Below are 46,956 nucleotides of genomic sequence, written 5' to 3' on the forward strand. Positions count from 1 at the left end.
CCCCGTAGTCCGTGCCGCCGCTGTCACTTCCTGTTGTACAGGCGCATCGTGAGCGTGCCGAACACCGCGATGAGGACGCCGGACGCGATGAGCGTCCAGCTGATCTCGCCCCCGGGCCAGTCCCCGTCCATCAGGCCGCGGACCGCCGCGACGAGGTGCGTGACCGGGTTGACGTCGACGAACGCCTGCAACCAGCCCGGCATCGTGCTGGGCTCGACGAGGATGTTGCTGAGGAAGGTGAGAGGGAACAGCACCATCATGCTGACGCCCATCACCGACTTCTCCGTGCGCAGCAGCAGCCCGAACATCGTCCACAGCCACGAGAAGGCGAACGAGAAGACGACCAGCAGGGCGATCCCGGCGAGCACTCCCAGGAAGCCGCCGCCCGGCCGGAACCCCAGCACCAGCCCCACCGTCAGGATCACGACCGAGGCCATGGTGTACCGGAAGGCGTCGCCGAGCAGATAGCCGACCATCGGGGCGGGACGCCAGATCGGCAGCGTACGGAAGCGGTCGAACACCCCTTTCTCGATGTCCGTGTTGACCGAGACGCCGGTGTACATGGTGGTCATCACGACGCTCATCACCATGATGCCCGGCAGCAGGAACTGCAGGTACTCGGTCGTCGAACCCGCCAGCGCACCGCCGAAGAGGTACGTGAACATGAGCGTCATCATGATCGGGAACGCGGTCACGTCGAAGAGCTGCTCGGGCACGTGCTTGATCTTCAGCATCGCCCGCCAGCCGAAGGTGAGGCAGACGGACAGCGCACTGGGGCGCGGGGGTCTCGGTCCGGCGACGAGCACAGCGGCGAGGTCCTCCGGTCTCCCCTGCGACGACCGGCCTCTCTGCGGCGTACGCGCTGCGGAAGCGGTCATCGCGGCGGTCGCGGTGGTCGAGGCCGAGGAAGGCGAGGACGCCGTCGAGGCCGAGGACGCCGACGGAGAGGTCGCGGGTGTCGGGGCGGATGCGGGCGTGCTGCTCATGAGCGTGTCTCCTCGGCGGCGTGGCCGTTCTGCGAGCTGCGCGAGACAGGCGAGCGGCCGTCGGCCGGCTGGTCCTCGTCGTGCGCGGGGTGGTCGGTGAGGGCGAGGAAGACCTCGTCGAGGCTGGGCTGGCCCAGCGAGAAGTGGTCGACGGTGATACCGGAACGGGTGAGCTCCGCCAGCGCCAGCGCGGCCTGTTCGGCAGCTCCGCGCTCCGTGCCGCCTCCCTGTACGCGGGCAGTCAGCGCGACGGGGTCGGCCTCCGGCTGCACTTGGGCGGCGAGCGTCTGCGAGAGCACGTGCCGTGCCTCCTCCCGCTGACTGCCGTCGCGCAGGCGCAGATGGATGGAGCCCGCACCGACGGACGACTTCAACTGCCCCGGTGTGCCTTCGGCGATCACCCTGCCGTGGTCGATCACGGCGATACGGCCCGCGAGTTGGTCGGCCTCGTCCAGGTACTGCGTCGTGAGCAGCACCGTCGTGCCCTGTGCGACGACGGCACGCACGATGTCCCACACCTGGTTGCGGCTCCTGGGGTCCAGACCCGTGGTGGGCTCGTCCAGGAACAGCAGGTCGGGGGTGTTGAGGATGCTGGCCGCGATGTCGATGCGCCGCCGCATGCCCCCCGAGTACTGCTTCACCTGGCGTCCGGCGGCCTCCTCCAGCCCGAACGCCTCCAGCAGCTTCGCCGCGCGCTTGCGTGCGGACTGCTTGGAGTGGCCGAGCAGCCGGGCCAGCAGCACGAGGTTCTCGGTGCCCGTCAGGTCCTCGTCGACGGAGGCGTACTGCCCGGTGAGGCTGACCCGGGACCGTACGGCGTCCGCCTCGCGCAGCACGTCGTGCCCGAAGACGCGGGCCTCGCCGCCGTCCGGGCGCAGCAGGGTGGCCAGCATCTTCACGGCTGTCGTCTTGCCCGCGCCGTTGGGGCCGAGCACGCCGTAGACCGTGCCTGCGGGGACCCGCAGGTCGATGCCGTCGACGGCTCTGTTGTCACCGAAGACCTTCACCAGTCCTGACGTCTCGATCGCCGGACCGTCGTGCTGCCGCGGCGTGGTGTGCTTCGCGGTATCGGTACGCATCGCTGCCCTCCCTCTTTCTCGTCGTGATGTGCCGTGCGACGGTACGACGCGGCGCGTACAGAAGCCGCCGGCTCACAGCGGTCAGACCGGGCAGCCCGTGAAAATTCATCGGCGGCACGCCACCGGTTCGTGAGCGGGTTCGAACCTGCGCGACCATGGAGACATGGCAACCCATCTGATCACCGGTGCCGGGTCCGGCATCGGCGCCGCCGTCACGCGGCGGCTGCTCGACCGTGGCGACGAACTCTGGCTGCTGGCACGGGACGCCGGCCGGGCCAAGGAGTTCGAGGAGCGCTTCCGGGGCGTCCGTACGCTCGTCGGCGACCTCGCGGAGCCCGAACGCCTGTCGTGGGCGCTCGGCCACCAGGAACTGCCCGGTCATCTGGATTCCCTGCAGCACATCGCGGGAGTCGTGGAGCTCGGAGAGGTGGGCGAACTCACGGCGAAGGTATGGAGCAGCACTCTCGCGGCGAACCTGACCGCTCCCGCCGAGCTGACGCGGCTGCTGCTGCCGCAACTGCGTCTCGCCCGGGGACACGTCCTCTTCGTCAACTCCGGTGCCGGGCTTCGCGCCAATCCGCAGTGGTCCGCGTACGCCGCGAGCAAGCACGGGCTGAAGGCGCTCGCCGACGCGCTGCGGGCCGAGGAGAGCGGGCACGGCGTGCGCGTCACCTCCGTCTATCCCGGCCGCACCGCCACGCCCATGCAGGAGAAGGTGCACCGCCAGGAGGGCAGGGAGTACGACCCGGAACGCTGGATCCCCGCCGACGCCGTGGCCACGACCCTGCTGACCGCGCTGGACATGCCGCGCGGCACGGAGATCACCGACCTGACCGTGAAGCCGACCGCATGAGCACCACACCGCACGGAACGGACACCGGCACGGACACCCCCCGCACGGACGCCGGCACGGACTCGCCCGTCTCCGGCCGGACTTCGGCGCGCCTCCCGTGGGGCCCCGCCGCCGCCACCGGCATCGGTTCGATGCCCGGCGAGGACGCCCGTGAGGCGGCCCGTACGGTCACCGGCACCCTGGAGTCCCTCCCGTTCCTGCCGGAGCTGCCCGCGCGGGGCCCGGGAGCGGACATGACCGGCAGGACGGCCGGCCTGCTGGTGGAGCTCTACGCGCACCTCGAACCCAGCGGCTGGCGGCTCGGCGACCGGCCGGGACGCGACACCCGGCGGTCCCGCTCCTGGTTGAGGGAGGACCTCGACGCGCTGGAGGAGTTCACGCAGGGCTTCCAGGGAGCGCTGAAGGTCTCGGCCGTCGGCCCCTGGACGCTCGCGGCGACCCTGGAGCGGCGCAACGGACAGGCCGTGCTGGGGGACACCGGCGCGCGCCGCGACCTGGCCGCCTCCCTCACGGAGGGGCTGCTCGCCCATCTCGCGGACGTACGGCGCAGGGTGCCCGGCGCACAGCCCGTACTGCAGCTGGACGAACCGTCGTTGACGGCGGTGCTGCGCGGCCGCGTGCCCACCGCCAGCGGTTACCGCACTCACGCGGCCGTGGACAGGGCCGTGGTGGAGGGCACGCTGCGGGAGCTGGTCTCGGCCGTGCGGGTGCCGGTGGTGGTGCACTCGTGTGCGCCCGAGCCGCCTTTCGCGCTGCTGCGCAGGGCCGGGGTCACGGGGGTCGCCTTCGACGCCGCACTGCTCACCCAGCGTGAGGACGAAACGATCGGCGAGGCGGTCGAGGGAGGCACGGCGCTGTTCGCGGGTGCCGTACCCGGCGTCGCGCCGGCGTCGGGTGCGTTGTCAGACCCTGCCGGTAGCGTCAGTGGTGTCAGGTCGCTGTGGCGCAGGCTCGGGCTGGCCCCCGCACTCCTCACGGAGTCGGTGGTGGTCACTCCGGCGTGCGGGCTCGCGGGCGCTTCACCCGCGTATGCGAGCGCCGCGCTCGCCCACTGCGTCCGGGCCGCGAGATCCCTCGCTGACAACCCTGAGTAACGGGAGGACGAGACGGTGGCCGGGGAACAGCATTCGACAGTGCCCGCCGAGGCGCGTGAGAAGCATCAGCGGCTCGCGGAGCAGATCGAGGAGCACCGCTTCCGTTACTACGTGCGGGACGCACCCGTCGTCAGCGACGCCGAGTTCGACCGGCTGCTGCGCGAGCTGGAGGCCCTGGAGGCCGAGCACGCGGAGCTGGTGACGCCCGACTCCCCGACGCAGAGGGTCGCCGGGCGGTACGAGACGGAGTTCACGGAGGTCGCCCACCGCGAGCGGATGCTCTCGCTGGACAACGCGTTCGACGAGGCGGAGCTGACCGAGTGGGCGGACCGCGTCGCCCGTGAACTGGAGGGCGTGGAGCACCACTTCCTCTGCGAGCTCAAGATCGACGGTCTCGCCGTCAACCTCACCTACGAGCGGGGGCGGCTGACCCGCGCCGCCACCCGGGGGGACGGCCGCTCGGGCGAGGACATCACGCCCAACGTGCGCACCATCGCCGACATCCCCGAGCGGCTGAGCGGCGAGCGCATCCCGGATCTGGTCGAGGTCCGCGGCGAGGTCTTCTTCCCGATGGAGCGGTTCGAGGAGCTCAACGCCCGTCTGGTGGAGGCCGGTGACAAGCCGTTCGCCAATCCCCGCAACGCGGCGGCCGGTTCGCTCCGCCAGAAGGACCCGAAGGTCACCGCCACGCGTCCGCTGCACATGGTCGTGCACGGCATCGGCGCCCGTGAGGGCTTCGAGGTCGACACCCTGAGCCATGCGTACGACCTGCTGCGCGAGTGGGGCCTGCCGACCTCCACCCACACGAAGGTGGTCGACGGGCTCGACGGCGTCCGTGAGTTCATCGAGCACTACGGGGAGCACCGGCACTCCGTCGCGCACGAGATCGACGGCGTCGTGGTGAAGCTGGACGAGGTGCGCCTCCAGGGCCGCCTCGGCTCCACCTCCCGCGCCCCGCGGTGGGCCATCGCGTGGAAGTACGCGCCGGAGGAGGTGAACACCAGGCTGGTCGAGATCCGCGTCGGTGTCGGCCGCACGGGCCGGGTCACGCCGTACGCGGTGGTGGAGCCGGTGACGGTCGCCGGTTCCGAGGTCGAGTTCGCCACCCTCCACAACCAGGAGGTCGTGCGGTCCAAGGGCGTTCTCATCGGGGACACCGTGGTGCTGCGCAAGGCAGGGGACGTCATCCCGGAGATCCTGGGTCCCGTCACCGACCTGCGGGACGGCAGCGAGCGGGAGTTCGTGATGCCCGGGCACTGCCCGGACTGCGGGACGGAGCTGCGGCCCATGAAGGAGGGCGACATCGACCTCCGCTGTCCCAACGCCCGTTCGTGCCCTGCCCAGTTGAGGGAGCGGCTGTTCTATCTGGCGGGCCGCAAGAGCCTGGACATCGAGCACTTCGGCTACGTCGTCGCCACCGCCCTGACACAGCCCCTGGAGCCCTCGGAGCCGCCGTTGAAGGACGAGGGCGGGCTCTTCGACCTGAAGGCCGAGGATCTGCTGCCCATCAAGTCCTACGTCCTGGACCCCGACACGGGCCTGCCCAAGAGCGACCCGGAGACGGGCGAGGAGAAGGTCGTCACCCTCTTCGCCAATCAGAAGGGCGAGCCGCGGAAGAACACGCTGGCGATGCTGGAGAACATCCAGGCCGCCAAGGAGCGCCCGCTGGCCCGGATCATCACCGGTCTGTCGATCCGGCACGTCGGGCCCGTCGCGGCCGAGGCGCTGGCCCGGGAGTTCCGTTCACTGGACCGCATCGCGGAGGCGGACGAGGCGGAACTCGCCGCGACGGAGGGTGTCGGCCCCACCATCGCCGCCTCCTTGAAGGACTGGTTCGCGGAGGAATGGCACCGCGACATCGTCGAACGCTGGCGCGCGGCCGGCGTCCGCATGGAGGCAGAGGGCTCGGCAGAGGCCGGCCCGCGGCCCCTGGACGGGATCACCGTCGTCGTCACCGGGACCCTCGCCACGCTCACCCGGGACAGCGCGAAGGAGGCGCTGCAGCAGCGGGGCGCGAAGGTGACCGGGTCGGTCTCGAAGAAGACCGGGTTCGTGGTCGTCGGCGAGAGCCCGGGATCGAAATACGACAAGGCCGTCCAGCTGAGGGTGCCTATTTTGGACGATGACGGACTCGCCGTTCTGCTGGAGCAAGGGCCGGACGCGGCGCGCCAAGTGGCCGAAAAACACCCCGAATAGGGTGCTGAGGGCTCGTCAACTGTCCTCCCTTTTCTCGGTGTTGTGCGCGGGTCACAGGTGTCTCATGCGTTTACGCCAGGGTATGCACTCAGGAGCCGCACTGTTATCGGCCGTTGCTCCTGAAAGGGGCCGGATAAGCCGGGTCGCGCACAGCGAACCCCGGCCGATCGCTGCCCTGGCAGCGCTGTGCGGCCTACTGTTGATGTGTGTGCCTGGTTGGCGAGCAGGCACGGACGGCTGCGAGAGGGACGGGCATGCAGGAATTTCCTGGGGGCCACGGCCCCCCGTACTCCGGCCTGCCCGACGGCGCGGGCGGCAGTACGGGGTCCACGGCCGGAGCGGAGGACGTGCCGTGGGTGCAGCGCATCGCCGCGCTGAGGGTGCCCGGACTGCCGTTGCTCATCGCCGTCGGGGCGGGGGTGGCGCTGGGCGCGGGTGTCTTCCGCGTCCTGTCGCAAGGACACGCACTCTTCCCATCCGGGGTCGCAGGCTGGTCGTTGGCGGTGCTCACCGGCGTCATCGTCGGACATCTCGTCGCCCTCGGCCGTGACCGCTGGTGGGGCGGCACCGGTTCGGGCGCAGCGCTCACCCTCGCGATCCTGCTGCTCTACGGCTGGGTTCCCGCAGTCCTGGTGAGCCTGGCGGTCGTCGTGCTGGTCGGTGCGGCACGCCGGCACAGGTGGCGTCAGGCGGTGCTGCACGGTGCCGTGGACATCCTCGGCATCGGAGCGGCGGCCCTCGCGCTTGCGGCGTTCGGCGTGCATCCCTCCGTGGAGAACCCCTGGGAGCCCGAGAACTGGGGCTACTCGGCGCTGCCCGGCATCGTCCTCGCCGCCTGCGCCTATCTGGTGGCCACGCGCACCCTGCTGTGGTTCTCCTACACACCCCGCAAGACGGCGATGCTCACCGTGCTGCGCCGGTCCCTGCTCCGTCAGGGCCTGGTGGCGCTCGCGCTGCTGGGAATATCGCCGCTGATAGCCGTCGTCGCCGCTCACCGTCCGGTGCTGCTCCCGCTGTTCACGGTGCCGCTGATCGCACTGGACTCGACGCTGTGGATCGCGCGGGTACGGGCGGAGGAGGCACTGCGCGACCCGCTGACGGGACTTCCCAACCGCCAGTGGCTGCTGGAGCGCACCTGGTCGGCGCTGGAGGAGGCCGACCGTACCGAGGCTCGCGGCGCGCTCGTCCTCATCGACCTGGACCGCTTCCGCTCTGTCAACGACACCCTCGGCCATCTCGCGGGCGACAGGCTGCTGTTGAAGATCGCGGAGCGGTTGCGCGGAGCACTGCCGCGCGGGGCGGAGGCGGCGCGACTCGGCGGTGACGAGTTCGCCGTCCTGCTGCCGCTCGCCGACTCCACCACGAGCGCCATGCGCGCCGCCCGCACCCTGGTCTCCGCCCTCGGGTCCCCGCTGGACCTCGACGGCCTCACTCTCGTCCTGGAGGCGAGCGCGGGCGTCGCGGTCTTCCCCGAGCACGCGCGTGAAGCCGAAGGGCTGCTGCGCCGGGCCGACGTGGCCATGTACGAGGCGAAGCGCGACCGCACGGGCGTCGAGGTCTACGAGGCGACGCGCGACGGCAACACCCCCGACAGGCTGGGGCTCCTGGCCGATCTGCGGCGGGCCCTCGACGCGGGTGAGGTCGAGCTCCACTACCAGCCGAAGGTCCGCTTCGACGGTGTGGTCTCCGGTCTGGAGGCGCTCGTGCGCTGGGTGCACCCGGAACGCGGCCGGGTGCCCCCGGACGAGTTCATCGCCATCGCCGAGACGTCCGGACTGATGCCCCGCCTGACGGAGTACGTGCTGGAGACGGCTCTCGCGCAGGTCGCCCGCTGGCGAAAGGGCGGCCTGACCGTACCGGTCGCGGTGAACGTCTCACCGCGCGACGTGCACGCGCCGGGCTTCGCCGGGGCCGTCGCCGGGAGGCTCGCCCGGCACGGAGTCCCCGCCGGGGCCCTGCAGTTGGAGATCACCGAGCACGTGCTCCTGGAGGACCCGCAGCGCGCCGCCGACACCCTGGCCGCTCTGGCCGGGCACGGCGTGAAGATGTCGCTGGACGACTTCGGCACCGGCTACTCCTCGCTGGTGCACCTGCGGCGGCTCCCGGTGAGCGAGCTGAAGATCGACCGCTCGTTCGTCGCCCGCCTCGCGGTGGACGCGGAGGACGCGGAGATCGTCCGCTGCACGGTCGATCTGGCGCACTCACTCGGCCTGCTGGTCGTGGCCGAGGGCGTCGAGGACGACGAGACGTGGGAGCGCCTCCGGGACCTGGGCTGCGACGCCGTGCAGGGCTGGCTCGTCGCGGCGGCCATGCCCCCCGACGAGACGACGGCATGGCTGCGGGCGCGCGACGGTGTCCCGGACTCCTTGGAACGCGCCCGGCCGCAGGCCGAGTTGGAGTGCGGGTCCCCGCCGGCGACGGGTTCCACCTCGTCGCGGCACACGCCGGGCCCCTCAGGGGGTGCACCCCGCTCGTCGGGACCGCAGTCCCCGGGCCCGACCCAGTCCCACGACGCGAACCGTCCAACAGGCTGGCAACCAGTCCAGTAGCGCGCGCCGATCGTCATACTGCGGCCCGGCAGACGCCCTCGCGACCGTCTGCCGGGCCGCAGCGCGCACCGGGCCACCGCACTCCGGCCGGGGCGCCGCCGCGCGGCCTCCGGACTGTCCGGCAGGCGGCGGCGCACGCGCTGACCTGCGGAGCTCCCGCCGAACCGGACGCCGGCAGGTCCCCGGACGCACCGCTGCACCGGTCGCGCCGAGCCGCACCGCGGTCCTCCCGTCCGGCTCGGCACCGCCCGCGTGTGCCCGGCGGCACGGGCAACGGCACGGGAGCCATAGGATTGGGGCGGAAAATCCAACACTCACCCAGAGGACCGCTGCATGCCTGGCATCTCGCGCGAGGAAGTCGCCCACCTCGCCCGGCTGGCGCGCCTGGAGCTGAAGGACGAAGAGCTCGATCACTTCGCCGGACAGCTCGACGACATCATCGGCGCGGTCGCCGCCGTGTCCGATGTCGCCGACGAGGACGTACCGCCGACCTCCCATCCGCTGCCGCTCACCAACGTCATGCGCCCGGACGCCGTGCGTCCCGGGCTGACCCCCGAGCAGGCGCTCTCCGGCGCCCCGGCGCAGGAGCAGCAGCGTTTCAAGGTGCCGCAGATCCTCGGGGAGGACTGATCGCGATGGCCGATCTGACCAGACTGACCGCCGCGGAGACCGCGGAGCGGATCGCGAGCGGCGCCGTCAGCGCCGTCGAGGTCACCGAAGCGCACCTCGCGCGGATCGACGCCGTGGACGAGAAGGTGCACGCCTTCCTCCACGTCGACCGCGAGGGCGCATTGGCGAAGGCCCGTGAGGTCGACGGGAAGCGGGCCCGCGGCGAGCAGCTCGGCCCCCTGGCCGGTGTGCCGCTGGCGCTGAAGGACATCTTCACCACCGAGGGCGTGCCCACGACCGCGGGTTCGAAGATCCTCGAGGGCTGGATCCCGCCGTACGACGCGACCGTGACGCGGAGGCTCAAGGAAGCGGACGTCGTCATCCTCGGCAAGACCAACATGGACGAGTTCGCCATGGGGTCCTCGACGGAGAACAGCGCCTACGGCCCGACCGGCAACCCCTGGGACCTGACCCGCGTTCCGGGCGGCTCCGGGGGCGGTTCCTCCGCCGCGATCACCGCCTACGAGGCGGCGCTCGCCATCGGCACCGACACCGGCGGTTCCATCCGCCAGCCCGCCGCCGTCACCGGCACCGTGGGCGTCAAGCCGACGTACGGCGGGGTCTCGAGGTACGGCATGGTCGCCTTCTCCTCGTCGCTCGACCAGGCCGGGCCGTGCGCCCGCACGGTGCTGGACGCGGCGCTGCTGCACTCCGTGATCGCCGGCCACGACGAGCTGGACTCGACCTCCATCGACCGGCCCGTCCCGGACGTGGTCGCCGCCGCGCGCAACGGAAGCGTCGACGGCCTGCGTGTGGGCGTCGTGACGGAGTTCCGCGGAGAGGGCTACCAGGCAGGTGTGCTCCAGCGCGTCGACGAGACCGTGGAGTTGCTGCGGGAGCTCGGCGCCGAGATCGTCGAGGTGTCCTGCCCTTCGTTCACGAAGGCGCTGGCCGCCTACTACCTGATCGCACCCTCGGAGTGCTCGTCCAACCTCGCCCGCTTCGACGCCATGCGCTACGGCCTGCGCGTGGGCGACGACGGCGCGCACTCCGCGGAGGAGGTCACCGCGCTCACCCGCGCGGAAGGCTTCGGGGACGAGGTCAAGCGCCGGATCATGCTGGGCACGTACGCCCTCAGCTCCGGCTACTACGACGCGTACTACGGCTCGGCGCAGAAGGTGCGCACGCTCATCACCCGCGACTTCGAGCGGGCCTTCTCCCAGGTGGACGTGCTTGTCTCGCCGACCACGCCGACCACGGCCTTCCCGCTCGGCGAGCGTGCCGACGACCCGATGGCCATGTACCTCGCCGACCTGTGCACCATCCCGGCCAACCTGGCCGGCAACGCCGCCATGTCCGTTCCGTGCGGCCTGGCTCCGGAGGACGGCCTCCCGGTGGGGCTGCAGATCATCGCTCCGGCCATGGCCGACGACCGTCTCTACCGTGTCGGTGCGGCGCTCGAAGCCGCCCACCAGGCACGTTGGGGTCACCCGCTGCTCGAGGAGGCACCGTCGTTGTGAGTGGAAACCTGCAGAAGGCCAAAGGGTTCAAGAAGTCCAGGATCGGCATGTACGTGTCCATCGCCGGCTCCCTGTTCGGTGCGGTCAGCACCATCAAGCGCGGCCGGGAGGCCAAGCGCGAAGGCGACACGCTCCAGCTGATCGACGTGGCCGTGTCCGCGGCGGGCATCGTCACGGGCGTCGCGCTCCTCGTGCGGGAGCTGCGGCAGCTCGACATCGACGATGTCCTCGGGGACGACTGAGAGGCAATTTCCGTGACCGTCACTGAACTGGTGCCTTACGAGGACGCGTTGGCGTCCTACGACCCCGTCATGGGCCTGGAGGTCCACGTCGAGCTCGGCACCCGTACGAAGATGTTCTGCGGCTGTTCGACGACGCTCGGCGCGGACGCCAACAGCCAGACCTGCCCGACCTGTCTCGGGCTGCCCGGCGCGCTGCCGGTCGTCAACGCGAGCGGCGTCGAGTCGGCGATCCGTATCGGCCTCGCGCTCAACTGCCGTATCGCGGAGTGGTGTCGCTTCGCCCGGAAGAACTACTTCTATCCGGACATGCCGAAGAACTTCCAGACCTCCCAGTACGACGAGCCCATCGCCTTCGACGGCTATCTCGACGTGCAGCTGGAGGACGGCGAGGTCTTCCGTGTCGCAATCGAGCGCGCGCACATGGAGGAGGACACCGGCAAGTCGACGCACATCGGCGGCGCCACCGGCCGCATCCACGGTGCCTCGCACTCCCTGCTCGACTACAACCGCGCCGGCATCCCGCTGATCGAGATCGTCACCAAGCCGATCGAGGGCGCGGGCGAGCGCGCTCCCGAGGTCGCCAAGGCGTACGTCGCCGAACTGCGGGAGCTCATCAAGGCGTTGGGCGTCTCCGAGGCCCGCATGGAGATGGGCCAGATGCGCTGCGACGTCAACCTTTCGCTGCGTCCCCGGGGTCAGGAGACCTTCGGTACGCGCAGTGAGACGAAGAACGTCAACTCGCTGCGCAGCGTCGAGCGGGCCGCCCGGTTCGAGATCCAGCGGCACGCCGCGGTGCTCGACGCGGGCGAGAAGATCGTCCAGGAGACCCGGCACTTCCACGAGGACGACGGCAGCACCACGTCGGGGCGCGTGAAGGAAGAGGCGGAGGACTACCGCTACTTCCCCGAGCCGGACCTGGTTCCGGTGGCCCCGTCCCGTGAGTGGGTCGAGGAACTGCGCGCCGGGCTGCCCGAGTTGCCGCGTGTGCGCCGCAACCGGCTGCGTGAGGAGTGGGGCATCTCGCAGCACGAGATGCAGTCCGTGCTCAACGCGGGCGCTGTCGGCCTCATCGTCGCCACGGTCGACGCGGGTGCCCCGGCCGACCAGGCGCGAAAGTGGTGGATGGGCGAACTGGCCCGCCGCGCCAACGAGACCGGCGCCGACCTCGCCGACCTGCCGATCGGTCCGAAGGAGGTCGCCCGCGTCTGCGAACTGGTCCAGGAGGGCTCGCTCAACGACAAGCTGGCGCGTCAGACGATCGAGGGCGTGCTGGACGGCGAGGGGACGCCCGACGAGGTCGTCGAGAAGCGCGGGCTGAAGGTCGTCTCCGACGAGGGTGCGCTGGGCGCGGCCGTGGACGAGGCGATCGCCGCGAACGGCGACGTCGCCGAGAAGATCCGTGGCGGCAAGGTGCAGGCCGCGGGCGCTCTGGTGGGCGCCGTCATGAAGGCGACCAGGGGGCAGGCGGACGCGGCGCGCGTGCGGGAGCTGATCCTGGAGAAGCTGGGCGTCGAAGGCTGAGAGCCGGTCCGGGCCCGGCTCCGCCGAGTGGGGCCCGGCACCGGCAGGACAGGACAAGACAGGACAGGAGCCGGGGGCGGTCCCACGCGGGCCGCCCCCGGCTCCTGCCGTGTGACCGCCCACGCCTCTCGTCACCCGGTGTGACCTGCTGGTATGCGGTGCTGCCCTGCCTGTGTGGTCCTGGACACAAAGCTGGCCAAGGATCTTCGTCAGGTGTCACGCTGCAAGGACGGTCACATCACGACGGCATCACGACCGCCTCGTCACCGCCGCGCTCGGCACCGCAAGGACAACCCGAACCGGGTGATCGAGCCCCCGCCACCTGGGAAGGTCGAAGCACATATGACGGCTCTCGCCCGCTGGTGCCTGCGCCGCCGTCTCGCCGTCGTGCTGCTGTGGTGCGCCGTACTCGTGGGTGTGGGTACGTCGGCGCTGGTGGCCGGGTCCGGGTACTCCAACAAGTACGACGTGCCGGGCACCGAGACCGCCCGCGCGAGCACCCTGCTCAGCGAGGCATTCCCCGACCGCGCAGGCGACAGCGACACCATCGTGTGGCACACGGACTCGGGCAGCGGGGCGGACGACGCCACCGACAGCGTCCGCGACACCGAAGTCAGAGAACGGATGGACCGGGCTCTCGACGGCATCGCGGACCTGCCCGGGGTCCGGACCGTCACCAGCCCCTACAGCCAGGCGGTCGAGCCTCCCCCGGAACCCGGACAGCAGGGACACGAGGAGCGCATCAGCCGCGACGGACACACCGCTTACGCCACCGTCACGTTCGACTCCTCAGTCGAGGACGTCGAGAAGAAGGACGTACAGGCCGTCGTCGACACCGCCAAGAAGGCGGGCGGAGACGTGAAGGGCCTCCAGGTCGAACTGGGCGGTCCGGGCGTCGCCCTCACCGAGGAGCAGGGCGGCCACCTGAGCGAAGCGGTCGGCATCGCCGTGGCGGCGGTGGTGCTGCTGCTCGCCTTCGGATCCTTCGCGGCGATGCTGCTGCCGCTGGTCACCGCCCTGGTCAGCGTCGGCACGGCCATCCTCGGCATCGGCCTGCTCAGCCACGTGATGACGATCGCCGACTTCGCGCCCATGCTGGGGACGCTGATCGGGCTGGGTGTCGGCATCGACTACGCCCTGTTCATCGTCACGCGGCACCGGCGCGGGCTGAAAGAGGGGCTGCCTGTCGAGGAGGCGGCCGAGCGGGCCCTCGCCTCGGCCGGGCGTGCGGTCGTCTTCGCAGGTGTCACCGTGTGCATCGCCCTGCTGGGCATGCTCGTGCTGCGGCTGGACTTCCTCAACGGCGTCGCCGTCGCCGCCTCACTGACCGTGGTCCTGGCGGTGCTGGCGTCGGTGACGCTGGTGCCGGCGCTGCTCGGCGTGATCGGCATGCGGGCGCTCAGCAGACGCGAACGCAGGCGGCTGGACGCCAACGGGCCCGAGCTGCCGGCCGGGACGGGTGAGCCGGGCGAGCGGGACGGTCCCGGTGAGCCGCGGCGTGCGGGAGTCACTCCCCGCGCCGCGCCGGCCGGAGCCGCAGCACGCTGGTCGGCTTTCGTGGCGCGCCATCCCCGGCTGCTGGGCGGCTTCGCCGCAGCGGTGATGGTGGTGCTGGCCGTCCCGGTCACCGGGCTGCAACTGGGCACGTCCGACCAGGGGAACAACCCCACGACCTCGACCAGCCGCCAGGCCTACGACCTGCTCGCGGAGGGCTTCGGGCCCGGCACGAACGGTCCGCTGACCCTGGTTGCCGAGATCGACGGCGCCGCGGCGAAACTCGCCTTCGAGGAACTCCCCGCAGAACTGCGCGACGTCGAGGGCGTGGCCCACGCCTCGGGCGGCGAACTGAGCGGCAGCGGCAGTACGGGCGTGATCACGGTCGTCCCCGACAGCGCACCTCAGGCGCAGGAGACGTCCCAGCTCGTCGAGCACCTGCGTACGGACGTGCTTCCGGAGGCGTCCGACTCCAGCTCTCTCGAGGTCCGCGTCGGCGGCGTGACGGCAGCCCACGACGACTTCGCCGACGTGATTCTCGGCAAGCTCCCGCTGTTCGTGGGGATCGTCGTCTCGCTGGGCTGTGTGCTGCTGCTGCTCGCGTTCCGCAGCATCGGGATTCCGCTCAAGGCTGCGCTGATGAACGTCCTGGCGGTGGCCGCCGCCTGCGGAGTCGTCGTCGCCGTCTTCCAGTGGGGGTGGGGGAGCGGCCTGCTGGGACTGGGCGGGCCCGGGCCCGTCGAGCCGTTCCTGCCCGTGATCATGGTCTCGGTGCTCTTCGGGCTGTCGATGGACTATCAGGTCTTCCTCGTCAGCCGCATGTACGAGGAGTGGCGGCAGACGGGAGACAACTGCAGAGCGGTACGCGTCGGACTGGCCGAGACGGGACGGGTGATCAACTCCGCCGCCGTGATCATGATTGCGGTCTTCGGCGCGTTCGTGCTCAGCGGCGACAGGATCATCGCCATGTTCGGCATCGGGCTCGCGGCGGCCGTCGCACTGGACGCCTTCGTCCTCCGTACGCTGCTCGTCCCGGCACTGATGCACATGCTCGGCGGTGCGAACTGGTGGCTTCCCGCCTGGCTCGAACGCCGCCTCCCGCGCCTGAGCATCGAGCCCGAGCAGGTACCCGTCCCGGAACCCGGGCAGGTGCCCGCGCCGGCACCGGAACCGGTGCCGGAACCGGTCGGTGGCGGAGCCCACGCCGCACTGCCCGGACCGCGCCGCGGAGCTCTCATCGGACTCTCAGAATCGACCCCTACGGTGACGCCCCATGGCTACCGAGACAACGAAGACTGAGAAGACCGAAGAGACCGCTACCGCGCCGGAAACCGAGCGCGAAAAGGTCACGGGCGTGGGGTCGACCGGCCCCGAGGCCACCGATACCGAGGACGCCGCTGTGGCGAAGGACGCCGTCGAGGCCGAGGACGACTCACCTCACGTCGAGGACGACGACCCCGGCGTGGACGCCGTCGAGCCCGCCACCGCTGTACGCGGCGGTTTCGGCGCCGGCGCGGCAGCCGTCGTCAGCGCCGGACTGGGCCTGTGCTCCCTGACGGGTACTTCGCTGAGCGAGATGCTGCGTGAGCGCAAGCAGATGATCGGTCAGATCGAGGCCAGCTCGCAGCCCCCGACCGGAGGCGGCGGCGGGGCCGACCAGATCACGGCGCTCTACGGGGCCCCCTGGCACGCGTCCGCCCTCTTCAACGGTGTCTTCGCACTGCTCGCCGTCGTCGTCGGCGGCATTCTTCTGGCCCTGGTCAGCAAGCGTGCCGACACCGGCTCGTGGGTGAAGGCCGTGGCACTGGGCGGGCTCATCCTGGGCATCATCGGCCTGGTCGTCGCGGGCGGCATGTACCTGGATCTCTTCGCATCCCAGCCCGAGGTTCCGGGTCAGCCTTCCTGACGCCGGCGCCGCATGCCGGACGTGCCCCCGCAGCGGGCGCGCCCCGCCGTGCGGCCTCTCCGCGTACGGCCCGTGAGCGGGCCGGGGAAACGCATCGGCGGTGAACCCGCCGGAGGCGCGTCCTCGTCCCGCTCACGGGCCGTTTCCGCGTGCCTGCCGGACGGACGTCCGGCCGTGTCATGTGTCGGACGGGGACCGGATGAGAATCGGCGGAGAGTCCGATGAGAAGCCTCTGAGACCGTGTTCTACGTGGTGAGCGCGGTGGTTGGTGCGCTTGCCACCGCCCCGTCGGGCGGTCTCCCCGGGCGGGCCCCGGGCTGGTCGACCGCGTGGGTGACGGGCGCTCGCGGACCCGGGATGGCAGTGCCTGCGTCACCGGGTTCAGGCTCACAGCGACGCAGTCTCCGATGCGGTCACCCATGCGAACCCGTCCGGGTCGGTGAACGGACCGGCATCGCTGCCGATCGTGAGCCGGTGCGATCCGGTGCCGTCGGCTGAGACGCCGACGAGCTTGGCCAGGCCACCGCGCTTGTACAGCGCCAGCTTGACGGGACCCGGCCCGGTGGCGAACTCGACGTACTTGCTGCCGAAGCTCTTCGCCACGGCAAAGCCCCGGTCGACGTAGAACCGCTTGCTCCCGGCCACGTCCGCGACTCCCAGCAGGAGCACGATCTCGTCGATCTGCCGAGTCGCCGGGGCCTTGTCCTTCTTCGACGACGATGCGACCTGCCAGATCGTCCCGTCCGGGGCCTGTACGACGCCCCCGTAGCCCCAGAGCGACTTGGCGGCGGGCTTCAGCGTCGCGGCGCCGGCGTCCACGGCGGCGCCGACGAGGGCGTTGACGTCGGCCGGCTGGGACACCACGAGCGACAGCGTGAACCCGCGGAAGCCGGTCGTCGGTGTCTCCGAGGCCTGCAGGCGGATCTGGCTGCCCAGGCCGAAGGCGGTGGTGTAGAAGCGGTTGGCGGCGGTGGGGTCGGCCACCTCGAGGGTGACTGATTCGATGGAAGTCATGACATGACGCTAGCTACGGCTCCGGGACGTGCGCTTCTCGAATCCTGACCGGAACCGGAACCGGAACCAGAACGAGGACCAGGGCCAGAACCAGAACCAGAACCGGAACCAGGACCTGGGCCGGGGTCGCCCCCGCCTCACCACGCAGCGCACGGTCTAAGGCACTCGGCGGCACGGCTGAGGAGTGCCCGCCCCGCGCCCTAAGGCTCCCGGGCACCCCAGGACCGGGCAGTTGCCCGATGTGCGGAAGCCCGTCGAGGACGAAGGTGGAGGAAAGAGAAACGGCCGCTCGAACAGGCCGTTCAGCCACTGCCGGGGAGTCCGGAATGATCTACAGCCACGAAGCCGCACTGCTGCGCATCGCCGACCTGCGCCACCAGGCGGCGGCCGAGCGCAGGGCGCGCAAGTACCAGGAGATGAGCCGGGCCCAGGAGCGCCGGGAGGAGGCCGGGAGCAGCGCCCGCAGGGCACGGCGCAAGTGGTCCGCCGCCGCGTGAGGACGGAGCCGGCGCCGTCCGCCGCGGTCCCACATGGGATACCGGGGGCGAAATCACCTGCCGCGATGTCGGCGCTCGGTGTCATGCTGGGCGACGTGTCCGTCGACTCCACTGTCAGTCCCGTCCTCGTCGGCCGTCAGGACGAGCTGCGGCTGCTCCGAGAGGCGCTCGCCCGCGCCGACGCGGGCGAGCCGCAGGCCGTGCTCCTCGGAGGCGAGGCCGGGGTCGGCAAGACCCGGCTGCTGGAGGAGTTCCTGGGCCTCGCCCGCGCCGCCGGAGCCACCACGGCGGTCGGCGGATGTCTGGAACTCGGCGCGGACGGGCTGCCGTTCGCGCCCTTCGCCACAGCGCTGCGCGGTCTGCACCGCTCGCTGGGCGGCGCGGAGCTGGCATCGGCCGCCTGCGGCAGGGAGGCGGAGCTGGCGCGGCTGCTGCCCGATCTGGCGCCGCCGCCGGGCAGTCCGGAGGCAGCGCGGGCCGAGGCGTACGACGAGGAGGACGGCCGCGCCCGGCTCTTCGAGCTGACCGCGCAACTGCTGGAACGGCTGGCCACGGGCCGTACGGTCGTGCTGGCCCTGGAGGACCTGCACTGGGCGGACCGCTCGACCCGTGAACTGCTCGGCTACCTCTACCGGTCGGTGCAGACGTCGCGCCTGCTCGTGCTCGCGACCTACCGCGCCGACGACATCCACCGGCGCCATCCGCTGCGTCCCTTCCTCGCCGAGGTCGACAGGCTGCGCACGGTGCGCCGCGTCGAACTGCCCAGGCTGAGCCGTACCGAGGTGCACGCCCAGATCGCAGCCATCCAGGGCGTCCCCGAACCCGACCCCGAGCAGGCGCGGATCATCTTCGAACGCTCCGACGGCAATCCCTTCTTCGTCGAGGAGCTCACGGCCAACTGCGCGACCTGCGGCATCAGCGACTCCCTCCGCGACTTGCTGCTGGTCCGCGTCGAGGGGCTGCCCGAGTCCGTACAGGGGGTGCTGCGGACCGCCGCCCAGGCCGGATCGGCCGTCGAGCACGCGCTGCTGGCCGCTGTGTGCGAGATGCCCGAGGCGGAGCTGCTGGAGGCCCTGCGCCTGGCCGTCGGGGCGAACGTCCTTCAGCCCACCGCCGACGGGGACGGCTACCGCTTCCGGCACGCCCTGCTGCGGGAAGCCGTCAGCGAGGATCTGCTCCCGGGCGAGGGAGCCGCCCTCAACCGCCGCTACGCGCAGGCTCTCGAAGCCCAGCCCGGGCTCGTACGGGCCGAGCAGTGCACGACCCGTCTCGCGCATCACTGGTACCACGGCCGGGACGCCTCTCGGGCGCTGCCCGTCGTCCTCGCCGCAGCCGTCGAGGCCCGTCGCCGGCACGCCTTCTCGGAGCAGCACCAACTGCTGGAGCGCGCCATCGAGTTGTGGCACGAGGTCCCGGAGGACGTACGGGCGCGGCTGCGGCCCGTCGACGAGGCCGAGGTCTATCCGAGCTGTGCGGACCGGCAGGAGGCCGAGTCGCTGCGGTTCATGGACGTACTGGCCGAAGCGGTGGTGGCCGCGCGCACCGGCGGCGACGTGGAGCGGGCGTACGCGCTGACCAAACGCGCCCTCGACCTGCTGGACGAGGACGAGGAACCGCTGCGTGCGGCGTGGTTCTGGGTCAAGCGCTCCAAGCTCGTCGAGGCGTCGGGCCGCGGGGACGGCTGGGACGAGATCGGCCGGGCGCAGGAGCTGGTGCGCGGGCTGGCGCCGTCGGCCGTGCACGCGGAGGTCCTGGCGAGCGCGGCCGGCTGGGGCATGATGCACCGGCCCGGCGCGGAGGCCATGAGCACCGCGGTCCGGGCGGTCGAGCTGGCCCGAGTCGTCGGGGCGACCACGATCGAACTGCAGGCGCGTACCACCCTCGGCATACTGACGGCCGAGGCGGGCGACCTCGACGCGGGCATCGCCGAGATGCGGCGGGCACGCGAACAGGCTCTGGCGGCGGGGGCGTTCGGCGTCGTCGGACGTGCCGACATCAACATCGCCACCGAGCTGGAGTCGATGGGGCGCTCCAGCGAAGCGGTGGCCGAGGCGGCCCGCGCGGTCGAGGTGGCCGTGGCGCACGGGCGGCCCGAGCTGTGCTCCTTCGCGCTCGGCTGTCAGGCCGAGTCGCTCTACGCCTCGGGGGACTGGGCGGAAGCCGCCCGGCTCAGCGACGAGGCGGCGGTCACGGCCCGGTCGGTGGACAGCCGTGGCTGGGCCGCCCTGCTGAAGGCCCAGATCCTGCTGGGCCGGGGCGAATCGGCCGCGGCGGAAGCGGCTCTCGACGCGGCCCGCGAGGTGATGGGCAGCTTCGCGGCATCGCCGCATGTCGCCGTCCAGCTCCGCCACGGTGCGCTGCTGCTGGCCGCCGGACGGGGTGAACTCGGCGCCGCGCGGGCGGAGTTGCGAGGCGCGCTGCAGGCCGGCTTCCCGCCCGGGACCCACCGCTACGCGTGGCCGCTGCTGCACGCGGCAGCGGCGCACGAGTCGACGCTGCGCGGCCTGCCTGCCGCCGAGGCGGGACGGCCCGAACTCCTGGCTGAACTGCGCACGGCCGTACGCCGCCTGCCGCACCCCGCGCCCGTGTGGCAGGCCTACTCCCTGCTGGTGCGAGCCGAACTCGGTCGTGCGCACGGGCAGACCGATCCCGCGGCGTGGGAGGCGGCTGCGGACGCATTCGCAGCGCAGGAGCGTCCGTACCAGCTGGCGCAGGCCCGGCAGCGCTGGGCGGAGTCGCTGTTGAGCGCGGCCGCGCAGGGCGAGGACGGGCATCCGCGGGCGGCCCGTGCCGAGGCGCGCGCGGAGCGGGACCACGCGCGGGAACTGCTCGTCGCGGCGCACGCGGAGGCGGTGCGGCTCGGCGCCCGGCCGCTGCGTCTGGAGGTCGAACAGCTGGCGGTGCGCACGAGGTTGCCGTTGCAGGCCGCCGTGCGTGGCAGCACCGAGGACGAAGGCCCTGTGCGTACGGTCCGGGTGGCCGCGGGCTCCGACGCGGGTCCGGCCTCCGGTGCTGCACCCGGGGCCCGGGGAGGACGGGGCGCCGCCGGCGGCGCCCCGGAGGTGCACGGGCGTGGCCAGGCGGCGGAGGCGTTCGGGCTCACGCCGCGCGAGCAGGACGTGCTCCGGCTGGTGGCCGCAGGGCGCAGCAACCGGCAGATCGCGGAAGAGCTGTTCATCTCGCCCAAGACGGCCAGCGTGCACGTCTCCAACATCCTGGCGAAGCTCGGGGTTGCCGGCCGCGGTGAGGCGGCTGCCATGGCCTACCGGCTGCGGCTGCTCAGCGAGTCGGACGCGTCGCCGGCGGCGGGCTGAAGGCGGGGCGGCGAGACCGGCCGATCCTGCGTGCGCCCGGTCCGCGTGCGGGCGGCGGCAGTCCGTTTTCCGGTCAGGGCGAGGCGTGACCGCCGCAGTCGCTCCGGTGCACAGCCCGCCCGTCCCTCCGGGCCCGCTCCGGTGCTCAGTCCGGCAGGTCGTCGTCCTCGGGGCCGTCCGTCTCGGCTTCCTCCGCCGTCTTCGGACGCGCCGGCAGCACCGCGTGCTGGTCCTCCAGCGAGATGACGATCTTGCCCGAGCCGAGGTCGACCGGCCCGCAGCCCGGCTGGTGCGTGCCCTCCAGGACGTAGGTGTGCTCCAGCCGCTGCTTCTCCTGCTCCACATGCTGCTGGCCGGGGAGGAAGACGTTGCCGGCGATGTCCATCAGTGACTCCCGTTGTCGTCGTGCTCCGTCGGCAGCCGTTGCTTCGGCGGGCGGATCACGACCTGCCCGGAGGTGAGGTTGACCGGTCCTCGGCCGGGGTCGGTGCTGCCCTCGTCGACCCGGGTGTGCTCCTGCCGCCTGCGTTCGTCCTCGGTGTGCCGGCGCCCCGGCGAGAAGAGCTCCTCGATCAGGTTGAACATGGAACCTCCGCTCGACCTGGCGCCTCACCGCACGGCTCAGCTCACCTTCAGCTTCAGGATACGGTCATCGCCCTTTTCGGGTGTTCCCCTGCCGTCCGTCTCGCTCGTGACGAGCCACAGCCCGTCATTGCCGTCGGAGACGACCGTGCGGAGCCGCCCGTACTCGCCGTCGAGGAACGCCTGCGGTTTCGCGGCGGGCTCCGTGCCCTTCAGCGGGATGCGCCACAGACGTTCACCGCGGAGCCCGGCCATCCACACCGAACCCTCCGCCACGGCGGCGCCGCTGGGGGAGGCGTCCGCGGTCCTCCACTGCTCGACCGGGTCGACGAATCCTGACCCGCCCGTCTTGCCCTCGGCGTCCGGCCACCCGTAGTTCTGCCCCGGCCGGATGAGGTTCAGTTCGTCCCAGGTGTTCTGGCCGAACTCGCTCGCCCACAGCCGCTTCTCCCCGTCCCAGTCCAGGCCCTGCACGTTGCGGTGGCCCCAGGAGTAGACGACGGAATCGGTGTCGGGATTGCCCTGGCCGGGCGGCTCTCCGTCCGGGGTCATCCGCAGGATCTTGCCGCCCAGCGACTTCTTGTCCTGGGAGAGTCCGCCTTCGCCGGATTCGCCGGTGCCCGCGTAGAGCATCTTGTCCGGACCGAACGCGATCCGGCCGCCGTTGTGGATCTGGCCCCTGGGGATGCCCTTGATGATCGTGTCAGGGGCCCCGAGCTGGTCGCCCTGCGGCTTGTCCGGGTCGTAGAGCATCCGCACGATGCGGTTGTCGGACGCGGTGGTCAGGTAGGCGTAGACCGTCTCGGTGTTGTCGGGCGGCACCGCGATGCCCAGCAGCCCGCCCTCGCCTCCCGCTGCGACGCCGGGGACGGAGCCGAGTTCGGTCTTCTTCCCGCTGCGGCCGTCGACCCGGTAGATCTTGCCGATGTCGCGGGTGGAGACGAGCAGGTCCCCGCCCGGCAGCGGGGCCAGCCCCCACGGCGCCTTCAGCCCGGTGGCGACCGTACGCTCCACCTTCACCGAGCCCTCCGCCGGCGCCCCGGAGGCCGTATCGCCCGGCCCCGGCTCCTTGCTCGACGACGCGGAGGGGGAGCGCTCCTCCGACGGTGTGCCGGAGTCGTCGGAGCAGCCCGCGGCCAGGACGGCCAGCACGGCCAGCCCGGCTCCGGCTACGGACGGCAGATAACGGCTTCGCACGGTCGGTGCCTCCCGGTGTCGGTGACTGCTCCCGTCACAATCTGATCAGCTCGCTCAGCACACCACATCCGTGGCCGGCCGTGGGGGCCATACCGGTTTCCCGCACACTCCGCGCGGTCTGCCGGGCGCGGCCGCCTCCCGAGGGGCTGCCACGCCGTCGGAGAGCTACTCCCAGGAGCCCTTCGCGGACGGCAGGGAACTCAGCTCCGCGACGTCTCCCGGAGTGAGTACGAGGTCGGCGGCCCTCCCGTTCTCCATGGCCCAGCGTTCCTTCTTGGTGCCCGGCACGGGGACCACGTTCCGTCCCAGGGACAGCAGCCAGGCCAGCGCGACCTGCGCCGGCGTCACACTCCCGCCGTGGCGTTCCGCCACCCGGCGGAGGCCGGCCACGACCGGCTGGTTGGCCGCCATCATCTCGGCCGTGAAACGGGGATGGCGGGCCCGTACGTCGTCCGGCTCGAAGCCGCCGCCGGTGGTGAGCGTCCCGCTCAGGTAGCCGTTCCCCAGCGGCATCGCCGCGATGAAGCCCACGCCCCGTGCCGTGCACCAGGGCAGCAGCGTCTCGAGCGCCTCCCGCGACCAGACCGAGAGTTCGGCCTGCACACCGCTCACGGGGAAGACCTGCTGGACGCGCTCCAGTTGCCTGATCGTCGAATCGTGTATGCCGCCGCCCGTGCTGCGGGTGCGGTGGTCGGCCCGCGCTCCCACGGCGCAGAAGCCGAGCGCGCGCACCTTGCCCGCCGTGACGAGCTCCGCCATGGCGCCCCAGGTCTCCTCCACGGGCACCTCCGGGTCGGCCCGGTGGAGCTGGTAGAGGTCGATGACGTCCGTCTGCAGCCGCCGCAGCGAGGCGTCGCAGGCTCTCCTGACGTAGCCGGGACGGCCGTTGGCGACGAGGTGCTGCTCGCCCACGAGCAGTCCGCACTTCGTCGAGACGAAGGCGTCGTGGCGCCGCTCCTTGAGCGCGCGCCCGATCAGCAGCTCGTTGGTGAACGGGCCGTACATGTCGGCCGTGTCCAGCAGCGTCATGCCGCGGTCCAGAGCGGTGTGCACCGTGCGCAGGGACTCTTCGCCGCGCTGCTCCGACGTGGAGTACGCCCAGGTCATCGGCATGCAGCCGAGCCCGACCGCACCCACTTCGAGCGCTGCCGCACCGATTGTCCTGCGCTCCACCTGGACGGACTCCCCTCTGCCGGGCACCCAAACTAGCGCCTGCCGCCGACAGCTTCCGACGAGGCTCCGGCCCCCCGCCCGCGGGTCTGCACCCAGTGCTGCGACCGGGAAGGTTCGCCGGCCACAGCACTAGCCTCTGACCATGGCCTCCTCACGGACAACTCCCGCAACGGACGTCTGGCTGCCCATTCCGCCCGCGCAGATCGACGGGCTGCCGGACACCTTCACCTACCACTTCTGGGACGGCGACGAGGAGTTCCCCGCCGACCCCGCGGACTGCGGCTTCTACGTCGTCCCCTACATGAAGGGCAAGGCGGTCTCGGTACGGCCGCTCGCGCAGATGACGAGTCTGCGGGTCGTCCAGACCCTCACGGCGGGCATAGACCACGTCCTCGACGCCGTCCCGGACCTTCCCGCGGAAACGCTGCTGTGCAACGCCCGCGGGGTGCACGACGCCTCCACGGCCGAACTCGCCCTCGTCCTCACCCTGGCCGCACTGCGTCAACTCCCGCAGTTCGTACGGGCGCAGGACGCCGGGGAGTGGTGCCCGGGCGTCCACGAGGCGCTCGCCGACAAGACCGTCCTCATCGTCGGACACGGAGCGATCGGAGCAGCCGTCGAGGAGCGGCTGGTCCCCTTCGAGGTGGCAGAGGTGCTGCGGGTGGCCCGCAGCGCACGCACCGTCGCGCGCGGGCCTGTTCACGCGCTGGGAAGCCTCCCGGAGCTGCTGCCGCGGGCGGACGTGGTGATCCTGTGCACCCCGCTCACCGACGAGACCCGCGGCCTCGCCGGAGCCGGCTTCCTCTCCGGCATGAAGGACGGCGCCCTGCTGGTGAACGTGGCGCGGGGAGGTGTGGTGGACACCGGATCCCTGCTGGGGGAGCTGGAGTCGGGACGCCTGAGGGCCGCCCTCGACGTCACCGATCCCGAGCCGCTGCCCGCCGGACACCCCCTCTGGCACGCCCCGAACACGTTGATCACGCCGCACGTCGGCGGCCCCACGTCGGCCTTTCTGCCGCGCGCCAAGCGGCTGTTGAGCAGTCAGCTGAACCGCTGGGCGGCCGGTGAACCGCTGGAGCACACGGTCGTCGTGGCCGGGTGAACGGAGGGGCGCGAGAGGTGCCGGAGGAGTCCTGAGACGGCTCCCGCGGTGACGTCGGCGGGGCGGGCAGAGCTTCCCAAGGGCCCCTGAAAACACGGAAAAACACTCTCCGGATGCGTACGAACGCTCGCTGTGTCCGCAAAGCCGCAGGTCGTCACGTTCTGTATCTGGCCTATGTCCCTCTGTGACGGTTTGGTGTATCGTCCGAGAGGGGGGCGAACCCGGATACGAGGGGGCGACGGGCGGATGCGCAGCCAATTGACGAACTGCCGGGGGGCACGGCAGCTGACCCCGCAGACGAGTTCTCAGCGACCGGTCCCGGGCGCGGGCTCCGCGGCCGGCATTTCAGGATGCGAGCAGGGCGTCGGCGGGAACCGGAGCCACGAGAGGCCCGCGGGTGCCCGGAGGGCGTCGTGAGTGCGGGCGGAGCGGCCCCGGGGAAGGGCCCGCTCGTGGCCGCCCGGGCGTGCACGCCGGCGTACGCACCGCCTCTCGCCGGTGGCGGAGAGCTGCGTGAAGGCGGCAGGCCGGGGGGAGTTGCGGGTGCCGGTAGCACGCGCCGCAGCGCACGGGCGGCCGGCGGCCCTGCCGCACAGCCGAAGGCGGGCACGCGGGCAGGCAGCGGCGCAGCTGGCGGAACGGAGACAGGTGCGGGGCCCGGCGTGCTGCCTCAGCTCGTTCTCGTCCTCCTCTGCGGCGGTTACGCGTTCGGGGCCGCCCTCGGCTGGGGTTCGGGCCAAGTGGCGCTCATCATGGGCGACTTCGGGCTCAGCGCCGCCGGCGTGCTCGCGGCGGTCTCCTGCGTCTGGTACGCCCGGGCGCACCGAGGCACGCAACTGGGCCCCGCCTGGCTCATGTTCGGCCTTTCGTCCCTGATGGCGGCGGCCGGCAACGCCGTATGGGGGTGGTACGAGGTGGTGCTGCACCAGCCGGTGCCCCGCCCGTCCGCCGCCGACTACTGCTTCCTGCTCTTCGCGCCGCCCGCCATCATCGGTCTGCTCGTGCTGGCCAAGAGGCCCGTCACCAAGGCCGGTTGGGTCTGCCTGGGGCTGGACTCCTGGCTCATCGGCGGTTCGCTGCTCACCATCTCGTGGTCGCTGGCGCTCGCCCACACCGCGTACTGGGAGGGCGACTCCGTGGCGCGCGCCGCGCTCAGCCTGGCCTACCCGCTGCTGGACATCGTGCTGGTGAGCATGGTCCTCGGTCTGCACTTCAAGCGTTCCGCCGCGCACCGCTCGGCGATCAACACCGCCATCGGCGCCCTCGCTCTGACCGTCCTGTGCGACGCGCTGTTCAGCTCGCCCCTGCTCCAGGAGCACTACAGCTCGGGGCAGTTGCTCGACGCGGGCTGGTTCGCCGGTTCCCTTCTGCTCGCGTACGCCCCGTGGGTGGGCCGCGGAGAGATCGAACCCGTCCAGGACGAGCGGATCTCGGGCCGGGGCCTCAAGGACGGCGGCCCGGGGGCTGCCTCCGCCGTCCGTGCCGAGAGGGCCGAGTGGGAGATAATCCGCGACCGTCCGAACCGTCCCATCGGGGGTTCGCTCGCTGCGCTCACTCCCTATCTGGCCGCCGCCGTCTGCACGTTGGGCATCCTCTACAACGCGGTGGCCGGCCGGGAGATCGACGGCATCGTCCTCTTCACGGCCTGCACCGTCGTGCTGGCCCTGCTCGTCCGGCAGGGAATCATGCTGCTGGACAACATCAACCTCACCCAGGAACTGGCCCAGAAGGAGAGCCACTTCCGCTCCTTGGTCCAGGGGTCCAGCGACGTCATCATGATCGCCTCCCCGACAGGGGTGCTGCGCTACGTCTCGCCCGCCGCGACAGGCGTCTACGGCCGGGACGGTGATGCCCTCATCGGCTCCGAACTGGCCTCTCTCATCCACCCCGAGGACCTCGCCCGCGTACTGCACGAGCTGCGCCGCTTCCTCGCCTCGTCGACGGAGCAGGAACCGTCGACCCGGATCGAATGCCGTTTCAGGCACGGCGACGGGCACTGGCTGAATGTCGAGTCGACGGTCAACCGGTACCGCAGCGGCCTCATCTTCAACAGCCGGGACGTGACCGAACGAGTGCGGCTGCAGGCGCAGTTGCAGCACAACGCGTCCCACGACCCGCTCACCGACCTGCCCAACCGCGCGCTGTTCACCGAACGGGTGCGCAAGGCCCTCGTCGGACGGCGCGGCGGGGACAGCGAACACGCGGTTCTCTACATCGACCTGGACGGCTTCAAGGCGGTCAACGACAGCGTCGGTCACCAGGCCGGCGACGAGCTCCTCGTCGCCGCCGCCCGCCGCCTCCAGGAGTCGGTGCGGGCGGGGGACACGGCAGCCCGGCTGGGCGGTGACGAGTTCGCGGTGCTCATCCTCGGGGACGGCAATCCCAGCACCCACGCGGACGCCGAACGCGAACTGCGCATCCACGAGATCGCCGACCGCCTGCGCGTGACGCTCTCGGAGCCCTACCGCGTCGAGGGCAAGGAGGTCCGCGTCGCCGCGTCCATCGGGATCGCCTTCGCGGAGCCCGGTATCACCCCGACGGCGCTCATGCGCAACGCCGACCTCGCGATGTACCGCGCCAAGCAGGCGGGCAAGGCCCGTGTGGAGCTGTACGCCCCGCACATGCAGACCCAGCCGCAGCCGGGCGCGGCCAAGCGTGCCCAGCTGTCCACCCGGCTGCGCGCCGCCCTGCGGGACGGCGAGTTCACCCTCCTCCACCAGCCGGTCGTCGAGCTCTCCAGCGGCAAGGTGACCGCTGTCGCGGCTCAGCCGCGCTGGGGCTCCGCGCAGGGCATGCTCTCCACGCCGGCCGAATTCCTGAGCAGCGCCGGCGGTGCCGTAGCTCTCCCTGCGGCAGGAGCGGGCAGCGGCCCTCCGTTACCCGGCCGGTCCGTGGGGCAGCTCCGGGAGGCGGAGGAGGCGGCCACCGAGAGAGTGGCCGAGGTGAGCCGGTGGCTGCTCGAGCAGGCCGTGCAGCAGGCACACGCCCGGCATCTCGCCGGATTCCCCGTCCCCGTCTCTGTGCGGCTCCCCGCGAGCCGTCTCACGGACCGGTCGGTGAGCCTCAGCTCCGTCGAGAGCCTGCTCACCCGGTACGAACTGCAGGCAGGCTCATTGATCGTGGAGCTCTCGGACACCGACAGACGTGCCTCGCTCGACGAACTGGAGGCGACGCTGAGTGCGCTGCGCCGCCTCGGGGTGAGCATCGCGCTCGACGGCTTCGGCGGCGGTCCTCTCGCCGTCTCGGCTCTGCGGCGGCTGCCCATAGACCTCGTACGGCTCGACCGGGTCCTCGTGGACGGCCTCGCGGAGTCCCCACGTCAGCGGAAGATCACCACGGGGCTGCTCCGGATGGCCGGCGATCTCGGGCTCACCACGGTCGCGGAGGGTGTCGATCTGCCCGAACAGGCGGTCAGGCTGCGGGAGATGGGGTGCAGCCACGGTCAGGGCGCGCTGTTCTCCGGCCCGTTGGACGAGCACCGCTTGCGTCACGCACTGTCCCGCGGAAGCTACGCCATGCCGGAGTCCCACAGGGCCCGCGGCACCGGCCACGGGCGTACGGGTGGAGTGCGCGCCGGAGGCGTGACGGGCGCCAGGAACGGCGTCGCAGGAGGAGGCAGGGGGCCGGCGGGCCCGACGGGCTCCGGCCGTACGGGCGAGGACCAGCGGCGCGGGAGCCGCTCGGTCGTCGTCGCCGGAGCCCTGCCCGTGCGGATGCAGGAACGCCGGGAGACGATGCCGCCGTGGCTGGTCTCGGGTGGCGCCCGGGACGGAGCGGAGGGTGCGGCACAGCCCTCACCACCGTGTTCGCATGCTGAGACGCGCGTCCCACCCACTTGACACGGAATGTGTGCCGGGGGGAAGGTCTGTGCCATGCGCACCCGAATTCTCGTACTTGGAAAGCGCGTCGCCTGACCAGGTCCGCATCACCGACCTGGCGACCTCAGCGACGCGCTCCCCCTCGCTTGCCTCACGGCACGAGGGGTTTTTTGTTGCACAAGCACCGGAGCCACAGGCTCCGCCCACGCACCGACAGCACGAACCGAGCGTCAACCCTCACCTCTGAGAAGAGATCACCGATGACCGAGCAGGCCACCGGGGCCCCGAAACCGCAGCCGCGGGCCCGTACCGTCGGACAGCAGCAGGCTGCGCCCGTCGAGATGACTGGCGCCCAGTCCCTCATCCGTTCTCTCGAGGAGTCCGGTACCGACACGGTATTCGGCATTCCCGGCGGTGCGATCCTTCCGGCCTACGACCCGATGATGGACTCCGCCCGGGTCCGGCACGTGCTGGTGCGGCACGAGCAGGGCGCGGGCCACGCGGCCACCGGGTACGCGCAGGCCACCGGCAAGGTCGGCGTCTGCATGGCGACCTCCGGGCCCGGCGCCACCAACCTCGTCACACCCCTCGCCGACGCGCACATGGACTCGGTCCCGCTGGTCGCGATCACCGGCCAGGTCGCCTCGGGCGCGATCGGCACCGACGCCTTCCAGGAAGCCGACATCTGCGGCATCTCCATGCCCGTCACGAAGCACAACTTCCTGGTCACCGACCCGGACGAGATCCCGCGCACCATCGCCGAGGCGTTCCACATCGCCTCGACGGGACGTCCCGGACCGGTCGTGGTCGACATCGCCAAGGATGCGCTGCAGGGACGTACGACGTTCAGCTGGCCGCCCGTCCCGGACCTGCCCGGCTACCGCCCGGTGACCAAGCCGCACGCCAAGCAGATCCGCGAGGCGGCGAAGCTGCTCGCAGAGGCCCGCCGTCCCGTGCTCTACGTCGGGGGAGGCGTCATCAAGGCGCAGGCCACGGCGGAACTGCGGATCCTCGCCGAGCTGACCAAGGCGCCGGTGACGACCACGCTGATGGCGATCGGCTCGTTCCCCGACAGCCACCCGCAGCATCTGGGGATGCCCGGCATGCACGGCAGTGTCGCTGCCGTCACCTCGCTGCAGAAGGCCGATCTGATCATCGCCCTCGGAGCGCGTTTCGACGACCGCGTGACAGGCAAGCTGGACTCGTTCGCGCCGCTTGCCAAGATCGTCCACGCGGACATCGACCCGGCGGAGATCGGCAAGAACCGCGCCGCGGACGTCCCCATCGTCGGTGACGCCCGCGAGGTCATCGCGGACCTGGTCGTCGCCGTCCAGAACGAGCTGGGGACAGCGGCCCCGGCGGAAGGCGCCGACGCCTACTCAGCCGCCCGCGCCGGCTACCAGGACTGGTGGACGCAGCTGAACCGGTGGCGGGAGACCTATCCGCTCGGTTACGACCTGCCGGAGGACGGCTCCCTCTCCCCGCAGCAGGTCATCCAGCGCATCGGCCGGCTGGCCCCGGACGACACCGTCTACGCGGCGGGCGTGGGCCAGCACCAGATGTGGGCCGCCCACTTCATCGACTACGAGAAGCCGGCGACCTGGCTCAACTCCGGCGGCCTGGGCACCATGGGCTATGCCGTCCCCGCCGCGCTGGGCGCGAAGGTGGGCAGGCCGCAGAGCACTGTGTGGGCCATCGACGGCGACGGCTGCTTCCAGATGACGAACCAGGAGCTGGCGACAGCGGCCCTCAACGGCGTGCCGATCAAGGTCGCGATCATCAACAACGGCGCGCTCGGCATGGTCCGCCAGTGGCAGACGCTCTTCTACAACCAGCGCTACTCCAACACCAAGCTGCACTCCGGCCCCGGCGGCGACACCGGCGAGGGGACGTCGAACAAGGGCACCCGATGCCCGGACTTCGTGAAGCTGGCCGAGGCGATGGGCTGCGTCGGCATCCGCTGCGAGGACCCCGACGAGCTGGATTCGGTGATCGAGAAGGCCAACGCCATCAACGACCGTCCCGTCGTCGTCGACTTCATCGTCCACGAGGACGCGATGGTCTGGCCGATGGTCGCGGCAGGCACCTCCAACGACGAGGTCATGGCGGCGCGCGGGGTGCGTCCCGACTTCGGTGACAGCGACGACTAGCGAAGACCGAGCCCGGGAGAAGCAAGAAAGATGTCCAAGCACACACTCTCCGTCCTGGTGGAGAACACCCCAGGCATCCTGGCCCGGATCGCCTCGCTGTTCTCCCGCCGCGGCTTCAACATCGACTCGCTCGCGGTCGGCGTGACCGAGCATCCCGAGATCTCCCGCATCACCATCGTGGTGAACGTGGAGGACCTGCCGCTGGAGCAGGTCACGAAGCAGCTCAACAAACTCGTCAACGTTCTCAAGATCGTTGAGCTGGACCCGGCCTCGGCCGTCCAGCGTGAACTCGTTCTGGTGAAGGTCCGGGCCGACAACGAGACCCGCTCCCAGATCGTCGAGATCGTGTCCCTCTTCCGCGCCAAGACCGTGGATGTCTCGCCGGAGGCCGTCACCATCGAAGCCACCGGCAGCAGCGACAAGCTCGACGCCATGCTCAAGATGCTGGAGCCGTACGGCATCAAGGAGCTGGTGCAGTCGGGGACCATCGCCGTTGGGCGCGGATCCCGCTCCATCACCGACCGGAGCCTGCGCGCACTCGACCGCTCGGCCTGAGCGGCGGGCGGGCGGCGACCCCTCCCTCACCGCACTGCCCGGCCGCAATAGGTTGGGCGGAGCACCCCCCTTTGAACCACCCGGGGAGCACCCCGGATCCCGAACGAGGAGATTTCCCAAGTGGCCGAGCTGTTCTACGACGACGACGCCGACCTGTCCATCATCCAGGGCCGCAAGGTGGCGGTTCTCGGCTTCGGCAGCCAGGGTCACGCCCACGCGCTGTCGCTGCGCGATTCCGGCGTCGACGTGCGGGTGGGCCTGCACGAGGGCTCCACGTCACGTGCGAAGGCCGAGGAGCAGGGCCTGAAGGTGACCACGCCCGCCGAGGCCTCCGCGGAAGCCGACGTGATCATGGTCCTGGTTCCGGACCCCCTCCAGGCCAAGGTGTACGAGGAGTCCGTAGCCCCGAACCTGAAGGACGGCGACGCCCTCTTCTTCGGACACGGGCTCAACATCCGGTACGGCTTCATCAAGCCTCCGTCCAACATCGACGTCTGCATGGTCGCCCCGAAGGGGCCCGGCCACTTGGTGCGCCGTCAGTTCGAGGAAGGACGCGGCGTGCCGTGCATCGCGGCCGTCGAACAGGACGCGACGGGCGACGCGTTCGCCCTGACGCTCTCCTACGCGAAGGGCATCGGCGGCACGCGTGCGGGTGTCATCAAGACCACGTTCACCGAGGAGACCGAGACGGACCTCTTCGGTGAGCAGGCGGTCCTCTGCGGCGGTACGTCCGCGCTGGTCAAGGCGGGCTTCGAGACGCTCGTCGAGGCGGGATACCAGCCGGAGATCGCGTACTTCGAGTGCCTCCACGAGCTGAAGCTGATCGTGGACCTGATGTACGAGGGCGGCCTGGAGAAGATGCGCTGGTCGGTCTCCGAGACCGCCGAGTGGGGCGACTACGTCAGCGGCCCGCGCATCATCAACGACGGTGTCAAGGCCGAGATGCGCAAGCTGCTCGACGACATCCAGGACGGCAGCTTCGCCAACAACTGGATGAAGGAGTACAACGCAGGGCTTCCGAAGTACAACGAGTACAAGAAGGCAGCCAACGACCACCTGCTGGAGACGACGGGTCGCAAGCTCCGCAAGCTGATGAGCTGGGTCGACGAGGAGGCGTGAGCCCCCTCGCGGTGAGCGCCCCGGCGCTCTCCGCCCGGTGAGGACCCGTGCCGCCCCGCTCCCTCCACGAGGGAGCGGGGCGGTCGTCCTGCGGGCCGCGGGTCCAGGAGACCGCCCGCCTCGTCCACGACCGGACACCTGCCGGTGGAGCTGAGCTGGACGGGGTCGCCCCAGGAGGGCGGCAGTCGGCGTGGGTGCCTCGCTCCGCACTCAGCCCTGGGGTCGCGGCACCCCGCTGATGAGCTCCACCAGCGCTGCCGGGGCCTTGTCGGGGGAGCCGGCGTCGTACGGGGGCTGCGGGTCGTACTCGATCATCAGCTGCACGGCCTGCGCGTGCTCGTCCCCGGCGATCCTCCCCGCGAGCGTGAGCCCCATGTCGATCCCGGCGGACACCCCGGCCGCCGTGACGTACTTCCCGTCGAAGACGACGCGTTGACGCGTGGGCTCCGCGCCGAACGTCTTCAGCTGCTCCAGGGTAGTCCAGTGCGACGTCGCACGGCGGCCGTCCAGCAGGCCCGCCGCGCCGAGCAGCAGCGATCCCGTGCACACCGAGACCGTCCAGGTGCTGGTGGTGTCGACCGTGCGGAGCCAGTCGAGGACGGTCTCGTTCCGCAGGTCGGGTTCCGGGCCGCCGGGGACGACCACGATGTCCGGGCTCGTGACTTCGGTGAGGGAACTCTCCGCCACCAGCGGGAGGCTGCGGCTGTCGTCCAGCACGGGACCGGGCCGCTCGGCGACGAAGACGGTCTCCGCACCGGGCAGCGGCCCCAGCGTCTGGTAGGGGCCTACGGCGTCGAGAACGGTGCAGTTGTCGTAGAGGAGGATCGCGATCTGCATGTCGGCCCTTTCGGAGAACGGTCGGAGAACGGTCGGCGAGCGGTCGGAGGGATGCGTTCGGAGGGATGCGTTCGGAGAGGGGCTGATGTGCCGGGACGTCAGGACGTCCGAACTCGGGGGTGCGCGGGGGCGGGAAGGCGGCCGGGCGCCGCCGGCGGTCATCCGTCCGGCGGCCGGAAACGGCGCCGGTAGTCGGCGGGCGCCGACCCCAGCCCTTTGACGAAGGCACGGCGCATCCCCTCCGGGGTGCCGTAACCGCAGGCGCGTGAGATCTCCGCGATGCTGCGGGAGCTCTCCTCCAGGAGCCTGCGTGCCTGGTCCAGACGGACCCGGTCGACGTAGCGGCCGGGTGTCGTGCCGGTCTCGTCCTGGAAGACGCGGGCGAAGTGCCGCGGGGAGAGCCGGACGCGATGGGCGAGCGCGGTGACGGACAGATCGTCCTCGGGATGCTCGACGATCCACTGCTGGAGCTCGCGCAGCGGCTCACGCCGGGCGGTCTGGGCGGCCAGCTGGGCGCTGAACTGCGCCTGGTTTCCCGGGCGGTGCAGGAAGACCACCAGATGCCGGGCGACTTCGAGCGCGACGTCCCGTCCGAGGTCCTCCTCGACCAGCGCGAGGGCCAGGTCGATGCCCGCCGTCACACCGGCGGAGGTGGCGACGTGACCGTCGCGGATGTAGATCGGGTCCGGGTCGACCTCCGTCTCCGGGTGACGGCGGGCGAGCGTACGGCTGTAGGCCCAGTGAGTCGTCGCCCGGCGCCCGCGCAGCAGCCCCGCTTCCGCGAGCAGCATCGCACCGGTGCACACGGAGACCAGGCGCCGGGCGTGGGGAGCCTGCGCGCGCAGCCAGTCGACGAGCCGGGGGTCCGGCGTGCGGGTGCCGTGGCCGCCCGGCACCAGAAGGGTGTGCGGTGCGCGGACGTCGTCGAGCGAGAGATCGGGGACGAGCGTGAGGCCGCTGGAGGTGCGGACCGGACCGCCGTCCGGCGACGCGGTACGCAGCCGGTAGGCGCCGGGATCGCCGGCGGAGAGGCAGGCGCCGGCGAAGACTTCGACGGGCCCCGTCACGTCGAGGCTCTGCACGCCGTCGAAGACCACCACCAGCACGTCTTCGCTGCTTCTGCGGGGCTGCCCGGTCACGGATCCGATTCTTCAGCCGGCCACCGATGTCCGCAATGACGAAGTTCCCACCCTTCCTGCCATGGGAGCGGCGGTGCGGCTGCCGCGGGCTCTCTGCACGGTTCGCGCCTGCCCGCCTGGGGAGGATGCCTGCGGTGAGGCGGCCGTACGCCGCAACGACGTCCGACAGGAGCAGGCATGACCGGCGTGGGGCGCCCCGCTCACGGCGAACCCTCCGACGCCCGGCTCGGGGAGCTCGTGTCCCGGCTGAGCCTCGAGGAGCGCGTGCGCGTGCTCACGGGTGCGACCGCGTGGACGCTGCCTCCGCTGCCCGCCGTCGGGCTCCGCCCCGTCACCGTCTCCGACGGGCCGATCGGTGTGCGCGGCAGGGGCACGGCCCCCACCACCTCGGCGCAGCTGCCCGCGCCCTCGGCGCTCGCCGCGACGTGGGACGAGCACCTGCTGGACGAACTGGGCACGCTCATGGCCGCCGAAGCACGCGCCAAGAGCGCCGACGTGGTGCTCGCGCCCGTGGTCAACCTCCAGCGCACGCCCCTCGGGGGACGGCACTTCGAATGCTTCTCCGAGGACCCGCTGCTCAGCGGCCGGCTGGCCGTCGCGTACGTCTCGGCCCTCCAGCGGCAGGGGGTGGGCGCCTGTGTGAAGCACTTCGTCGCCAACGACTCCGAGACCCGACGGACCGTCTGTCGCTCGCGGTTGAGCGCTCGCACGCTGCGCGAGGTGTATCTCGCCCCCTTCGAACGGGTCGTGAAGGACGCCGGGGTGTGGATGCTCATGGCGGCCTACAACGGACTCGAGGTGGGGTCTCCCGGGGACCGCCGGGGACCAGGGGAAGGGACGGAGGCCGCCCCCGCGACGGAGCACCGCTGGCTGCTGCGTGAACTCCTCAAGGACGAATGGGACTTCGACGGTGTCGTGGTCAGCGACTGGCTGGCGGCGAAGAGCACTGTCGCGTCGGCGCGCAACGGGCTGGATCTGGTCATGCCGGGCCCCGGCGGTCCCTGGGGCCCCGCGCTGCTGGAGGCCGTACGGTCCGGCGAGGTTCCGCGGGAGGACGTCGACGACAAGGTGCGCCGCATCCTCCGGCTGGCGGGCCGCGTCGGCGCCCTCGCCGGGACGGAGTGTGCCCCGGCAGAGGCTCGGGAGGCGGCGGGCACCGCGGCGAGCTCCGGGAACGAAACCCCGGCCGCCGAACGGCGGTTGGAGACCGCGTCCGGGAACACGCCCGCCACCCGCGCCCTGCTGCGCCGTGCCGCTGCCCGGGCCACCGTCGTACTGCGCAACGAGGGGCGGTTGCTGCCGCTCGCGCCCGGCACCGCCCGCATCGCACTGATCGGCGCCAACGCGCTGGAGCCGTTCGTGCAGGGCGGTGGCAGCGCGCACGTCACGGCGCCGTACGTCAGCAGCCCGCTGGACGCCCTGCGGGAGGCGTTCCCGTCCGCGGCCGTCACAGCACATCGCGGCGGACGCACTCTGCGCCATGCTCCCTTCATGGAGCAGGCCGCGGCGGTCGGCGGGGAGGTCACCCTGACCGTTCTCGGCGCGGGGGAGCGGCAGTTGGAGACGCGCACTGTCCCTCTCCCCTGGGACGGTTCGGTGCGCCGGCTGCCCGAGGGTGCCGTCTCCGTACGGGTGGAGGCCCGGGTCGGGCTCCACGAACCCGGGGAGCACCTACTGGAGGTCGCTCCGGTGGGCGCACACCGGATCGAGATCGACGGCTCCCTGCTCAGCGAGAGCACACGGCGCGTGGCGGAGGACGCGCTCCTCGACTCGTCGGCGAATCACCCGCGCGGCCACGTGCGGAGGATCGAAGTGCCGGAATTGACGGCAGTTGAGGATCTCTGCGGTGGTCCAGGTGGTCGACGTCGGGTCGTTCGGGCGCTTCGCCCGTCTCGAACTGCGCCATCTGCCGCCCGAGCCGGGGCCCGATGCCGAGATCGCGGAGGCCGTGCGGGCGGCCTCGGAGGCGGATGCCGCTGTCGTGGTGGTCGGCACCGACCACGAGACCGAGTCCGAGGGCTGGGACCGGGAGAGTCTCGAACTCCCCGGGCGCCAGTGCGAGTTGGTGCGTCGCGTCGCCGGAGCCAACCCGCGCACCGTGGTCGTGGTCAATGCGGGAGCCCCCGTCCTGCTGCCGTGGCTGGACTCGCCGGAGGTTCCCGCCACGCTGTGGTGGTGGCTGCCCGGACAGGAGGCGGGCACGTCGCTCGCCGACGTGCTCAGCGGGGCGTGCGAGCCCTCCGGGCGGCTGCCGTGGACGCTTCCCGCCTCCCACGAGGACGTGCCCGTGCCGGACGGCGTACCGCGCGGCGGCGTCATCGACTACGCCGAGGCTCTCGACGTCGGGCACCGCGGCTGGGACCGCCTCGGCCGCACGCCTGCCCGCGAGTTCGGCTACGGACTGGGTTACGCGGACTGGTCCTACGGCCGCCCCCGGACCTCCCCCTGGCGGGACGGCGAGCCCCTGGAGGTGACGGTTCCGCTGCGGAACACCGGTCCCCACCGGTCCCGGGAGGTCGTGCAGCTCTACCTGGAGGCTCCGGAGGGCGCGGCGGGCGGCCCGGCCGGGGAGGACCCGCAGCGGCCGGTGCGCTGGCTCGCCGGGTTCGCCGTCGTCGAAGCCGCACCCGGCGCGGCGGTGAGCGCCGACGTCCGCGTGGAACCGCGCGCCTTCCAGGTGTGGGACGAAGCGGCGCACGCCTGGAGGACCCCCGCAGGCGACTACCGCCTGCTGGTCGCGCATTCCAGCCGTGACGTCCGGGGGGAGGTGACCGTGCCCGTACGTGTGGAGGCGTGAAGGTGCACAGGGGGCGCAGGAACGATCTCGTGACGCCCCCTGAGAGCGTCCCGCCCCGCGACGGGCGCCGCCGCCTCCCGCTCCCGGGAGGCGGAGGCCGCCGGAGGCCGGGCCGTGCATCCCGGCTGCCGTGATCCCGTGACGCCGGCCGGCCGTCCGGGACATGATCGATTACCGGGAGGGGAAGCCCCCACCTGGCGTGGCTGGCTACACTGCACGCACAAGCCAAGCGCGCCACAGGCTCACAGCGTCGTGCGTCTGCCCTGCGCCCGCGGGGATGACCCCCTCCACCGTCTACGGCCGTCGGGACGCGGCCGTTGTTCCCCGCCGCCTGCCCGCGGTGAGGATGATCTGCCAGACTGGAGACCACGTGAGCAAGCCCGTAGTACTGATCGCCGAAGAGCTCTCGCCCGCCACCGTCGACGCTCTCGGACCGGACTTCGAGATCCGCAGCTGCAACGGAGCCGACCGGGACGAACTTCTCACCGCCATCGCCGACGTGGACGCGATCCTCGTGCGTTCCGCCACGAAGGTCGACGCCGAGGCCGTCGCCGCGGCCCGCAAGCTCAAGGTGGTGGCCCGGGCGGGGGTCGGGCTCGACAACGTCGACGTCCCCGCCGCCACCAAGGCCGGCGTCATGGTCGTCAACGCGCCCACGTCCAACATCGTCACCGCCGCCGAACTCGCCTGCGGCCTGCTGATCGCCAGCGCGCGGAACATCCCGCAGGCCAACTCCGCGCTGAAGAACGGCGAGTGGAAGCGGAGCAAGTACTCAGGCGTCGAGCTGAGCGAGAAGACACTCGGCGTCGTCGGCCTCGGCCGCATCGGCGTGCTGGTCGCCCAGCGGATGTCCGCGTTCGGGATGAAGGTCGTCGCGTACGACCCCTTCGTGCAGCCCGCCCGCGCCGCGCAGATGGGTGTGAAGCTGCTCTCCCTGGACGAACTGCTGGAGACCTCGGACTTCATCACCGTCCACCTCCCCAAGACGCCGGAGACCCTCGGCCTGATCGGCGACGACGCCCTGCACAAGGTCAAGCCGGGCGTCCGCATCATCAACGCGGCCCGCGGCGGCATCGTCGACGAGGCGGCGCTGGCCTCCGCGCTCAAGGAGGGCCGCGTCGCGGGCGCCGGCCTCGACGTCTACGCGAGCGAGCCGTGCACCGACTCCCCGCTCTTCGAGTTCGATCAGGTCGTGTGCACTCCGCACCTGGGCGCCTCCACCGGCGAGGCCCAGGAGAAGGCGGGCATCGCCGTCGCCAGGTCGGTGCGGCTGGCGCTGGCCGGTGAACTCGTGCCGGACGCGGTCAACGTCCAGGGCGGAGTCATCGCCGAGGACGTGCGTCCGGCGCTGCCGCTGGCCGAGGGCCTCGGCAGGATCTTCACCGCCCTCGCCGGGGAGGTCGCGGTGCGGCTGGACGTGGAGGTGTACGGCGAGATCACGCAGCACGATGTGAAGGTGCTCGAACTCTCCGCTCTCAAGGGTGTCTTCGAGGACGTCGTCGACGACACGGTCAGCTACGTCAACGCTCCGCTCTTCGCCCAGGAGCGCGGTGTCGAGGTCCGGCTCACCACTTCCAGCGAGTCGCCCGAGCACCGCAACGTGGTGACCGTGCGGGGCACGCTCAGCAGCGGTGAGGAGGTGTCGGTCTCCGGCACCCTGGCCGGGCCGAAGCACCTGCAGAAGATCGTCGCCGTCGGCGAGCACGACGTGGACCTGGCGCTCGCCGAGCACATGGCCTTCTTCCGCTACGCCGACCGTCCGGGCGTGGTCGGCACCGTCGGGCGCATCCTCGGCGAGGCCGGCATCAACATCGCCGGCATGCAGGTCGGCCGGGCGACGGCGGGCGGTGACGCGCTGGTCGCGCTGACCGTCGACGACAACATCCCCGCCCCGGTACTCACGGAGATCAAGGGCGAGATCGGTGCGACGTCCGCCCGCAGTGTGGACCTCACCGACTGAGCAGCGCCCACCTGACGCACCCCCTGCGGGCAGTGGAAGCGTGCCCGGACCGCCGATGAGACGTGGTCCGGGCACGGCGCGTCTCCGCCGGCAGCCGATCCGGTCCGCGAGGGCCGGCAGGAGCCCGGAAGTCAGCTCGGGAAGCGAGCCCGGGAAATGAGCCTGGACGTGAACCGGGAGAGAGGACCTGCCGTGACCGTCGAACGTCCGTCGCCTCCGCTCGCAGCGGGAGAGCGCGAGACGCTGCGTGCCTGTCTCGACTTCCACCGGGCGACGCTCGCGTGGAAGTGCGAGGGGCTGACGGACGAGGAACTGCGCCGTCAGTCGATGCCACCCTCGACGCTGTCGCTGCTCGGACTCGTCCGGCACATGGCGGAGGTCGAGCGGGCCTGGTTCCGGCGGACGGTCAACCGTGAGGACATCCCTCTCCTCTGGTCGGAGGAGGGCGACTACCAGGAGGCGTACGAGGCGAGCGGGTCCACGCGCGCCGAGGCCTTCGAAGCGTGGCAGGCAGAGGTCGACCACGCCCGCCGCATCGAGCGGGAGGCCGCGTCGCTCGATGTGACCGCACACCAGGCCAGGTGGGGCGAGGACGTCTCCCTGCGGCTCGTCATGCTCCACCTGATCCACGAGTACGCCCGCCACAACGGCCACGCCGATCTCCTGCGCGAGGGCATCGACGGCACTGTCGGAGCCTGACGGCCGCGCCGCCCGGCCCGGTCCGGCCCCCGGCGGTCCGCCCCCGGTGGTCCCGGCGCAGTGCTTCGAGCATCGACCCGTAGTGCGCGGCGCGCAGGATGTCTTCGACGACGACGTGGTAGCCGTGGTCGAGCGCGTAGTGGGCGACGGTGCCGACGAGACCGATGTTCGCGCCGTCAGGGGTGTCCCTCTCGCGGAGCACGACCCGCCGTAGATCGTCCTGGGCGACCAGGGCGAGGCCTCGTCCGTACCGTGCGCGCACCTCGGCGGCGACCGAGGACTTTCCCGATGCGGAGTTGCCGCGGAGCACGATCAGCCGAGTCGTCGCCCAACCCACCGTCATCCGCGGGACCTTACCCGCACCGGCCGCCGGGGAAGTTCAGCTCCCCGGGGGCGTCCACACGTACGGCGTCATCGTGGTGACCGCCCGGAAGCCCAGCCGCGTCAGCACGGGGCGGCTGTCGCCGGTGGCCTCCACCTGCAGGTACCGCACGCCCCGTTCGGCGGCCATCCTCGCCCGGACGGCGACGAGACTCCGGTAGAGACCCCGGCCCCGCCACTCGGGCACTGTCGTACCGCCCCGCAGACCTGCGTGACCGGCCTCTCCCGAGAGCAACATCCACGCGGCGCAGACGATCCGCCCGCCGGTCTCGGCGGTCAGCACGACGGTGTCGTCCGGCGCCGCCGCCGTCCGTTCCGTCAGCATGCCGGCCAGCCAGCCGAGGTCGCTGCCCCAGATCTCGGACTCCATGGCGGCGATCCGGCGCATGTCGTGCTCGCCGGTGACGCGGCGCACCACGACCCCCTCCGGAAGGACCGGTTCCGTCACCATCTCGGAGGCTTGCCCGAGGAGGACCGTCCGGCTCTCCCCGGGCACGAAGCCCGCTGCCCGCAGGCGCTCGGGCAGTTCGGGCGGCTCGTCGTGCCGGTGCGCACGCCACTCGACGGACTCGCCGCGCTCCGCGAACCGGTCGCGTTGCCGGGCGACGAGGCGATCCAGCGCGGCGCCGCGCACGCCCATGTCGCGCGGCGTGAAGACGAAGCCGCGGAACTGGCCGACGGTACGGACCACGGGGCCGTCCTGTTCGAGCACGGCCCCGGGCAGCGGCTCCGGGGGCGCTCCGCGCATCCGCTCGTCGTAGAGCGCCAGTAACGCGTCATCGCTGTCCGTCACACCACCGACGCTACGCTCCGGCCCCGGCCGGTCCCCCGGGGTTTCCGGAATCCCGGGCACAGCTCCGGACGGTCCGCCTGCCCGGAGCCCGGGAGTTCCGCACCGGGACGAGAGGGACGCGTGCTCCCGGACGAGCGCCGCACGGGCCTCGGGCGACGCAGGGCCTCGGGCGACGCAGGGCCCCGGCGACGCGCGGGCTCGGCGGCCCTCACAACCGCGCCGCCTTCAGAGCCATGTGCAGCAGGAGGCGTGACGCGCCGTCGTCGAGATCGAGGGCGGTGAGCGCTTCGACGCGCGAGAGGCGGTAGTAGAGCGTCTGACGGTGGATGCCGAGCGCCGACGCGGTACGGCCCGCCTGTCCCGCGTGATCGAGGAACACCTCGGCCGTACGGGCCAGTTCGGCATGCGCGGGGCTCAGCAGGGCCTGTACGGCGGGCTCGTCGCCGACGTCCGCCGACAGCCGGGTGAGCAGCCGGTACGGACCGATCGCGTCCCATTCGGCCACGGGACCAAGGCGTCCCTCCGCGTGCGCGGCACGCGCCGCGGCCACCGCCTCGCACCACGCGGGCAGCAGCTCGGCGAGGCCGCGGCGCGGGGCGCTGATGCCGGCGGCGGCCGGCTGACGGGGCACCCGGAGCAGCCGCTCCGCGGTCGTACGGACGGAATCACGGCCCTGCACGGAGCGCAGCCGCACCACAGCGGCCAGGACGGGCCCGGCAGGGGGACCGCCGTCACCGTCACCGTCACCGTCACCGTCACCGTCACCGTCACCGATGCCGGTGCCGGGACCTGCCCGTACCTCCGCACGGGACGTCTCCCGGCGGCGCTCGGCGTTCCGCGACCGGCGTGGTACCGGCCCGGCGGGGAGCACGCACCGGGCCACCACGTGGGGTGGTACGTGGGCGGCAGCAGCGTCCGGGCCTGCGGACCCGTCCGTCCGCCAGGGCGTCACCGCCAGCAGAGCCAGCGGGCCGGCGGCAGCAGGGCCGATGAGCTCCCGCAGTTCGGCGGCGGCAGCGGCGCGCTCCTCACCACTCGGTCCCGGCGGCGCCCCCCGTCCCGGCTCCGGCCCACCGCGTCCCGGCGCCGCCACCGCCCCGGTGCCCGGTCCCTCCTCACCGCCGAGCAGCAGCGCCCGCAGCAGCTCACCGGTGCGCGCCTCCGTGCGTGCCTCCGCCGCCAGCAGCTCGCCGATGCGCGCCGCCACCGTCATGGCGGGGGTCATGCGCGGGTCGGCGAGGTCGAGCCTGCCGTCGTCGATCAGCCAGATGTAGCCGTGGACGACGCCCCCGTACCGCACCGGCAGGCAGATCCGGCCGTGCAGGACGCCCGCCGACGGTTCCGGGTGGATGCGTACGGGGGCTGTCGCCCTGGTGATGCCGAAGCTCTCGAACCACGCGCGCACGTCGGCCGTCGAGCCGCGGCCCAGGATCGAGCGGGTGCGGACGGGGTCCAGGGCGGGCTCGTCGCCCTCGCCGTGGCTCTCGTGCGCACCGAATGCGATCAGCGCGAAGTCGCGGCCCTCCAGCGTGGCGGGAGTGCCGAGCAGGGCGGAGACCTCGTCGATGAGCGCCTGGTAGTCCTCGCGCATGGCCGCTCCGCTGTTCATCTGCTCGTGCCGCAGGCCCGCCGGTCCCCGTGGTTCGCCGGTGGGCTTGCCCGTGCGCCGCCTCCCCGGATGCGGCTCTCCCCATTCTCGTACAGATGTCTGAGATCTGGGACACGGATGCGTGACAGCTGTCGATGGCGGCTGTACAGAGCGATCCTTAGATTCAGGGTGGCTCCGACGCGCCCCCGGCCCACCGCGCACACGGTCTGCCCCGGACGCCAGGAGCGTGCAGAAGAACGCCAGTGGAGGTGCCCGTGTTCGGACCAGTGCTCCTCGCCGCCTCGCGCAGCGACGGCATCCGCCGTCTCGTCTCGACCGCGCCGGTCACCCGCCCCGTGGTGAACCGTTTCGTGGCAGGTGAGCAGCTCGACCCCTGCCTCCAGGCCGTACGTTCGCTGACCGGACGCGGCCTCCAGGTCACCCTCGACCACCTCGGCGAGGACACCACGGACCGCACGGAGGCGCTGCGCAACCGCGACGCGTACCTCGCCCTCGCCCAGGCGCTCGCGGAGGAGGGCCTGGGGACGCGGGCGGAGATGTCCGTGAAGCTGTCCGCGTTCGGGCAGGCGCTCCCGGGGGGCCACGACGTCGCCCTGGCGAACGCCCGGCCCGTCGTCGAGGCCGCGGCCGAGGCGGGGACGACAGTGACACTGGACATGGAGGCGCACCACACGGTCGACTCCACCCTCGCCGTCCTGGCCGAGCTGCGTACCGGCCACCCGCAGACCGGCGCAGTCCTGCAGTCCTGTCTCTTCCGCACCGAGGAGGACGCGGTCGCCCTCTCCGGCGAAGGCTCGCGCGTACGGTTGGTGAAGGGGGCGTACAACGAGCCGGCGGCGGTCGCCCACCAGAGGAAGGCGGACGTGGATCGCGCCTACGTCCGCTGCCTGAAGATCCTCATGTCCGGCAAGGGCTATCCCATGGTCGGATCGCACGACCCGCGGATGGTCGCCATAGCGCAGGAACTGGCACGGCGACTCGGACGCAAGCACGACGAGTTCGAGTTCCAGATGCTCTACGGCATCCGGGACGCCGAGCAGCAGCGGCTGGCCGCCGAGGGCCACCGTGTGCGCGTATACGTCCCCTACGGAACGGACTGGTACGCATACTTCATGCGGCGCCTCGCAGAGCGCCCGGCCAATCTCGGCTTCTTCCTCCGCTCGCTCGCCACCCGCGGCTGACCGGCTGAAGAACACTGACAGTGCCCTCGTACGAAGGAGAGACGGCAGCCATGGACGCTGTGACCCAGGTCCCCGCCCCGTACAACGAGCCGGTGCACACCTACGCACCCGGTTCCCCCGAGCGTGCCCGCCTGGAGCGAAAGCTCAAGGAGCTCGCAGAGAACCCCGTCGACCTGCCCATGACGATCAACGGGCAGAAGCGGATGGGGGGCGGCGAACGCTTCGACGTCGTCCAGCCGCACAACCACAGCAAGGTGATCGGCACCTACGCCAACGCCACCCGCCAGGATGCGCAGGAGGCAGTCGACGCCGCTCTGGCCGCTGCGCCCGCCTGGCGTGCGATGTCCTTCGACGACCGTGCCGCGATCATCCTCAAGGCCGCCGAACTGCTCTCCGGCCCCTGGCGGGAGACGATCGCCGCCTCGACGATGCTCGGCCAGTCCAAGACGGTCCAGCAGGCGGAGATCGACGCCCCGTGCGAACTGATCGACTTCTGGCGCTTCAACGTGCACTTCGCGCGTGAACTCCTGGAGGAGCAGCCGCCCATGCAGCCGAAGGGCGTGTGGAACCGGCTGGACCACCGTCCGCTGGAGGGCTTCGTCTACGCGATCACGCCTTTCAACTTCACCGCCATCGCCGGCAACCTGCCCACCGCGCCCGCGCTGATGGGCAACGTGGTCGTCTGGAAGCCGTCCCCGACGCAGACCCACTCCGCCGTGCTGCTCATGGAGCTGCTGGAGGAGGCCGGACTGCCCAAGGGCGTGATCAACCTCGTCACGGGCGACGGCAAGGAGGTCTCCGAGGTGGCGCTGCCCCACCCGGACCTGGCGGGCGTGCACTTCACCGGCTCGACCAGGACCTTCAAGCACCTGTGGAAGGCGGTCGGCGAGAACATCGACCGCTACAAGTCCTACCCGCGCGTCGTCGGTGAGACGGGCGGCAAGGACTTCATCGTCGCCCACCCGACCGCCGACGCGGCGGTGCTGAAGACGGCCATGGTGCGCGGTGCCTTCGAGTACCAGGGTCAGAAGTGCTCGGCGGCGTCCCGCGCCTACATCCCGCGTTCGCTGTGGGACGGCGGCCTGAAGGACGAACTCGTCGCGGAGACCGAGGGGTTGGCGATGGGGGACGTCAGCGACCTGTCGAACTTCATCGGTGCCGTCATCGACGACCGTGCCTTCGCCAAGAACAAGGCCGCTATCGACCGGGCGAAGCAGGACCCCAGCTGCGAGATCCTCGTCGGCGGCGAATACGACGACTCCGTCGGCTGGTTCGTGCAGCCGACCGTCATCGCCTGCACCGACCCGGAGAACGAGGTCTTCTCCGAGGAGTACTTCGGCCCGATCCTCGCCGTGCACGTCTACGAGGACGACACGTGGGCGACGATGCTGGAGCAGATGGAGTCCGTCGCCGCCTACGCCCTCACCGGCGCCGTACTGGCCCGTGACCGGGCCGCGTTGGCGGAGGCGAGCGACAAACTCCGCTTCGCCGCGGGCAACTTCTACCTCAACGACCGGCCGACCGGCTCCATCGTCGGCCAGCAGCCCTTCGGCGGCGCGCGGGCCTCCGGCACCAACGACAAGGCGGGTTCGAAGTTCAACCTGCTGCGGTGGATGTCGCCCCGCGCCATCAAGGAGACCCAGGTGGCGCCGACCGACTACCGCTACCCGCACATGGGCTGACCCCGACGCCGCGGACCGGTCCACGGACCGTCCTGCGACGCCCGGCCCGCGACGGCCCGGTGCCCTCCCGCGCGGAGGGGGCCGGGCCGTCGCGCCGTGGTGCCGGGACGTCGCGCCGGCCGGCTTCCGTCAACTCCCTGCTAACGTCCGGCACATGCCGATCCGTGCTGTGCTGTGGGACGTCGACGACACTCTTTTCGACTACACCGGCTCGGACCGCGCGGGCGCCCTCCGGCACATCGAGGCAGAGCGTCTGCTGTCGCGTCATCCCTCGCCGGAAGCCGCCCTGGCACGCTGGCGGGAGGTGATGGAGGAGCAGTTCGCGCGCTTCGTCGGCGGAGAACTGGGCTTCCTGGAGCACCGCAGGGAACGGGCCCGGGCCTTCCTCGGAACGGCCCTCTCCGACGCCGAGGCGGACGCCTGGTTCGGGCGCTACATCGCCCTGTACGAGCAGGCCTGGACGCTCTTCCCCGACGCGGTCCCCGCGCTGGACGCGCTGACGCCCCGCTACCGGCACGGCGTGCTCTCCAACTCCTCCTCCGCCGTGCAGGAGCGCAAGCTGCGCCGTCTCGGCATCAGGGGGCGGATGGAGGCGCTGCTCTGCGCGGACGAAATCGGCCATGCCAAGCCCGCTCGCGAGGCGTTCCGCGCCGGTTGCGCGGCGCTGGGGCTCCCGCCGCAGGAAGTCGCCTACGTCGGGGACAGGTACGACATCGACGCCCGCGCCGCCGACGAGGCAGGTCTGCACGGGATCTGGCTCGACCGCACGGGGACAGCGGGGACAGCGGGGACAGCCGAGTGCACCGGCACGGGCGCGGAGGAGGCGGCGGGGGCGGGAGGGCATCCGGACGGGCGCGCCACGGCGGTCCCGGGGACCACTGCCGTGGTCAGGCGCATCACGGGCCTCGGTGAGCTGCCCTCGCTCCTCGCAGACCTTCCGTAACGCGGCGGGTGGCCTGAACCGAGTGGTCTTCGTCTCAGATAGTAGGAAGACCAACTATTTGGCGAGACAACACTGACCTCCGGCTCTACCTTTGTGGAAGCCGAACGTCTCGCTCATCCAGCGACCGGCGGACGAGGCAACGGTGCGCTCACGCAGGCGACCCCTGCTGCACCCTCACGCCCCCGCCCCTTCCGGCGTCATCGACCCCCCACTCTTCTTCGATCTGTTTGTGCAGAAGGAGTTGCTGATCATGGATGAGACTGCCCGCCGCCGCGTGCGGCACGCCGCCCGCACGAAGCGTGACACCGACCGCAAGAACGCCGCAGCCGCGCTGCAGCGCGCGCTCGACCGTCGCGACAACGGCG

General features: G+C 71.6%; 34 protein-coding genes and 2 pseudogenes. 24 read left to right on the forward strand and 12 right to left on the reverse strand.

Annotated elements, in window-relative coordinates; all coding sequences use genetic code 11:
- Positions 1–23 precede the first annotated feature (23 nt).
- Positions 24–878 (reverse strand): ABC transporter permease, encoded by an 855-nt coding sequence (locus ACFPA8_RS07095; protein WP_386444707.1) that lies wholly within the window; start codon positions 876–878, stop codon positions 24–26.
- 104 nt (positions 879–982) lie between these two features.
- Complete coding sequence (locus ACFPA8_RS07100; RefSeq protein ID WP_386443914.1) at positions 983–2,065, reverse strand: ATP-binding cassette domain-containing protein; 1,083 nt, start codon at positions 2,063–2,065, stop codon at positions 983–985.
- A gap of 163 nt (positions 2,066–2,228) precedes the next feature.
- Between ACFPA8_RS07100 and ACFPA8_RS07105 the strand changes: the two genes are divergently transcribed.
- The 10 genes from ACFPA8_RS07105 (at position 2,229) to ACFPA8_RS07150 (ending at position 16,049) form a co-directional block, all read left to right on the forward strand.
- Entirely contained in the window at positions 2,229–2,918 is a 690-nt protein-coding gene (locus tag ACFPA8_RS07105) for an SDR family oxidoreductase (RefSeq protein WP_386443917.1), read from the forward strand.
- Positions 2,915–4,012 carry a methionine synthase gene (locus ACFPA8_RS07110; protein WP_386443920.1) on the forward strand — a complete coding sequence of 366 codons (1,098 nt, stop codon included), beginning with the start codon at positions 2,915–2,917 and terminating at the stop codon, positions 4,010–4,012. Before ACFPA8_RS07105 ends, ACFPA8_RS07110 begins: the two co-directional genes overlap by 4 nt.
- Positions 4,013–4,027: 15 nt before the next feature.
- Positions 4,028–6,208, forward strand: a complete 2,181-nt coding sequence (ligA, locus tag ACFPA8_RS07115) for an NAD-dependent DNA ligase LigA (RefSeq protein WP_386443923.1) — start codon at positions 4,028–4,030, stop codon at positions 6,206–6,208.
- 254 nt (positions 6,209–6,462) lie between these two features.
- Positions 6,463–8,757 (forward strand): putative bifunctional diguanylate cyclase/phosphodiesterase, encoded by a 2,295-nt coding sequence (locus ACFPA8_RS07120; RefSeq protein WP_386443926.1) that lies wholly within the window; start codon positions 6,463–6,465, stop codon positions 8,755–8,757.
- 333 nt (positions 8,758–9,090) lie between these two features.
- Positions 9,091–9,387 (forward strand): Asp-tRNA(Asn)/Glu-tRNA(Gln) amidotransferase subunit GatC, encoded by a 297-nt coding sequence (gene gatC, locus ACFPA8_RS07125; protein WP_386443929.1) that lies wholly within the window; start codon positions 9,091–9,093, stop codon positions 9,385–9,387.
- A gap of 5 nt (positions 9,388–9,392) precedes the next feature.
- Complete coding sequence (gene gatA, locus ACFPA8_RS07130) at positions 9,393–10,886, forward strand: Asp-tRNA(Asn)/Glu-tRNA(Gln) amidotransferase subunit GatA (RefSeq protein WP_386443932.1); 1,494 nt, start codon at positions 9,393–9,395, stop codon at positions 10,884–10,886.
- Positions 10,883–11,128: a hypothetical protein gene (locus ACFPA8_RS07135; RefSeq protein ID WP_386443935.1), complete on the forward strand. Its 246-nt coding sequence runs from the start codon at positions 10,883–10,885 to the stop codon at positions 11,126–11,128. The genes gatA and ACFPA8_RS07135 overlap by 4 nt, the downstream gene beginning before the upstream one ends.
- Before the next feature lie 12 nt (positions 11,129–11,140).
- Complete coding sequence (gene gatB / locus ACFPA8_RS07140) at positions 11,141–12,649, forward strand: Asp-tRNA(Asn)/Glu-tRNA(Gln) amidotransferase subunit GatB (protein WP_386443938.1); 1,509 nt, start codon at positions 11,141–11,143, stop codon at positions 12,647–12,649.
- Between the two features lie 342 nt (positions 12,650–12,991).
- Positions 12,992–15,442 (forward strand): MMPL family transporter, encoded by a 2,451-nt coding sequence (locus tag ACFPA8_RS07145; RefSeq protein WP_386443941.1) that lies wholly within the window; start codon positions 12,992–12,994, stop codon positions 15,440–15,442.
- Positions 15,417–16,049, forward strand: coding sequence for a hypothetical protein (locus tag ACFPA8_RS07150; RefSeq protein WP_386443944.1), 633 nt, complete (start codon positions 15,417–15,419; stop codon positions 16,047–16,049). The genes ACFPA8_RS07145 and ACFPA8_RS07150 overlap by 26 nt, the downstream gene beginning before the upstream one ends.
- Positions 16,050–16,436: 387 nt before the next feature.
- On the opposite strand, the gene ACFPA8_RS07155 is transcribed toward ACFPA8_RS07150, so the two are convergent.
- The gene (locus tag ACFPA8_RS07155) at positions 16,437–17,063 is read right to left on the reverse strand and encodes a glyoxalase (RefSeq protein WP_386443947.1); all 627 of its coding nucleotides are present in this window, start codon (positions 17,061–17,063) and stop codon (positions 16,437–16,439) included.
- A 326-nt stretch (positions 17,064–17,389) separates the two neighbouring features.
- Between ACFPA8_RS07155 and ACFPA8_RS07160 the strand changes: the two genes are divergently transcribed.
- Both ACFPA8_RS07160 and ACFPA8_RS07165 read left to right on the forward strand, forming a co-directional pair.
- Complete coding sequence (locus ACFPA8_RS07160; RefSeq protein ID WP_386443949.1) at positions 17,390–17,560, forward strand: hypothetical protein; 171 nt, start codon at positions 17,390–17,392, stop codon at positions 17,558–17,560.
- Between the two features lie 65 nt (positions 17,561–17,625).
- Positions 17,626–20,874: a helix-turn-helix transcriptional regulator gene (locus ACFPA8_RS07165; RefSeq protein WP_386443951.1), complete on the forward strand. Its 3,249-nt coding sequence runs from the start codon at positions 17,626–17,628 to the stop codon at positions 20,872–20,874.
- A 145-nt stretch (positions 20,875–21,019) separates the two neighbouring features.
- Here the strand turns inward: ACFPA8_RS07165 and ACFPA8_RS07170 are convergent, their stop codons facing one another.
- The 4 genes from ACFPA8_RS07170 to ACFPA8_RS07185 all read right to left on the reverse strand — a co-directional run bounded on the left by ACFPA8_RS07170 (position 21,020) and on the right by ACFPA8_RS07185 (position 23,826).
- The gene (locus tag ACFPA8_RS07170; RefSeq protein ID WP_386443954.1) at positions 21,020–21,259 is read right to left on the reverse strand and encodes a DUF6191 domain-containing protein; all 240 of its coding nucleotides are present in this window, start codon (positions 21,257–21,259) and stop codon (positions 21,020–21,022) included.
- The gene (locus tag ACFPA8_RS07175) at positions 21,259–21,459 is read right to left on the reverse strand and encodes a DUF6191 domain-containing protein (protein WP_386443957.1); all 201 of its coding nucleotides are present in this window, start codon (positions 21,457–21,459) and stop codon (positions 21,259–21,261) included. The genes ACFPA8_RS07170 and ACFPA8_RS07175 overlap by 1 nt, the downstream gene beginning before the upstream one ends.
- Positions 21,460–21,495: 36 nt before the next feature.
- Positions 21,496–22,653, reverse strand: coding sequence for a PQQ-dependent sugar dehydrogenase (locus ACFPA8_RS07180; protein ID WP_386443960.1), 1,158 nt, complete (start codon positions 22,651–22,653; stop codon positions 21,496–21,498).
- Positions 22,654–22,818: 165 nt separating this feature from the next.
- Positions 22,819–23,826: an aldo/keto reductase gene (locus tag ACFPA8_RS07185; RefSeq protein ID WP_386443962.1), complete on the reverse strand. Its 1,008-nt coding sequence runs from the start codon at positions 23,824–23,826 to the stop codon at positions 22,819–22,821.
- A 142-nt stretch (positions 23,827–23,968) separates the two neighbouring features.
- Between ACFPA8_RS07185 and ACFPA8_RS07190 the strand changes: the two genes are divergently transcribed.
- From ACFPA8_RS07190 to ilvC, 5 genes are all read left to right on the forward strand, one after another.
- Complete coding sequence (locus tag ACFPA8_RS07190; protein ID WP_386443965.1) at positions 23,969–24,928, forward strand: 2-hydroxyacid dehydrogenase; 960 nt, start codon at positions 23,969–23,971, stop codon at positions 24,926–24,928.
- Between the two features lie 665 nt (positions 24,929–25,593).
- Entirely contained in the window at positions 25,594–28,767 is a 3,174-nt protein-coding gene (locus ACFPA8_RS07195; RefSeq protein WP_386444710.1) for a putative bifunctional diguanylate cyclase/phosphodiesterase, read from the forward strand.
- 239 nt (positions 28,768–29,006) lie between these two features.
- On the forward strand, positions 29,007–30,896 hold the full coding sequence (locus ACFPA8_RS07200) for an acetolactate synthase large subunit (RefSeq protein ID WP_386443968.1): 1,890 nt from the start codon (positions 29,007–29,009) through the stop codon (positions 30,894–30,896).
- A gap of 30 nt (positions 30,897–30,926) precedes the next feature.
- A complete protein-coding gene (gene ilvN / locus ACFPA8_RS07205; protein WP_045864916.1) occupies positions 30,927–31,451 on the forward strand; it encodes an acetolactate synthase small subunit in 525 nt (174 codons plus the stop codon).
- 120 nt (positions 31,452–31,571) lie between these two features.
- Positions 31,572–32,570, forward strand: coding sequence for a ketol-acid reductoisomerase (gene ilvC / locus ACFPA8_RS07210; protein ID WP_386443971.1), 999 nt, complete (start codon positions 31,572–31,574; stop codon positions 32,568–32,570).
- A gap of 210 nt (positions 32,571–32,780) precedes the next feature.
- Here the strand turns inward: ilvC and ACFPA8_RS07215 are convergent, their stop codons facing one another.
- Together ACFPA8_RS07215 and ACFPA8_RS07220 are read right to left on the reverse strand one after the other, a co-directional pair.
- Positions 32,781–33,407, reverse strand: a complete 627-nt coding sequence (locus ACFPA8_RS07215; protein WP_386443974.1) for a DJ-1/PfpI family protein — start codon at positions 33,405–33,407, stop codon at positions 32,781–32,783.
- A gap of 158 nt (positions 33,408–33,565) precedes the next feature.
- Complete coding sequence (locus ACFPA8_RS07220) at positions 33,566–34,546, reverse strand: GlxA family transcriptional regulator (RefSeq protein ID WP_386443977.1); 981 nt, start codon at positions 34,544–34,546, stop codon at positions 33,566–33,568.
- A 177-nt stretch (positions 34,547–34,723) separates the two neighbouring features.
- Between ACFPA8_RS07220 and ACFPA8_RS07225 the strand changes: the two are divergent.
- The 4 genes and pseudogenes from ACFPA8_RS07225 to ACFPA8_RS07240 all read left to right on the forward strand — a co-directional run.
- A pseudogene (locus ACFPA8_RS07225) lies at positions 34,724–36,043 on the forward strand (glycoside hydrolase family 3 protein); the annotation flags it as partial.
- A 349-nt stretch (positions 36,044–36,392) separates the two neighbouring features.
- Positions 36,393–37,343: a glycoside hydrolase family 3 C-terminal domain-containing protein gene (locus tag ACFPA8_RS07230; RefSeq protein ID WP_386443979.1), complete on the forward strand. Its 951-nt coding sequence runs from the start codon at positions 36,393–36,395 to the stop codon at positions 37,341–37,343.
- A gap of 346 nt (positions 37,344–37,689) precedes the next feature.
- Positions 37,690–39,303, forward strand: coding sequence for a phosphoglycerate dehydrogenase (serA, locus tag ACFPA8_RS07235; protein WP_386443982.1), 1,614 nt, complete (start codon positions 37,690–37,692; stop codon positions 39,301–39,303).
- 192 nt (positions 39,304–39,495) lie between these two features.
- A complete protein-coding gene (locus ACFPA8_RS07240; protein WP_386443984.1) occupies positions 39,496–40,002 on the forward strand; it encodes a DinB family protein in 507 nt (168 codons plus the stop codon).
- Positions 40,003–40,030: 28 nt separating this feature from the next.
- Here ACFPA8_RS07240 and ACFPA8_RS07245 read toward each other — a convergent pair.
- The 3 genes and pseudogenes from ACFPA8_RS07245 to ACFPA8_RS07255 all read right to left on the reverse strand — a co-directional run.
- Positions 40,031–40,345 (reverse strand): annotated as a pseudogene (locus tag ACFPA8_RS07245) (P-loop NTPase family protein); the annotation flags it as partial.
- A 36-nt stretch (positions 40,346–40,381) separates the two neighbouring features.
- Positions 40,382–41,176 carry a GNAT family N-acetyltransferase gene (locus tag ACFPA8_RS07250; RefSeq protein ID WP_386443987.1) on the reverse strand — a complete coding sequence of 265 codons (795 nt, stop codon included), beginning with the start codon at positions 41,174–41,176 and terminating at the stop codon, positions 40,382–40,384.
- A 208-nt stretch (positions 41,177–41,384) separates the two neighbouring features.
- Entirely contained in the window at positions 41,385–42,767 is a 1,383-nt protein-coding gene (locus tag ACFPA8_RS07255; RefSeq protein ID WP_386444713.1) for a PucR family transcriptional regulator, read from the reverse strand.
- A gap of 272 nt (positions 42,768–43,039) precedes the next feature.
- On the opposite strand from ACFPA8_RS07255, the gene ACFPA8_RS07260 reads away from it, so the two are divergent.
- The 3 genes from ACFPA8_RS07260 (at position 43,040) to ACFPA8_RS07270 (ending at position 46,591) form a co-directional block, all read left to right on the forward strand.
- Positions 43,040–43,966 (forward strand): proline dehydrogenase family protein, encoded by a 927-nt coding sequence (locus ACFPA8_RS07260; protein ID WP_386443990.1) that lies wholly within the window; start codon positions 43,040–43,042, stop codon positions 43,964–43,966.
- A 50-nt stretch (positions 43,967–44,016) separates the two neighbouring features.
- Positions 44,017–45,648 (forward strand): L-glutamate gamma-semialdehyde dehydrogenase, encoded by a 1,632-nt coding sequence (gene pruA / locus ACFPA8_RS07265; RefSeq protein WP_386443993.1) that lies wholly within the window; start codon positions 44,017–44,019, stop codon positions 45,646–45,648.
- A 154-nt stretch (positions 45,649–45,802) separates the two neighbouring features.
- Positions 45,803–46,591 carry an HAD family hydrolase gene (locus ACFPA8_RS07270; protein WP_386443995.1) on the forward strand — a complete coding sequence of 263 codons (789 nt, stop codon included), beginning with the start codon at positions 45,803–45,805 and terminating at the stop codon, positions 46,589–46,591.
- Positions 46,592–46,956: the final 365 nt, after the last annotated feature.

The sequence above is a fragment of the Streptomyces ovatisporus genome (genome assembly GCF_042653885.1).
Lineage (GTDB): Bacteria > Actinomycetota > Actinomycetes > Streptomycetales > Streptomycetaceae > Streptomyces > Streptomyces ovatisporus.

What these genes read in the sequence shown, in the direction of transcription:
- ACFPA8_RS07095 (WP_386444707.1), bottom strand. Translation starts at nt 878, where the DNA reads ATGACCGCTTCCGCAGCGCGTACGCCGCAGAGAGGCCGGTCGTCGCAG.
- ACFPA8_RS07100 (WP_386443914.1), bottom strand. Translation starts at nt 2,065, where the DNA reads ATGCGTACCGATACCGCGAAGCACACCACGCCGCGGCAGCACGACGGT.
- ACFPA8_RS07105 (WP_386443917.1), top strand. Translation starts at nt 2,229, where the DNA reads ATGGCAACCCATCTGATCACCGGTGCCGGGTCCGGCATCGGCGCCGCC.
- ACFPA8_RS07110 (WP_386443920.1), top strand. Translation starts at nt 2,915, where the DNA reads ATGAGCACCACACCGCACGGAACGGACACCGGCACGGACACCCCCCGC.
- ACFPA8_RS07120 (WP_386443926.1), top strand. Translation starts at nt 6,463, where the DNA reads ATGCAGGAATTTCCTGGGGGCCACGGCCCCCCGTACTCCGGCCTGCCC.
- gatC (WP_386443929.1), top strand. Translation starts at nt 9,091, where the DNA reads ATGCCTGGCATCTCGCGCGAGGAAGTCGCCCACCTCGCCCGGCTGGCG.
- gatA (WP_386443932.1), top strand. Translation starts at nt 9,393, where the DNA reads ATGGCCGATCTGACCAGACTGACCGCCGCGGAGACCGCGGAGCGGATC.
- ACFPA8_RS07145 (WP_386443941.1), top strand. Translation starts at nt 12,992, where the DNA reads ATGACGGCTCTCGCCCGCTGGTGCCTGCGCCGCCGTCTCGCCGTCGTG.
- ACFPA8_RS07150 (WP_386443944.1), top strand. Translation starts at nt 15,417, where the DNA reads ATGGCTACCGAGACAACGAAGACTGAGAAGACCGAAGAGACCGCTACC.
- ACFPA8_RS07155 (WP_386443947.1), bottom strand. Translation starts at nt 17,063, where the DNA reads ATGACTTCCATCGAATCAGTCACCCTCGAGGTGGCCGACCCCACCGCC.
- ACFPA8_RS07160 (WP_386443949.1), top strand. Translation starts at nt 17,390, where the DNA reads ATGATCTACAGCCACGAAGCCGCACTGCTGCGCATCGCCGACCTGCGC.
- ACFPA8_RS07165 (WP_386443951.1), top strand. Translation starts at nt 17,626, where the DNA reads ATGTCGGCGCTCGGTGTCATGCTGGGCGACGTGTCCGTCGACTCCACT.
- ACFPA8_RS07170 (WP_386443954.1), bottom strand. Translation starts at nt 21,259, where the DNA reads ATGGACATCGCCGGCAACGTCTTCCTCCCCGGCCAGCAGCATGTGGAG.
- ACFPA8_RS07175 (WP_386443957.1), bottom strand. Translation starts at nt 21,459, where the DNA reads ATGTTCAACCTGATCGAGGAGCTCTTCTCGCCGGGGCGCCGGCACACC.
- ACFPA8_RS07190 (WP_386443965.1), top strand. Translation starts at nt 23,969, where the DNA reads ATGGCCTCCTCACGGACAACTCCCGCAACGGACGTCTGGCTGCCCATT.
- ACFPA8_RS07200 (WP_386443968.1), top strand. Translation starts at nt 29,007, where the DNA reads ATGACCGAGCAGGCCACCGGGGCCCCGAAACCGCAGCCGCGGGCCCGT.
- ilvN (WP_045864916.1), top strand. Translation starts at nt 30,927, where the DNA reads ATGTCCAAGCACACACTCTCCGTCCTGGTGGAGAACACCCCAGGCATC.
- ACFPA8_RS07215 (WP_386443974.1), bottom strand. Translation starts at nt 33,407, where the DNA reads ATGCAGATCGCGATCCTCCTCTACGACAACTGCACCGTTCTCGACGCC.
- serA (WP_386443982.1), top strand. Translation starts at nt 37,690, where the DNA reads ATGATCTGCCAGACTGGAGACCACGTGAGCAAGCCCGTAGTACTGATC.
- ACFPA8_RS07255 (WP_386444713.1), bottom strand. Translation starts at nt 42,767, where the DNA reads ATGCGCGAGGACTACCAGGCGCTCATCGACGAGGTCTCCGCCCTGCTC.
- pruA (WP_386443993.1), top strand. Translation starts at nt 44,017, where the DNA reads ATGGACGCTGTGACCCAGGTCCCCGCCCCGTACAACGAGCCGGTGCAC.
- ACFPA8_RS07270 (WP_386443995.1), top strand. Translation starts at nt 45,803, where the DNA reads ATGCCGATCCGTGCTGTGCTGTGGGACGTCGACGACACTCTTTTCGAC.